The 56,269-nt window shown below is 58.9% G+C and carries 55 protein-coding genes and 1 pseudogene (1 of these 56 cut by a window edge); 40 read left to right on the top strand and 16 right to left on the bottom strand.

Annotated features, from left to right (window positions below; translation table 11 throughout):
* Positions 1–252: the end of a hypothetical protein gene (locus AC2LD7_RS16945; RefSeq protein WP_484598896.1), read on the top strand. 258 nt of this gene lie to the left of the window's left edge; 252 of the gene's 510 nt are visible here — the last part of the coding sequence; the start codon falls outside the window, past its left edge; it ends in the stop codon at positions 250–252.
* On the opposite strand, the pseudogene AC2LD7_RS16940 reads toward AC2LD7_RS16945, so the two are convergent.
* From AC2LD7_RS16940 to AC2LD7_RS16920, 5 genes and pseudogenes are all read right to left on the bottom strand, one after another.
* Positions 253–992, bottom strand: a pseudogene (locus AC2LD7_RS16940) (phage integrase); the annotation flags it as partial.
* Positions 993–1,381: 389 nt separating this feature from the next.
* Complete coding sequence (locus tag AC2LD7_RS16935) at positions 1,382–1,696, bottom strand: type II toxin-antitoxin system RelE family toxin (protein WP_484598895.1); 315 nt, start codon at positions 1,694–1,696, stop codon at positions 1,382–1,384.
* Entirely contained in the window at positions 1,662–1,934 is a 273-nt protein-coding gene (locus AC2LD7_RS16930; protein ID WP_484598894.1) for a type II toxin-antitoxin system Phd/YefM family antitoxin, read from the bottom strand. Before AC2LD7_RS16930 ends, AC2LD7_RS16935 begins: the two co-directional genes overlap by 35 nt.
* Before the next feature lie 462 nt (positions 1,935–2,396).
* Entirely contained in the window at positions 2,397–3,638 is a 1,242-nt protein-coding gene (locus AC2LD7_RS16925) for a polysaccharide pyruvyl transferase family protein (RefSeq protein ID WP_484598893.1), read from the bottom strand.
* Positions 3,635–4,867 carry a lipopolysaccharide biosynthesis protein gene (locus AC2LD7_RS16920; RefSeq protein WP_484598892.1) on the bottom strand — a complete coding sequence of 411 codons (1,233 nt, stop codon included), beginning with the start codon at positions 4,865–4,867 and terminating at the stop codon, positions 3,635–3,637. The genes AC2LD7_RS16925 and AC2LD7_RS16920 overlap by 4 nt, the downstream gene beginning before the upstream one ends.
* Before the next feature lie 426 nt (positions 4,868–5,293).
* Here AC2LD7_RS16920 and AC2LD7_RS16915 point away from each other — a divergent pair, with 426 nt between their 5' ends.
* The 5 genes from AC2LD7_RS16915 (at position 5,294) to AC2LD7_RS16895 (ending at position 9,532) form a co-directional block, all read left to right on the top strand.
* Entirely contained in the window at positions 5,294–6,169 is an 876-nt protein-coding gene (locus tag AC2LD7_RS16915) for a YihY/virulence factor BrkB family protein (protein ID WP_484598891.1), read from the top strand.
* 196 nt (positions 6,170–6,365) lie between these two features.
* Positions 6,366–7,481: an N-acetylglucosaminyl phosphatidylglycerol synthase gene (gene gpgS, locus AC2LD7_RS16910; RefSeq protein ID WP_484598890.1), complete on the top strand. Its 1,116-nt coding sequence runs from the start codon at positions 6,366–6,368 to the stop codon at positions 7,479–7,481.
* Positions 7,474–8,238, top strand: coding sequence for an N-acetylglucosaminyl phosphatidylglycerol deacetylase (gpgD, locus tag AC2LD7_RS16905; protein WP_484598889.1), 765 nt, complete (start codon positions 7,474–7,476; stop codon positions 8,236–8,238). The genes gpgS and gpgD overlap by 8 nt, the downstream gene beginning before the upstream one ends.
* The gene (gpgF, locus tag AC2LD7_RS16900) at positions 8,235–9,227 is read left to right on the top strand and encodes a glucosaminyl phosphatidylglycerol flippase (RefSeq protein WP_484598888.1); all 993 of its coding nucleotides are present in this window, start codon (positions 8,235–8,237) and stop codon (positions 9,225–9,227) included. Before gpgD ends, gpgF begins: the two co-directional genes overlap by 4 nt.
* A gap of 113 nt (positions 9,228–9,340) precedes the next feature.
* Entirely contained in the window at positions 9,341–9,532 is a 192-nt protein-coding gene (locus AC2LD7_RS16895; RefSeq protein ID WP_484598887.1) for a CsbD family protein, read from the top strand.
* Between the two features lie 54 nt (positions 9,533–9,586).
* On the opposite strand, the gene fdxA is transcribed toward AC2LD7_RS16895, so the two are convergent.
* Positions 9,587–9,910, bottom strand: a complete 324-nt coding sequence (gene fdxA / locus AC2LD7_RS16890) for a ferredoxin FdxA (RefSeq protein ID WP_484598886.1) — start codon at positions 9,908–9,910, stop codon at positions 9,587–9,589.
* 131 nt (positions 9,911–10,041) lie between these two features.
* Entirely contained in the window at positions 10,042–12,621 is a 2,580-nt protein-coding gene (gene mutS / locus AC2LD7_RS16885; RefSeq protein WP_484598885.1) for a DNA mismatch repair protein MutS, read from the bottom strand.
* Between the two features lie 562 nt (positions 12,622–13,183).
* Between mutS and AC2LD7_RS16880 the strand changes: the two genes are divergently transcribed.
* From AC2LD7_RS16880 to recX, 4 genes are all read left to right on the top strand, one after another.
* Positions 13,184–14,296: an acyltransferase family protein gene (locus AC2LD7_RS16880; RefSeq protein ID WP_484598884.1), complete on the top strand. Its 1,113-nt coding sequence runs from the start codon at positions 13,184–13,186 to the stop codon at positions 14,294–14,296.
* Between the two features lie 102 nt (positions 14,297–14,398).
* Entirely contained in the window at positions 14,399–14,896 is a 498-nt protein-coding gene (locus tag AC2LD7_RS16875) for a CinA family protein (protein ID WP_484598883.1), read from the top strand.
* An 84-nt stretch (positions 14,897–14,980) separates the two neighbouring features.
* Positions 14,981–16,024, top strand: a complete 1,044-nt coding sequence (gene recA, locus AC2LD7_RS16870; protein WP_484598882.1) for a recombinase RecA — start codon at positions 14,981–14,983, stop codon at positions 16,022–16,024.
* A gap of 5 nt (positions 16,025–16,029) precedes the next feature.
* Positions 16,030–16,494, top strand: a complete 465-nt coding sequence (gene recX / locus AC2LD7_RS16865; protein WP_484598881.1) for a recombination regulator RecX — start codon at positions 16,030–16,032, stop codon at positions 16,492–16,494.
* A gap of 65 nt (positions 16,495–16,559) precedes the next feature.
* Here recX and AC2LD7_RS16860 read toward each other — a convergent pair whose 3' ends face one another.
* A complete protein-coding gene (locus AC2LD7_RS16860; RefSeq protein WP_484598880.1) occupies positions 16,560–17,651 on the bottom strand; it encodes an LOG family protein in 1,092 nt (363 codons plus the stop codon).
* A gap of 417 nt (positions 17,652–18,068) precedes the next feature.
* Positions 18,069–18,461: a PA3611 family quorum-sensing-regulated virulence factor gene (locus AC2LD7_RS16855; protein ID WP_484598879.1), complete on the bottom strand. Its 393-nt coding sequence runs from the start codon at positions 18,459–18,461 to the stop codon at positions 18,069–18,071.
* Between the two features lie 122 nt (positions 18,462–18,583).
* Here AC2LD7_RS16855 and AC2LD7_RS16850 point away from each other — a divergent pair, with 122 nt between their 5' ends.
* Positions 18,584–19,300, top strand: coding sequence for a tRNA-uridine aminocarboxypropyltransferase (locus AC2LD7_RS16850; protein WP_484598878.1), 717 nt, complete (start codon positions 18,584–18,586; stop codon positions 19,298–19,300).
* A 15-nt stretch (positions 19,301–19,315) separates the two neighbouring features.
* Here the strand turns inward: AC2LD7_RS16850 and AC2LD7_RS16845 are convergent, their stop codons facing one another.
* Positions 19,316–20,239 (bottom strand): DMT family transporter, encoded by a 924-nt coding sequence (locus AC2LD7_RS16845; RefSeq protein ID WP_484598877.1) that lies wholly within the window; start codon positions 20,237–20,239, stop codon positions 19,316–19,318.
* Between the two features lie 237 nt (positions 20,240–20,476).
* On the opposite strand from AC2LD7_RS16845, the gene erdR reads away from it, so the two are divergent.
* On the top strand, positions 20,477–21,127 hold the full coding sequence (gene erdR / locus AC2LD7_RS16840; protein ID WP_484598876.1) for a response regulator transcription factor ErdR: 651 nt from the start codon (positions 20,477–20,479) through the stop codon (positions 21,125–21,127).
* 91 nt (positions 21,128–21,218) lie between these two features.
* Here the strand turns inward: erdR and AC2LD7_RS16835 are convergent, their stop codons facing one another.
* Positions 21,219–22,145, bottom strand: a complete 927-nt coding sequence (locus AC2LD7_RS16835; protein ID WP_484598875.1) for a LysR family transcriptional regulator — start codon at positions 22,143–22,145, stop codon at positions 21,219–21,221.
* 112 nt (positions 22,146–22,257) lie between these two features.
* On the opposite strand from AC2LD7_RS16835, the gene fpr reads away from it, so the two are divergent.
* The gene (gene fpr, locus AC2LD7_RS16830) at positions 22,258–23,034 is read left to right on the top strand and encodes a ferredoxin-NADP reductase (RefSeq protein WP_484598874.1); all 777 of its coding nucleotides are present in this window, start codon (positions 22,258–22,260) and stop codon (positions 23,032–23,034) included.
* Positions 23,035–23,091: 57 nt separating this feature from the next.
* On the opposite strand, the gene AC2LD7_RS16825 is transcribed toward fpr, so the two are convergent.
* Positions 23,092–23,577 (bottom strand): YchJ family protein, encoded by a 486-nt coding sequence (locus AC2LD7_RS16825; RefSeq protein ID WP_484598903.1) that lies wholly within the window; start codon positions 23,575–23,577, stop codon positions 23,092–23,094.
* Between the two features lie 7 nt (positions 23,578–23,584).
* Positions 23,585–24,106: a DUF6231 family protein gene (locus AC2LD7_RS16820; protein ID WP_484598873.1), complete on the bottom strand. Its 522-nt coding sequence runs from the start codon at positions 24,104–24,106 to the stop codon at positions 23,585–23,587.
* A gap of 148 nt (positions 24,107–24,254) precedes the next feature.
* Between AC2LD7_RS16820 and AC2LD7_RS16815 the strand changes: the two genes are divergently transcribed.
* A complete protein-coding gene (locus AC2LD7_RS16815) occupies positions 24,255–24,893 on the top strand; it encodes an OmpA family protein (RefSeq protein WP_484598872.1) in 639 nt (212 codons plus the stop codon).
* A gap of 91 nt (positions 24,894–24,984) precedes the next feature.
* Here the strand turns inward: AC2LD7_RS16815 and AC2LD7_RS16810 are convergent, their stop codons facing one another.
* Complete coding sequence (locus AC2LD7_RS16810) at positions 24,985–25,449, bottom strand: CopD family protein (protein ID WP_484598871.1); 465 nt, start codon at positions 25,447–25,449, stop codon at positions 24,985–24,987.
* 86 nt (positions 25,450–25,535) lie between these two features.
* On the opposite strand from AC2LD7_RS16810, the gene dinG reads away from it, so the two are divergent.
* The 11 genes from dinG (at position 25,536) to AC2LD7_RS16755 (ending at position 37,455) form a co-directional block, all read left to right on the top strand.
* Positions 25,536–27,680, top strand: a complete 2,145-nt coding sequence (dinG, locus tag AC2LD7_RS16805) for an ATP-dependent DNA helicase DinG (protein WP_484598870.1) — start codon at positions 25,536–25,538, stop codon at positions 27,678–27,680.
* A 149-nt stretch (positions 27,681–27,829) separates the two neighbouring features.
* Positions 27,830–28,978: a serine hydrolase domain-containing protein gene (locus AC2LD7_RS16800; RefSeq protein WP_484598869.1), complete on the top strand. Its 1,149-nt coding sequence runs from the start codon at positions 27,830–27,832 to the stop codon at positions 28,976–28,978.
* A gap of 136 nt (positions 28,979–29,114) precedes the next feature.
* The gene (locus AC2LD7_RS16795) at positions 29,115–29,744 is read left to right on the top strand and encodes an OmpA family protein (RefSeq protein ID WP_484598868.1); all 630 of its coding nucleotides are present in this window, start codon (positions 29,115–29,117) and stop codon (positions 29,742–29,744) included.
* 121 nt (positions 29,745–29,865) lie between these two features.
* Positions 29,866–30,513: a pyridoxamine 5'-phosphate oxidase gene (gene pdxH, locus AC2LD7_RS16790; protein WP_484598867.1), complete on the top strand. Its 648-nt coding sequence runs from the start codon at positions 29,866–29,868 to the stop codon at positions 30,511–30,513.
* Between the two features lie 451 nt (positions 30,514–30,964).
* Positions 30,965–31,426: an outer membrane lipoprotein gene (locus AC2LD7_RS16785; RefSeq protein WP_484598866.1), complete on the top strand. Its 462-nt coding sequence runs from the start codon at positions 30,965–30,967 to the stop codon at positions 31,424–31,426.
* 317 nt (positions 31,427–31,743) lie between these two features.
* Positions 31,744–34,536: a monovalent cation/H+ antiporter subunit A gene (locus AC2LD7_RS16780; protein WP_484598902.1), complete on the top strand. Its 2,793-nt coding sequence runs from the start codon at positions 31,744–31,746 to the stop codon at positions 34,534–34,536.
* Positions 34,536–34,865: a Na+/H+ antiporter subunit C gene (locus AC2LD7_RS16775; protein ID WP_484598865.1), complete on the top strand. Its 330-nt coding sequence runs from the start codon at positions 34,536–34,538 to the stop codon at positions 34,863–34,865. Before AC2LD7_RS16780 ends, AC2LD7_RS16775 begins: the two co-directional genes overlap by 1 nt.
* Positions 34,862–36,364 carry a monovalent cation/H+ antiporter subunit D gene (locus AC2LD7_RS16770; RefSeq protein ID WP_484598864.1) on the top strand — a complete coding sequence of 501 codons (1,503 nt, stop codon included), beginning with the start codon at positions 34,862–34,864 and terminating at the stop codon, positions 36,362–36,364. Before AC2LD7_RS16775 ends, AC2LD7_RS16770 begins: the two co-directional genes overlap by 4 nt.
* Complete coding sequence (locus AC2LD7_RS16765; RefSeq protein ID WP_484598863.1) at positions 36,361–36,861, top strand: Na+/H+ antiporter subunit E; 501 nt, start codon at positions 36,361–36,363, stop codon at positions 36,859–36,861. The genes AC2LD7_RS16770 and AC2LD7_RS16765 overlap by 4 nt, the downstream gene beginning before the upstream one ends.
* Positions 36,846–37,115: a K+/H+ antiporter subunit F gene (locus AC2LD7_RS16760; RefSeq protein ID WP_484598862.1), complete on the top strand. Its 270-nt coding sequence runs from the start codon at positions 36,846–36,848 to the stop codon at positions 37,113–37,115. The genes AC2LD7_RS16765 and AC2LD7_RS16760 overlap by 16 nt, the downstream gene beginning before the upstream one ends.
* A 10-nt stretch (positions 37,116–37,125) precedes the next feature.
* Positions 37,126–37,455: a Na+/H+ antiporter subunit G gene (locus tag AC2LD7_RS16755; protein WP_484598861.1), complete on the top strand. Its 330-nt coding sequence runs from the start codon at positions 37,126–37,128 to the stop codon at positions 37,453–37,455.
* A 57-nt stretch (positions 37,456–37,512) separates the two neighbouring features.
* Here AC2LD7_RS16755 and AC2LD7_RS16750 read toward each other — a convergent pair whose 3' ends face one another.
* On the bottom strand, positions 37,513–40,215 hold the full coding sequence (locus AC2LD7_RS16750; RefSeq protein WP_484598860.1) for a [protein-PII] uridylyltransferase: 2,703 nt from the start codon (positions 40,213–40,215) through the stop codon (positions 37,513–37,515).
* 38 nt (positions 40,216–40,253) lie between these two features.
* Complete coding sequence (map, locus tag AC2LD7_RS16745) at positions 40,254–41,036, bottom strand: type I methionyl aminopeptidase (RefSeq protein WP_484598859.1); 783 nt, start codon at positions 41,034–41,036, stop codon at positions 40,254–40,256.
* A 303-nt stretch (positions 41,037–41,339) separates the two neighbouring features.
* Between map and rpsB the strand changes: the two genes are divergently transcribed.
* The 15 genes from rpsB to rnhB all read left to right on the top strand — a co-directional run bounded on the left by rpsB (position 41,340) and on the right by rnhB (position 56,064).
* The gene (gene rpsB, locus AC2LD7_RS16740; RefSeq protein ID WP_484598858.1) at positions 41,340–42,080 is read left to right on the top strand and encodes a 30S ribosomal protein S2; all 741 of its coding nucleotides are present in this window, start codon (positions 41,340–41,342) and stop codon (positions 42,078–42,080) included.
* A gap of 127 nt (positions 42,081–42,207) precedes the next feature.
* A complete protein-coding gene (gene tsf / locus AC2LD7_RS16735) occupies positions 42,208–43,077 on the top strand; it encodes a translation elongation factor Ts (RefSeq protein ID WP_484598857.1) in 870 nt (289 codons plus the stop codon).
* A gap of 196 nt (positions 43,078–43,273) precedes the next feature.
* Positions 43,274–44,017, top strand: a complete 744-nt coding sequence (gene pyrH / locus AC2LD7_RS16730; protein ID WP_484598856.1) for a UMP kinase — start codon at positions 43,274–43,276, stop codon at positions 44,015–44,017.
* Entirely contained in the window at positions 44,014–44,571 is a 558-nt protein-coding gene (gene frr, locus AC2LD7_RS16725) for a ribosome recycling factor (protein WP_484598855.1), read from the top strand. The genes pyrH and frr overlap by 4 nt, the downstream gene beginning before the upstream one ends.
* 160 nt (positions 44,572–44,731) lie before the next feature.
* Positions 44,732–45,493, top strand: a complete 762-nt coding sequence (gene uppS / locus AC2LD7_RS16720) for a polyprenyl diphosphate synthase (RefSeq protein WP_484598854.1) — start codon at positions 44,732–44,734, stop codon at positions 45,491–45,493.
* Positions 45,487–46,299 carry a phosphatidate cytidylyltransferase gene (locus AC2LD7_RS16715; protein WP_484598853.1) on the top strand — a complete coding sequence of 271 codons (813 nt, stop codon included), beginning with the start codon at positions 45,487–45,489 and terminating at the stop codon, positions 46,297–46,299. Before uppS ends, AC2LD7_RS16715 begins: the two co-directional genes overlap by 7 nt.
* A complete protein-coding gene (gene ispC, locus AC2LD7_RS16710) occupies positions 46,299–47,489 on the top strand; it encodes a 1-deoxy-D-xylulose-5-phosphate reductoisomerase (protein WP_484598852.1) in 1,191 nt (396 codons plus the stop codon). Before AC2LD7_RS16715 ends, ispC begins: the two co-directional genes overlap by 1 nt.
* A gap of 98 nt (positions 47,490–47,587) precedes the next feature.
* Positions 47,588–48,940 (top strand): RIP metalloprotease RseP, encoded by a 1,353-nt coding sequence (rseP, locus tag AC2LD7_RS16705; protein ID WP_484598851.1) that lies wholly within the window; start codon positions 47,588–47,590, stop codon positions 48,938–48,940.
* Between the two features lie 69 nt (positions 48,941–49,009).
* Positions 49,010–51,373: an outer membrane protein assembly factor BamA gene (gene bamA / locus AC2LD7_RS16700; protein WP_484598850.1), complete on the top strand. Its 2,364-nt coding sequence runs from the start codon at positions 49,010–49,012 to the stop codon at positions 51,371–51,373.
* Positions 51,374–51,420: 47 nt separating this feature from the next.
* On the top strand, positions 51,421–51,924 hold the full coding sequence (locus tag AC2LD7_RS16695) for an OmpH/Skp family outer membrane protein (protein WP_484598849.1): 504 nt from the start codon (positions 51,421–51,423) through the stop codon (positions 51,922–51,924).
* On the top strand, positions 51,924–52,982 hold the full coding sequence (gene lpxD / locus AC2LD7_RS16690) for a UDP-3-O-(3-hydroxymyristoyl)glucosamine N-acyltransferase (RefSeq protein WP_484598848.1): 1,059 nt from the start codon (positions 51,924–51,926) through the stop codon (positions 52,980–52,982). Before AC2LD7_RS16695 ends, lpxD begins: the two co-directional genes overlap by 1 nt.
* 98 nt (positions 52,983–53,080) lie before the next feature.
* Positions 53,081–53,521 (top strand): 3-hydroxyacyl-ACP dehydratase FabZ, encoded by a 441-nt coding sequence (gene fabZ, locus AC2LD7_RS16685; protein WP_484598847.1) that lies wholly within the window; start codon positions 53,081–53,083, stop codon positions 53,519–53,521.
* Positions 53,518–54,288 (top strand): acyl-ACP--UDP-N-acetylglucosamine O-acyltransferase, encoded by a 771-nt coding sequence (gene lpxA, locus AC2LD7_RS16680; RefSeq protein WP_484598846.1) that lies wholly within the window; start codon positions 53,518–53,520, stop codon positions 54,286–54,288. The genes fabZ and lpxA overlap by 4 nt, the downstream gene beginning before the upstream one ends.
* Position 54,289: 1 nt before the next feature.
* Complete coding sequence (gene lpxB / locus AC2LD7_RS16675; protein WP_484598845.1) at positions 54,290–55,423, top strand: lipid-A-disaccharide synthase; 1,134 nt, start codon at positions 54,290–54,292, stop codon at positions 55,421–55,423.
* Positions 55,423–56,064 carry a ribonuclease HII gene (gene rnhB, locus AC2LD7_RS16670; protein WP_484598844.1) on the top strand — a complete coding sequence of 214 codons (642 nt, stop codon included), beginning with the start codon at positions 55,423–55,425 and terminating at the stop codon, positions 56,062–56,064. Before lpxB ends, rnhB begins: the two co-directional genes overlap by 1 nt.
* The last annotated feature ends 205 nt before the right edge of the window (positions 56,065–56,269 follow it).

The following is a 56,269-nucleotide window of genomic DNA, read 5'->3' as shown; positions in this document are numbered from 1 at the left end:
TTTATAGGGAACGGCTGCTCGATTCATGCGGCAGACTCAAACGGAACATCCCCAGTCAATGTGGCAGTTCTAAGCTCCCAGCCAGAATTGCTGACCTATCTCCTAGAGAAAGGCGCAGATCCCACAACGACGATCGTGAGCGCCAGACAATGGGCGAATGGCAAGAACAGTCTGGAGTTCGCTGAATTTATATTCCGCACGAAACCCAGCTCGTCACGGGCGGCCGTCGTCGACATTCTCAAGCGCTATTAATCAGCGGTTATCCAGTAGTAGCGCTAAGGGTGAATGACTAAGCACTGTCGCGAAGTGATCCGGCGCCAGATGTGAATAGCGCATCGTCATCTTGATATCGCCGTGGCCCAGGATTCGTTGCAGCGTGAGGATGTTGCCGCCCTGCATCATGTAGTGGCTGGCGAAGGTGTGCCGGAGGATGTGGGTGAGCTGGCCGGGGGTGTGCAGGCCGGTGCGTTCGTAGGCTTTACGGAACGCCGACCGGCAGGAGCTGAACAGTCGACCCGATCCAGGGTAGCCACGCTCGAGGATCAGCTTCACCAGATCATCAGGCACCGGAATCGAGCGGACGCGGCCATTCTTTGTCCGTGAAAACCGAACCTGCCCGTTGGCGAGCTGATTGCGGGTAATCGATTCGGCCTCATCCCAGCGGGCACCAGTAGCCAGACACAGCTTGGCGACAGGCAGGGTATGGCTGTTGGTCGAGCGGGCGCATTCGTTCAGCACCAGTGGCATTCGTCCAGGGTGAGAAAGGTCAGCTCGGTTTCGTCGATACGCAGTTGCCGCAAATTGGCGAGTGGGTTGGCTTCATGCCAGACGCCCAGGCGGATCATCTCGTTGAACACAGCTTTCAGATAACGGTGTTCATGGTTGACCGTAGCCGGGGTGCAGCTCTTGAGCCGTTCGGCCCGGTAGCGACTGAATTCCAGGGCGGTCAGCGATGATGCAATCGGGTTACCCAGGGCTTCGACAATTGCCAGTAGTTCGCCCGTAGCGTCGCTGAGCTGCTTGCTGGCTTTTTGCATTACGTCGTTGCGTAAGCCGCGATAAAGCGTGTTGCAAAATTACTTTGGTCTGGATGGGCTTGAATTATCTGCTCGACTGGCATTGGTGTAAGCCAGTCGCTGCAAGCCAGGGATCATTCTCGGTAAGTTTGTTTAGCCAGCTGTTGAGCTCTTTAGTTGGGTCCTTGGTAATAGTCTTCTTTTCAAGGATTACTGATCTTCCGCGTAAGAGATAATCTGGTCTAGAGTGCTGCGTGCCATCTTCTTTTTTAAAAATCCCGTCTAAATTGTCTGCATCTTCGGCGCCAATATTTGAGTGCATGATGAATCATGAAGTCTTTTTTCAAGGGCTTTCATAAAATCCCCTACATTCTTTTGGCTGCACTGCCATACACCTTGCTCCGTTCTCGCTTGCCTACAGCAATCACCGTAACAACTAAGCGACTGTCGATCACCTCATAGACCAGCCGGTAGCCGATAGAGCGGAGCTTGATCTTGTAGCAGTTGGGCATGTCCCGAAGCTTGTCGGCCTCGACTCGGGGATTCTCGAGGCGTTCTTTCAGCTTCTTGGCGAACTGCAGCTGGATGGTGTTGCCCAGCTTGCCCCATTCCTTGAGTGCCTGAGCATTGAACTCCAGGGCGTACTTAGTCGGCTCCGCCGGCTTGCGCGATGAGGTCATCGATATCTACTCGTACAGTAGGTTCACCAACGCGAGCGCGTACGATCTCAGCCAGCCGCAGATCGTCAATCAGCTCCAGCATCGCTTCGTAGCGTGCGGGTGGCACGGCATAGAACGCTGGCTCGTTTCGATTGAGGATCACGACCGTTTCGCCGCCACCTTCGCGAATGGTGCCCATTGGGTCCTTTTTTAGTTCTGTCACCGACGCCGCAACGTCAGCCAGTACCGTGTAAGTCATCGCCATATCCACCTGTTCTCTGCTATCCGCGATTCTAGGGTGCCTGAGCTCATATCTGTGGGCCGAACCGTCAAGCTTCGTTGAGCTAATGTGGGTTCTCTACTATGGGCCGAGCTGTCTTGATTAAGGTCTTCGTAAGGTCATTGTGCGAACGAGGTAAGCGAGCATAGCGTAGCACCCTGAAAAGCACTCTGTAAGATGTTTTTTGATGTGCTCTGCAATCCTGCAATGTGCCGCGATCAGGTGTCCCAAAAAAGGCAATAATCTACAGCAAGCGGGGGTGGGCGATGACGGGACGAGCTGGAGGCCCCGGTTTTACTGGCGTCCAGCTTCTGTGATGGCAGGTGCCGATCTTTCGTAATGCGAAGGTCGGGGGTTCGACTCCTCTTGCCGGCACCAATGAAATCAAGGCCTGCAGCGATGCGGGCCTTTTTCGCTGTTTTTCAAACTGATTTCTGAGAATCAGCTTGCAGCAAGGGCTTCTGACTTGGGTTGCCCATTTGCCTCTGCCTCGCCCCGAGCAGGTGCCTGCTCGTAAAGCTTGACCATATGATCGAGGTTGGCGCGCACGCGGCTTTTCATGGCCTCGACCACGGCCCGCAACTCGGCTCGCTGGGTGTCGCCGAAGGCATTGATCAAGTTTGAGCCGATCTGGCTGATCTGGGGCACTTCCGCAAAGCCACATGACTGCTTCGGTACCCAGGTTTCCAGGAAGCTCGACAGCTTGACAACGCGCTGTGGAAGAAGCGCGATCTGCGGAACGGCATAGGCCAGGGCGGTGATCGCGCCGTGCAGGCTGGTGCCGCAGTAGAGTTTACTGGTGGCGATGCAGCGGATGATGTCTTCGATATTGCCACTGTCGACGCGATAAGCTCGCTCGTCACCCAGCAGGCTGTGAAGCTTGTCGAGCGGCCCGTCGTCGGAATGGCCAGGGGCCTTACCGATGGTGAGCAGGGCAATTTTCAGCCCGGTGGTGACGTTGAGTTCTGTCAGCTGCTGAGCGATCGCCTCGATGCGCCGCTTGGCGTGGTGATCGGAGATATGGAAGACGATATGGCCGGGCTCGGCCGAGTCGACCTGCTGCGTAAACATATCGGAAATGAGGATGGCGCTGTCGGGCACCAGGTTGTGCTCGACACCTAGCTTGTCCAGTTCGGCCGAGGTTTCGCGGTCACGCACGGAAACATAGGTGCAGTCCTTGAGATTCCGTCTGATGGCTTGGTGAATCAACGGCTTCTTTCGGCTGATCTCATTACCGCCCACGCTGTTGTACATCACTTTGTAGCCGGGGAGGTCGCGCTCGCCCAAGACCAGCGGAATATCCGATGGAATCGAGGTGAACAGCCGGCTCAGGCGAATGAAAGCCTTGTGGCCGATAAGGTAGGGGCTGGCCTTGATCGGGTAGTAGATCGCCTGGGGCGCGAGGTAGCCGATGATGCTCTCCCATTGCGCGGTCAGGCATTCGCCGCCGGCGACGATGAGCATGGTTTTAGGCTGGTCGCGGGTGATTTCCAGCGCTTTCTTCAGGGGCATGGTCGGTAGCGCGCCATAGCTAGAAAGGTTGGATTTCTTGGTCGCTGCGACCAGGACGGAAAAGCGGCCGTCCGCTTCCAGATAACGTTTGAGGACGATTGCGAAGAGCAGGTCGCCATAGTTGTGCCGATCATAGGCTCCGTAAGCGATTACGTTTACCCGGTCAGTCATGGCGTCGGACTCCTTTCGATTTGTTTGAACTGGACGTAGAGCAGGGCGTTTTTCAGTGCCAGCGCCACGGCGGTGGCGAAACAGGCGCCATTGACGCCATAGCGCGGGATCAGAATGACGTTGAGCGCCACGTTGATCACGCAGGCGGCGATGTTGTTATGCAGGTAGCGGCGGTGGTTGCCGGTCATGGTCATGAAGATGCCAAGCGGCCCGGCGGCCAGCACGAAGAAATAGCCGGCAGCCAGGACCAGCAACGGATAGACGCCCTGGTCCCGATACTCCGCGCCGAACACAGCCAGGATGTATTCACGCAGCAGGCCTATGGCGAGCAGGATCAGCAGGGCCAGCGCAAGCATGAAGCGCGAGTACTTGCGCACGATGGCGAATGCCCCCGCACGGTCGTTCCGAGCCCAGCGTTTCGATATGTCGGGGGCGATGGTGCCGTTGATGATGAACAGCAAGGTCGTTGAAAGCGCGGCGATCTTGGCGGCGATGTAATAGATGCTGACCTCGCTGGCCGAGCGCAGTACGCCGAGCATCAGCGTGTCGGACAGCTCGATGATGCTGTTCATCACGGCGATGAGCATCAGCGGTGTGCACAGCGTGAGCATTTCCGTCCAGCTGAGCGCGCGCTTGGAATCGGAGGCGGGGAGACTGGAATGTGCACGCCATATCGAGCCGAGAATGGCCAAGCCGTAACTGATGGCAAAACAGACGGCTACGGTGGTCAGGTCATTGCCGGAAATGGCTATCAGCAGCAACGTCAGAGCTGGTTGAAACGCGGTCTGCCAGAACAGCCCCTCGCTGGTTCTGTGTTTGGCTTTCAACGTCTCGCTGGAAATGCTCAGCAAAGATAGGCCGAGTGCGGTGACCGCGAACAGAGCGGTGGCGTGAGCGAAATACGCCTGGGTGGTTTCAGAGAAGTAGACCACCGCTAGGCCGATCAGAAAGACCGGGATGTTCATCAGCGTGGCGAGACCCAGCGCGCGGTGAAAATAGCGGCGTTGCTGGCCATCGCTCAATGATGAGATGTTCTTCAGGCACGCGATGTCCAACCCAAGTCGTGCCACCAGCGATAGAAAGATACCCAAGGCGACGCAAAAAAATACCGTACCGGCGAGTTCGGGAACCAACAGGCGCGCCAGCAGAATGTTCAGGCCGAGCGTAGCCGCTGCGCCGCTGCCTTTGGTAAGGATCAGTCTGGCGTATTTGAAAAGATCTGTGGTCATTCGTGGCTGTGGGGCGTCCGTTGCATATCCCGATTTCATTCGATGCTCCTGCGACCGCGAAGAGCGGCGTAAGCCATATGTGGCATATCCGCGTGCCGGCTGCCGGGGCGAGCCGAGGTTTGGCGGCGATGCCTGCCGCTTCGGTCATGGCGTTGTGCGGTTGCGCCTACAGTCGAGTCAGCGATGGACCTTACTGGAGACTTCATCAAGAGCGTTGCAGCGGCTGAAAGTTCCTTGAGACCGCTGCCACAAGCGTCTTCGTGCTCCGTTCGGACAAATATCGCGTGTCGCTCCGCACGCCATGGATAGTGGTGTACGGATGTCTCGCTGTCCGTGCGACAGTCGGGACGACCACTGGCGAACTCCTGCAAATCCCAGTCGTCCCATTTTTGACGGCTTCGGTTTTTTCTATTTGGGGGAGGCGCAATGGCATTGCTGAATACGCGTGGCATTGGCAGTTTTGAACTGCTGAAACGCACCATCAAGGATTTCAGCAAGGACGACATGACCACCTATGCGTCGGCGTTGGCCTATCGAGCGATCTTTTCGCTGTTTCCCTTTCTGCTGTTTCTGATCGCCCTGCTGGGGATGCTGGATCTGCAGGAGTTTTTCACTTGGCTGCGTGAGCAGGTTTCATTGGTGTTGCCGCCGGATGCGCTCGATCTGGTAAACCCGGTAATCGATCAGATGCAGAACCAGAAAAGCGGCCTTTTGTCGTTCGGTATTCTGTTGGCGCTTTGGTCCGCATCGATCGGCATTCGCTCGCTGATGAATGCGATGAACAAGGCCTACGGTGTAGATGAGGGAAGGCCGACTTGGAAGTTGATGCTGCTCTCGGTGGTCTACACCGTTGGCCTGGCGCTGATACTGCTGGCTGCGGCGGCGCTGATGGTCATCGGCCCGCAGGTGATGGAATGGCTCGCCACTCAGGTGGGCCTGAAAGAGATCGTGGTCACGCTCTGGACTTGGCTGCGCTGGCCCGTGATCGTGATTCTGATGATGCTGGTGGTGGCCGTCCTCTACTACGTCACGCCGGACGTGGAGCAGGAGTTTCGCTTTATCACGCCCGGATCGGTGCTGTCGGTGATCGTCTGGATTGCCGCGTCGGTGGCTTTCGGCCTCTATGTGCAGAATTTTGGCAACTACGATGCCACCTACGGCAGCATCGGGGCGGTCATCGTCCTATTGCTCTATTTCTACATATCGGCGGCGGTGCTGCTGTTCGGCGCGGAAATGAATGCCGTCATCGAGCACGCCTCGGTTGATGGCAAAGACCGGGGCGATAAACGCGTCGAAGGATGAGGCTTTGGACGGGTTCGCTGTCGGATACGCCGAAGACACCAGCGAACAACCGTCTTGAGCGGAGGTCCATTGATTTCATTGCAGAATCTTTCAGGGAGTGGTCCGGCTTCGGCTCGGTGGGATCTGGCTGATTCGACCGTTGCTGGCGTCTGTCTCCGGAGGGTGCTGCATCGAGACCTCACGGAGACGCTCCATCTTGCATATCGCCGACATGACCATGTTCTACGCGCCCGCCAGCGGCGGCGTGCGTACCTATCTCGAGGCCAAACACCGCCGTCTGCAGCTGTATTCGGGGGTTCGCCACAGCATCCTGGTGCCGGGAGACAGCTACAGCCATAACGCCGGTATCTACCAAATACCGGCGCCCGCACTGCCTTTCGGTAAGGGTTACCGCTTCCCAGTGCGGCGCGCGCCCTGGCGCAATCAGCTGCGTGCCCTGCACCCCGACGTTATCGAAGTCGGCGATCCGTATATGACCGCCTGGGCCGCGCTGGATGCTGGGCGGCGTCTCGACGTTCCAGTAATCGGCTTTTATCACTCCGACCTGCCGTTGCTGGTGAGCAACCGCATCGGCGGCTGGCTGGGCACCAACATGAATGGCTACGTCTCGCGGCTGTACGGCAGTTTCGACCGCGTGCTGGCGCCCAGTCGGGTGATGGCCGAAAAGCTGCTGGAACTGGGGGTCAGCAACGTCTATGTACAACCTCTGGGCGTCGATCTGGAGGTTTTCCGTCCTGACCGGCGCGATCCGAAGATACGCCGCGAGCTGGGGTTGAGTGACGATACCCGGCTGATGATCTTTGCCGGCCGCGGTTCGAGAGAGAAGAATATCGACGTGCTGCTGGAAACCGCCCGATTGCTGGGCAAGTCGTATCACTTGCTGCTGGTGGGGTCGAGCATGCCTCACCGCGTCCCGGACAACGTTTCGGTGATCGATCGCTTCTGCCCCGCGCCCGATGTGGCGCGCTATATGGCCAGCAGTGACGTTCTGTTGCACGCCGGTAATCAGGAAACCTTCGGCCTGGTCGCGCTGGAGGCCATGGCCAGCGGCATTCCGGTGGTTGCCACGCGAGCCGGCGCGCTGCCTGAATTGGTGCCGTTCCATACCGGTCGCCTGTGTCGCCCATTGGATGCCCGGGCGATGGCTCAAACCGTGCGCGAACTGTTCGAAGACGATTCCCGGCTGCTTGGCGCCCAGGCGCGTCAGCATGTCGAGGCGCACCACGCCTGGGATGCTGTGGTTGCGGGGTTGCTCGCGCATTATCACGCCGTGCTGGGCACAGCCGATCTGCCGGTCGCCGTGCATGGCTGAGCGCAGCCTGATACTGGTGCTGCATGATGTGACACCGGAAACTTGGCCGGACTATCGGCGCTTCGTCGAAGCGGTCGACGCGCTTGGCCATGTGCCGATTTGCTGGTTAGTGGTGCCGGATTTTCACCGGCGCAATCGGCTCGAGGATCATCCCGGGTTCTGCCGCCTGCTCGATAGTCGGCTGGCGCGCGGCGACGAACTGGTATTGCACGGTTGCAATCATGCTGACGAGGCGCCAGCGCCGCGCTCACCACGGGACTGGTTCATGCGTCGTGTGTTCACCCACGAAGGCGAGTTCTATCCGCTGGACCAGGCTGAGTCCGCTCGGCGTTTGCAGCAGGGCATCGTACTGTTCGCACGACAGCAATGGCCGCTGCACGGGTTCGTGGCGCCGGCCTGGCTGCTGGGGCCCGGTGCGCGGCGTGCACTGGCGACGACCGGACTGATCTACACCAGCGACCCTGGGCACCTATTCCTGCTTCCCAATTACACCGCCATAGACGCACCGGGGCTGGTCTGGAGCGCACGTAGTGCCTGGCGCCGTGGTATGTCGCGGCTGGTCACCGAACAGCTGCTCAATCGCCATCGGCAGGCACCAGTGCTGCGCCTGGGCCTGCACCCTGTCGATATGCGTCACGAGTTTTCGCGCCGCTACTGGCTAAATCTGCTGATCCGGCTGCTCGAAGAAGGCCGGCAGCCGATGACCAAAATCGACTGGCTGAATCGCTATGTACTGGCTTCGAGTGCGGTGGCATGAGTCGACGCTGGTGGCTGCTGCTCGGCGCGTTGTTGGCGGCCGCCCTGATCCCACTTTTATTGGGCGGCAGCGGACTGTTCGAGCGGCTGGTGCGCTTCCCGTCGTGGTTGCTGCTGACCATGCTCGGCATGATCATGCTTGGGTGGTATCTCAACGCGTTGCGCCTGCGCTTGCTGATCGGCAGACGGCGCTTGGGACAGCGCCGTGCGCTGGGCATCGTCGTTGCTACCGAGTTCGCCATTTGTGCCACGCCAGGCGGCGCCGGCGGGCCGTTGACGATGATGGCGTTGCTGTTGCGTCAAGGTGTGGCGCCCGCCAAGGGCACTGCGACCTTTGCCGTCGAACAGCTGACCGATCTGCTGTTTTTCGCCTGTGCGCTGGTCGGCGTACTGATCTACGCGATAACGCACTCGCTCAACACCTATATCGCCAGTCTGCTGGGTTTCAGTGCGGCGCTGCTGATCGGTGTGATGATCGTGCTGGCGCTGCTCGGACGTTTCCACCGGCAGGTATTTTTGCTCAACGGCTGGCTGATTGGCCGGCTGGGAATGAAGGCGCCTCGCAAGCGTTTTTGGGCGCGCAAGGTCCTGAGCTTCCGCAATGCGCTGCTGGAGTGCTTCCGGCTGCCGCGGACCATATTGCTTGGCGTATTCGTCCTGACCACACTGCATTGGCTGCTGCGTTACAGCGTGCTCTATCTCACCCTGCAGGGGTTGGGCAGCCCACTCGCCTGGGCCTGGACCTTTATTGTTCAGTTGCTGGCGCTGACGGCGGGACAGCTGAGCCTATTGCCGGGTGGCGCCGGCAGCGCCGAATTGGCATCGGCCGCCTTGCTTACGCCGCTGGTGGGCACGTCGACCGCGGCAGCCGCGATTCTGATCTGGCGCTTCGTGACGTACTACTTTTACCTGATCGCCGGCGCGCCGTTGTTTCTGCATCTGGCCGGGCGCCCGCTATTCAATCGTCTGGTAAGAGCACGAAACGGCTGAGCTGGCGGAGCTTCTGGATAAGGCCGTGAGCTACCGTTCCTCGGAAAAGCGAAACTATCCACCGATTCGCTCTGTCCACCGAAGGTACCCAACGAAGACAGAGAGGAATAGCCATGAGCAGTACTGGAGACAAGATGAAGGGCAACCTCAATGAAGCCGCCGGCAAGGCCAAACAGGGGCTTGGCGAGGCTACTGACAATGAACGTATGAAGAACGAAGGCCAGCGTCAGGAGGTAAAGGGCGACGCGCAGCAGTTGAAAGGCGAAGCCAAGGATACCCTGAAGAAAGGCGTCGACCGCGCCTGATCCAGGCCTCAAACAAAAATGCCCGCACGATGCGGGCATTTTTGTTAGGGCGGATTAGCGCTCCAGATACTGCAGTTTGTCCTTCACGCCATCCCATTCTTCGGCGTCGGGCAGCGAGTCCTTTTTCTCGGTGATGTTCGGCCAGACTTCCGCGAGATCGGCGTTCAGCGCGATGTATTCCTGTTGCTCATCCGGTACTTCGTCTTCAGAGAAGATTGCCTGGGCCGGGCATTCCGGCTCGCAGAGTGCACAGTCGATGCACTCGTCCGGATGAATGACCAGAAAGTTCGGGCCTTCGTAGAAGCAGTCCACCGGACAGACTTCCACACAATCGGTGTATTTGCACTTGATGCAGTTGTCGGTGACGACGAAGGTCATTTCTAGCTATCTCCTCAGGCGTGTCAGGTAGCGTTGCATGACGCTCCCGTTCGGCAGGGCTATAGCGGCACCAGGCGAATGCCGCGTATATCCAAAAAATGCGCGCGATTCTATCAGCTTTTTTGTAACCGTCAGACTCGTGTTTTCAAGTTGTATAGCAGGTCCAGCGCCTGACGCGGAGTCATGTCATCGGGATTTATTCTTCCCAATTCATCAATCACTGGGTGCGGCAGGCTGGCGAACAGATCGTTCTGCAAAGGTGGTGCAGGCTGGCCAGCGGATATCTTCGGCGTTTCGTGAGGCAAGCTGGTCGTTTCCAGTCGCGACAGATGGTCGCGCGCACGCTGGATCACATTGGCCGGTACGCCTGCCAGCTGCGCCACTGCCAGGCCGTAACTCTGGCTGGCTGGGCCCGGCAACACGTGGTGGAGGAAGACGATGCGCTCGTTGTGCTCGGTGGCGGACAGGTGCACGTTGGCCACTACCGCTTCGCTTTCAGGCAGCACCGTCAGCTCGAAGTAATGGGTGGCGAACAGCGTGAAGGCGCGCAGCCCGGCCAGATGTTCGGCAGCGGCCCAGGCCAGCGACAGACCATCGAAAGTGCTCGTGCCGCGACCGACTTCGTCCATCAGCACCAGGCTGCGGTCACTGGCGTTGTGCAAGATGTTAGCGGTTTCGCTCATCTCCACCATAAAGGTCGAACGGCCGCCGGCTAGGTCGTCGGAAGAGCCGATGCGGGTAAAGATGCGATCTACCAGCGATAGCTCGCAGGCTTTTGCCGGCACGAAACTCCCAATCTGCGCGAGGAGCACGATCAGAGCAGTCTGGCGCATATAGGTGGACTTACCGCCCATGTTCGGCCCGGTGATCACCAGCATGCGCGTGTCGTCGTCCAGGCTCAGGTCATTGGCGACGAAGGGCGCCTGCAGCACTTGCTCGACCACTGGATGGCGACCCTGCTCGATTTGCATGCAGGGATGATCGACAAAGCGTGGGCGATTGAGATCGAGGGTCAGCGCGCGTTCGGCCAGATTGCTCAGGACGTCCAGTTCGGCCAGCGCCGCGGCGCTTTCCTGCAACGGGGCGAGATGGTCAATCAGCATTTCCAGTAGTTGCTCGTAGAGTTGTTTCTCGCGCGCCAGGGCGCGGCTCTTAGCCGACAGGGCTTTGTCTTCGAACTCCTTCAGTTCCGGCGTGATAAAGCGCTCGGCGCCCTTGAGCGTCTGTCGGCGAATGTAATCGGCCGGTGCCGATTCGGCCTGCTTGCTCGGCAGTTCGATGAAATAGCCGTGCACGCGGTTGTAGCCGACCTTGAGGTTGGCCAGGCCGGTTCGGGCTTTTTCGCGGGCTTCCAGGTCCATCAGGTACTGGCCGGCATTTTCGGAAAGCGATTGCAACTCGTCCAGCTCGGCGTCGTATCCGGTTTTCAGCACACCGCCGTCGCGAATCACCGCTGGCGGGTTGTCGATGATTGCCTTGGCCAGCAACTCGGCAAGCTCGGGATAGGTGCGGATGTTGTTAGCCAGACTGGCAAGGTGCGGCGCCACTAATTCCTGCATGCCGTCCTGCAGTTGCGGCAGGGCGGCAAGTGCATCACGCAGGCGCGCCAGATCGCGCGGGCGAGCGTTGCGTAACCCGATCCGCGCGAGGATACGTTCGAGGTCTCCGATGTCCTTGAGCTGCGGTTGGATCTGTTCGAAGCGGTAATGCTCGAGCAAACAGGTAATCGAATCCTGGCGCGCTTCGAGAATGCCGCGGTCGCGCAGTGGACGGTTCAGCCAGCGACTGAGCAAGCGGCTGCCCATGGCGGTCTGGCAACGGTCTACCACCGATTGCAGGGTGTTATCGCGGCCACCGCCGAGGTTGATGTCCAACTCCAGGTTGCGCCGGGTCGCGCCATCGAGGATCACCGTGTCGTCCAGGCGCTCATGGCGCAGGCTGCGCAGGTGATGCAGGGCGGTACGTTGGGTTTCCTTTGCGTAGGTCAGCAAGCAGCCGGCGGCGCCGATCGCCAGCGTCAGTTTCTCGCAGCCGAAACCTTTCAGATCCTGAGTGCCGAACTGCTGGCAGAGGCCCTTGAGCCCGCTGTCGCGGTCGAAATCCCAGGGCGCACGGCGGCGTACGCCGCGGCGTTTCTCGACCGGCAGGCCGACGGGCCAGTCGTCCGGAATCATCAGCTCGGCCGGGCTCAGGCGTTCCACCTCGGCTAGCAGGGTTTCCCATCCGCTGAATTCCTGGACACTGAAGCGCCCGCTGGTGATGTCCAGCACTGACAGCCCGAACAGCTTTTCATCACCCAGCACGGCAGCGAGCAGATTGTCGCGGTGCTCGTCGAGCAGCGCCTCATCGCTCACCGTGCCGGGGGTGATGATGCGCACCACCTGGCGCTCCACCGGCCCCTTGCTGGTTGCCGGGTCGCCAATCTGTTCGCAGATCACCACAGACTCGCCGAGCTTCACCAGCCTACCGAGATAACCCTCGGCAGAATGGAAGGGAATCCCGGCCATGGGAATCGCCTTGCCACCCGATTGGCCGCGCGCGGTTAGGGTGATGTCCAGCAGCTTGGCCGCCTTCTTGGCGTCGTCGTAGAACAGCTCGTAGAAGTCGCCCATGCGGTAGAACATCAGCTGATCCGGATGCTCGCGCTTGAGCCGCCAGTACTGTTGCATCATCGGAGTGTGTGCGGAGAGATCGGAGTTGGGCTTGGTCATCGGCTTGCGGTGCGGTTCGTGGTGAGGCGGAAGAACCGGGGCATTGTCATCATCTGCCGGTGCGGCTCGGTGGAGCAGAGCTGCAGGACGAGGTACGGTTCCCCCGCTGAAAGCCGACAAGGTTAACACGGGCCTGCCATACTCAGCAGGCATGGCGTTTGGCAGGTGGGGCCGGCTTCCCTCGGACTCCAATGCTTTCCAGGGTTGGTCAGGGGACGTGATGTCAGCGGCCGGCAAGCGAGGCGAGCGCGTTGACAAACGATCCGGTGCCGCCGATCCTTCGGTCAATGGAAAGAGCCTGCGCTGAGCGACTCGGCCTCTTTTCGGTTTTTTACCGCCTCGCAGTTGCGCAGACGCCCTTGGGCAGCTGCCGCGGTAGCGTGCCTGGTCTTCGCTGTCGCCTCACCCAATCGACCCGCTCTCGGCTCCCGAATATGACACTTGCCGGTCAGAATTGCGGGTTTCCGATCCATCGCCACCGTGGCGAACGCCTGCGTTTCATCCTCTCGCGCCAGTAGCTCTGGCGACTCTTACATCTCCCAGTTCAAAGTGAGCAGCAGACATGCCCCGACTACTCGGACTCGATGCCCTGCGTGGTGCGGCGGCGTTGTGCGTCGCCTATTCCCATCTAATCGCTAAAATGAAACGCGACGGCTCTTTCGACGAGCTGACCGGCTACCTGTTCCTCACTACCAAGACGGTGTTGGATGTCGGCAAGATCAGCGTTCTGGTGCTGTTCGCCCTGAGCGGCTATTTCGTCGTTGCCGGTCTGTACAAGAACCGCGGTAGCTACGAGCGACCGATCGCCGCGTTCGTCTATCAGCGCTTCTTCCGGCTTTTCCCTTTGTACTGGTTTTCGTTGTTTCTTGGCGTAATTTTTCCGTGGGACGACCCGGCGCGACTGTTCACTCCGCTGGTTATCGCCCTCAATGCCACGATGTTGCAGGGCTTCTTCCTGGTCGAGAACGTGATCGGGCTGTACTGGACGCTGCAAATCGAGATCACCTTTTATGCGCTCTGCGTGGTGATGTTCGCCTTCAGGCTGGGCCGCTCGCCGCGGATGGATCTGCTTTTACTGGTCCTTCAGTACTGCTTCACGCTGTTGCTCGCCTACCTGCGCTACAGTCTGGAGGCCAAGCTGCCAGTGGCGCTGCCGCTGATGGTGAGTGTGTGCTTCCTCGGCGCGCTGTGGAAAAGCACCGACAACGGACGCGCAGCCGACACTGGAGGCTACGCCTGGGCTGCGGTTGCGTTGTTCTATATCTTCCTTCTTCCGGTCTGCCTGCTCGCCTATTCCCGCGACACCGGGCTGGATGAAACCTGGTACCGCTACTTCGTGAGCTACAGCGTGGGTATAGCGATATTTCTGATTGCGACGCGAATGAATGGGCAAGGGCTGCGGTGGTTGGCTCCCATCGGAGGCGTGGGCTACATCATTTTTTTGACCCACCCTTCGATTTTCGCTATCGCCGAGCGTCTGCAATTCCATCCCGCGACGCTGAATATTCCCGGTCCGCTGTATATCGGCATCATGCTGGCGATCGTCACGCTGTTTGCCTTCTTCGTCAAAAGAACCCTTTCCGATCCAATCCAGGCCTATGGCGATAAGGTCGTCAGCCGGCTGGGAAGACGCCGTGACAGTAAGCTTGCCGGACCCGCACAGCCAGAGGCGTGATGGAAGGCACGTGCCTTTTGATCGACTGCGAGTGTGGCGGACTGAAGTGTGTGGTCAGTTGGTGTAGGGTATCAGCCAGCTTTTTTACCTACCGGAGCTTTAATGAATCTCACCGATCTCGCCATGCGGCTGGGCGATGTTCTGCAGCGAGAGGGTGCACAGGTCAGCACCGCGGAATCCTGTACCGGTGGCGGTATCGCCGAAGTCATCACTCGAATCGCAGGTAGCTCAGCCTGGTTCGAAGCGGGCTTCGTCACCTATTCGAACGTGCAGAAAACCCGCCAACTCGGTGTGCCGGAGTCGTTGTTCATCCAAGTTGGTGCCGTGAGCAGGGAAGTCGTCGAAGCCATGGCGCGCGGAGCGCAACAGAACAGTGGCGCGCGCTTCTCTGTGGCGGTCAGCGGTGTTGCCGGGCCGGGAGGTGGTTCGCCGGAAAAGCCGGTTGGCACCGTGTGGTTGGCATGGGCCGCTGACGAGCGAGTTGTCGCCCGACGTTTTCAATTTCTTGGCGACCGGCAGGCGGTGCGCGAGCAGAGCGTGGAGGCCGCGCTCATCGGATTGATCCGACTCGCGGCTGGAGAAAATCCGCTTCAGGGCTAGGCGCTTCATTTTGCCTATGCTCTAATACTGTCTACTTATACAGTTGTTGCGGCCTCTGGCCCTCTTGATCAAGTGAGGATTGTAATGGACGAGAACAAGAAGCGCGCCTTGGCTGCTGCCTTGGGCCAGATCGAAAAGCAGTTCGGTAAAGGCGCAGTCATGCGCATGGGCGATCACGATCGCCAGGCGATTCCTTCCATTTCTACCGGCTCGCTGGGCCTGGATATTGCGTTGGGCATTGGTGGTCTGCCAAAGGGCCGGATCGTTGAAATCTACGGTCCGGAATCTTCAGGCAAGACCACATTGACCCTGTCGGTGATCGCCGAGGCCCAGAAGATGGGTGCTACTTGCGCCTTCGTCGATGCCGAACACGCGCTCGATCCCGACTACGCCGGCAAGCTCGGCGTCAACGTCGATGACCTGTTGGTTTCGCAGCCGGACACCGGGGAGCAAGCACTGGAAATCACAGACATGCTGGTGCGTTCCAATGCGGTGGACGTGATCATCGTCGACTCCGTGGCCGCCCTGGTGCCTAAGGCGGAAATTGAAGGCGAGATGGGCGATACCCATGTCGGTTTGCAGGCCCGCCTGATGTCCCAGGCGTTGCGCAAGATCACCGGTAATATCAAGAACGCCAACTGCCTGGTCATCTTCATCAACCAGATCCGTATGAAGATCGGCGTGATGTTCGGTAGTCCTGAAACCACCACGGGTGGTAACGCCTTGAAATTCTACGCTTCGGTGCGTCTCGACATCCGTCGTACCGGCGCGGTGAAGGAAGGCGACGAAGTAGTCGGCAGTGAAACCCGTGTCAAAGTCGTCAAGAACAAGGTGGCGCCGCCGTTCCGTCAGGCCGAATTCCAGATTCTTTATGGCAAAGGCATCTACCGCAATGGCGAGGTCATCGACCTAGGTGTGCAGCAGGGGCTGGTTGAGAAATCGGGTGCCTGGTACGCCTACAAGGGCAGCAAGATCGGTCAGGGCAAGGCCAACGCTGCCAAGTACCTCGAAGAAAACCCGGAAATCGGCCGCGAGATCGAGCAGCAGATCCGTGACAAGCTGTTGGTGGTTTCGCCGAACACCAAAGCCAATCCGGCGGCTGTAGACCTGGTCGAAGCCGATATCTGATCCATATGCCAGTCATGCTCGACAACCCCGCTGCGGTGCGGCGGGCTGCAATGGATCTTCTGGCCCGTCGTGAGCATGGACGCATCGAATTGAGCCGCAAATTGCGCTTACGTGGTGCGCCGGCCGATCTCATCGAACCGGCACTGGACCGTCTTGCCGACGAAGGCCTGCTCAGCGAAACCCGCTATCTGGAAAGTTTCGTTCGTATGCGTGCGAATGCGGGTTACGGCCCCTTGCGCATACGTGAAGAACTGACTCAGCGTGGCCTCGCCCGAGAGGATATCGAGCAGGCGCTGCGCGACAGCGGCTTCGATTGGGGTGAACAGTTGCGTGCGGTCTGGCTACGCAAATTTTCCGGAGAGGTGCCGAGCGACCAGCGGGAGCGGGCCAGGCAGGGTCGATTTCTCAGCTATCGTGGTTATCCGCTGGATATGATTGGGCGTCTCCTGCGGGGCGGTTCGCCCGATTAGCCTAGGCGCAGCAGTGTTTCCGTTCTCTTGCGCATGATCATCGCGGGAGCATGAACTCACCTTCCTTAGTCTTCGGCTCCCAGCGGCTCAGCCCAGTTCTCTTTCGCATTGATGAAATCGGTCAGTTCGCGCAGCCGACCATGGTCGCGGCCGTTGAACACGAAGCTCAGCCGCGGTAGCCGCTGCAGTTCCGGCTCATCCAGTTCCATCTCGCAGCATGCCTGCTGCTCGAAGCGGCCTTTCAGACATAGATCGGCGAATTCGTCGTTCATGAAGCGCAGTGCAGCATCGGTCAACACATGGTTCATGCGCATAACGAATAGGGTCTTCAGCCATCGGCTCGAATGAAAGTTGCTATAGAAATTATCGATCTCTGCGGCAGCGTCTTCAGCGTTATCGACCAAGCGCATCAGACGCATGTCGGTTGGCAAAATGTAGCGATTGCCTTCTAACTGATGACGCATGAAGCTCAGCGCGTCCTTCCAGAACGAACCGCCTGGCTCGTCCAACAGCACGATCGGCACCAGTGGACTCTTGCCGGTCTGTACCAAGGTCAGGACCTCCAGTGTTTCGTCCAGCGTGCCGAAACCGCCCGGGCAAAGCACCAGCGCATCGGCCTCCTTGATGAAGAACAGCTTACGCACGAAGAAGAAGTGGAACGACAGTAGGTGGTCGGTGCCGTCTACCGTCGGGTTGGCGTGCTGCTCGAAAGGTAGGGTGATGTTCAGCCCGAGGCTGTTGCCCGTACCGGCGCCCTCATGCGCGGCGGCCATGATCCCACCCCCGGCTCCGGTAATGACCATCAGGTCATAGCGCGCCAGCGTTTCTCCAAGCTCGCGCGCCAGTGCATACAGAGGGTGCTCGATAGGTGTGCGGGCCGAGCCGAAAACGGTGACCTTGCGCCGCCGTTTGAATTGGTCGAGCCGGCTGAAGGCGTGTTCCATTTCGCGCATGGTCTGCAGCAAAATCTTGGCATCCCAGCGGTTTCGATCCGCTTGTGCCATGCGCATGACGGTTACCAGCATTTCCCGGTAGAGCGGCAGGTTCTGGCTGGTTGGTGGAACGACCTGCGCGAGCAGCTCATCTATTTTTTTCAACAGGTCCGCGCCGCTGGTCTTGAAGTGCCTCGATAGGTAATCGTCCGGTTCGAAAGGCATACAACGTCTCCCATGTATTGGAGCCGGCGGCGCTTACGGCGCCGCCCTACGCAGGTTTTTGCTTCTTGCGCGGTGTATTGCGGCTGGTGCTCATACTCCAATGAATGTGACGAATCGGAGAGGTTCCGGCAGTGCTAGCGCGGGCCGGTTGCTCCTGGTCTTGGTTTAACAGTAGCCCATCGCGTCGGTGTGATACATGACGCTGCGCTGGAATGGACCAAGCCAGGAACGGCACGGTGATCGGTGGGCACCGTAACGCTGCCGTATTGGTGGCGCCCTGCGAGCGGTCTCGACGTACGGTAAGCAGCCGCCCGGATCAAGCGGCACCTACAGTTGCCGGCCAGAAACAATCCAAGGGTGCTGCTGAGAAGGAGCCGAAAAGAACCTTACGTAAACGTTCTTTGCTTGCCAAAGACCTCAGCAATCGCTGGCGCGGTAGCGTTCAGTGGTAATAGGCTTCTTGCTTTGGTATTCGCTGAATTCGAAGCGTAATACCGCCCCCTCATTCATCAAATGGCGCAGGCCATCGTTGTTGCAGACGCTCGCAGCCAGTTGCGTGCGGACCTGCTTCGGATTGTCGCGCATCTGCGCGGCATGGCGGGGCTGGACGCTCAGGTGATTGACCAGTTCATTCCCATCGACGCTATAGCCTTCGTCGAGAAGATCGGAGTTGATAGCGCGTGGCGTGCCGACACTGCTTTCGCTGGCAACTTTCTCGAGTAGCTGGGTGAGCGCATGATCCTGCGCGGAAGCGGTATGGGCGAAGGGCAGGGCGAGGCAGAGCGCGATTAGGGTGGTCAAACGGTGCATGGGTGATCTCCTGATGACTGCCCGTCGTTCGACCGATAGCTGCCAGCGCGGTTCATTGGCGCCTGCCATCGGCGCCGGTCGGCCTGCTAAACTACCGGCCCGCCAGATGAATCCCAGTTCCCATGCCACATGCCGTAGCCCGTTTGCGCGAAACGCGCCTGGCCCGTAGCGCCAAGCCCTTTATCGCGAGGGGGTCGCGTACGCCTCGTTGCGTCCGATGCCGCGTCGCCAGCAGTCATTGCCTGTGCAACTGGCTGCCGCAGGCGGAGGCGAGTAGCGGGATGTGCCTGATCATGCATGACATAGAGCCGCTGAAGCCGAGCAACACCGGCTGGTTGATCGCTGATATCGTCGCTGACACCTACGCCTTCACCTGGCAGCGGACCGGAGTCGATCCCGCGCTGCTGGCGCTGCTGGCCGATCCTCAGTATCAGCCGTTCGTGGTGTTTCCCGGCGAGTATGCTGAACCCGAACGCGTGGTCACCGATGTCGAAGTGTTCGCGTGCAAGCGCCCGCTGTTCATCCTGCTCGATGCAACCTGGACCGAGGCGCGCAAGATGTTCCGCAAGAGTCCGTATCTGAATCGTCTGCCGGTGTTGAGCCTGCAGGCTGATGTGCTTTCACGCTATCGGCTGCGACGCTCAACTCGTAGCGAGCATCTGTGCACTGCGGAAGTCGCGGCGTTGTGTCTGGCGCTGGCAGGTGATGGCCGGGCATCTGCGGCGCTGGATGCCTGGCTCGATGGATTCACGGACCATTATCTCGGGGCCAAGCACCACCGCGAACCCGATCCAAATGACGCTATCCATCGAGCGCTGGCGGCGCTCGGCCAACGCTGATTGGTTCAAGCGCGGTCAGTGCCTTGCCGTTTGCGGAATCTCGCTGCCGACTATCGGTGGCAGTGCTTTGCGCGGCCAGAGCTGCGCCGCAAGCATGCCGATGAACATCAGCGCACAACCGAAGTAGCCGCGAAGACTGAGGCTTTCATCGAGAAACAGCGCGCCAGCGATCGCCGCGAACACCGCTTCGAGTGAGAGGATGATGGCCGCATGCGAAGCGATCGCATGCTTCTGCGCGACGACTTGCAAGGTGTAACCCACGCCTACCGCGAACATGCCGCCATATATCAGCGCCGGCGCCGCGAGCCAGATGCTGTTCAGACTGGCATCTTCGAACAGCGCTGCAAGCGCAAGGCTGACAACCGCGCAGGTGGCGAATTGCAGAAAGGCCAAGCGGATAGCGTCGTGGCGGCTGACGAAAAAGCTCACCAGCAATACATGAATGCCCCATACGAAGGCGCCTGCCAACTGTATCCAGTCGCCGGACGCGACTTGAAAGTTCTCGCCAATGCTGAGAAAAGCCATGCCAGCCACTGCCAGAACCGCACCCAGCCAGGTCCCCATTCCGGTTCGCTGGCCGATGATCAAACCCAGCAGCGGCACGACGATAACGTACAGGCCGGTGATGAAGCCTGAATTGGTCACGCTGGTGAAGAGCAGACCGACCTGTTGCAGGTTGATGCCCAAAGTGAGCGCAAGTCCCATGCAAAAGCCTCCCAACAGCAGGCCCCGCTGAAAGAAAGGTTCGTGTCGAGCAGCGCCGCGGCCCTGATGCAGCAGCAGGGGCAACAGTACGATCGCGCCCAAAGCGAAGCGCAGACCGGTGAACAGGAACGGGCCGATGTTATCCATACCGATCCGCTGAGCGACGAAAGCGGTCCCCCAGATCATTGCGGTAATGAGCATTAGAAAATCGGCACGAAGGGCTTGGTTACGCATGTTTGGGCTCGGCTGGGAAAGTCGGAAACTTTGCATCAAACCGATGTGCTTGACCACATATTCATCGGCAGGCACGTTTGCGTCGCCTGATTAAATACGGGCCGGTGATCGAATTTCGAGTGGTGGCGCGATATCATCACCTCGTTCGTTCCCGAGCTATATTTCGGGTAATTGCCGACATGATGTCAGCATCCGGCTCAGGCCGATGAAGGCGCTAATAAAAACTATAGGTCTGCCATGGCTGCTTACGAAATCCTTATCGCCGATGATCACCCGCTGTTTCGCAGTGCGCTTCAGCAAGCGTTGACGCTGGGTCTGGGAGATGGCGTGCGACTGTCTGAAGCAGCCAGCATCGCCGAGTTGGAAACCCTGCTGACCCGAGCCTCGGATTGGGATCTGGTGCTGCTGGATTTGAATATGCCGGGCGCCTACGGGTTTTCCGGGCTGGTTCTACTGAGGGGGCAATATCCCCAACTGCCGGTGGTGATGATTTCCGCTCAGGAAGACGCTGCGGTTGTTGCGCGCGCTCGCGAGTTCGGTGCCAGCGGCTTCATTCCCAAATCCAGCTCGTTGGAAACCATCCAAGAGGCCGTACGGGTCGTGCTCGACGGCGACGTCTGGTGGCCCAGCAACATTCAGGACGTGGCCCACGTCAGCCCCGAAGCCAAGGCGGCCAGCGAAGGTCTCGCCAGCCTCACACCCCAACAGTTTCGGGTATTGACCATGGTCTGCGACGGCTTGCTGAACAAGCAGATCGCCTACGAGCTCAGCGTCTCCGAGGCAACCATCAAGGCTCACGTCACGGCGATTTTCCGTAAGCTGGGCGTCCGTACTCGGACCCAGGCAGCGCTGCTGTTGCAGCAGATGGCTTCGATTCCGAGCGGGTGAATCAGCCTTTCACCTCGGGTGAACAAGCTATGCGGCTGGTCCGCACCGCTGCGCAGTGCACGCTTTCAAGCGCTGAGTACTTCTATCGCTTTCACGCAATAGTTGGCAGCACGATCTCGTCACTACGCCGGATCCCGGCCGTAAGCGCCCGGCACTGCTCGATGAACTCACGCATCGCCGCGGTCTGGTATTTCAGCGAATGCCAGATGAAATAGAACTGCCGAGTCAAGTCCAGCTCTGGCGTCGCCACCGCAACCAGGCTGCCACGGCGAAATGCGTCACGCAGCGCCAGCCTCGAAATACAGCCAATCCCCAGCCCTGACTCGACGGCCCGCTTGATCGCTTCGGTATGTTCCAGTTCGAGCCGAATGTTCAGTTTCGCCGGATGATGACGCATGGCGTGGTCGAAGGTCAGGCGAGTGCCCGAGCCTTGTTCACGGAGAATCCAGGCTTCACGCGATAATTCGTCCAGACTCACGTCCGTGCGCCCGGCCAGGGGATGCTGCGGTGCGCAGAACACCACCAGTTCGTCCTCAACCCACGGAAGCACCTCGATGTCCGGGTGTTGGCAATCGCCTTCAATCAAACCTAGATCGAGTTCATGTTGCGCAACCTGAAGGACGATATGCGCCGTGTTCTGGACATGCAGCTTCACCCGACATTCAGGATGATGTTGCATGAAGCTGCCAATCAGCAGGGTAGCGAGGTAGTTGCCGATCGTCAGCGTTGCGCCGACGTTGAGTGAGCCGAAGCCTGATTTGCCAGCCAGCAGATCCTCAATGGCCTTGGCTTGATCGAGCAGACTCACCGCTTGCGGCAACAGTTGGCGGCCCAGTGCATTCAGCCACAAGCGTTTGCCGGCACGGTCGAAGAGCTGGCAATCGGACTGGCGCTCCAGTTCAGCCAGCGAAGTGCTCGTTGCCGATTGCGACAGGGCAAGACTTTCCGCGGCACGGGAAACGCTTTCCTGGCGAGCAACGGAGACAAATACCTGAAGCTGGCGCAACGTAAAATGCATATCTATATAACCGATAAGATATATCGTTAATATTCAATTAACGGATATTAGCGGTGCCGGTAGACTGCTGCAAATATTGAAGCGTCTACCGCGCGCTAAGGGGAATCCGTACATGAGCAACTTGAACGTTGAGCGAGTCCTCAGTGTGCATCACTGGAACGACACGTTGTTCAGTTTCAAAACCACCCGTAACCCAGGGCTGCGCTTTGAGAACGGCCAGTTCGTGATGATTGGCCTGGAGGTCGAAGGGCGGCCCCTGATGCGTGCCTACAGCATCGCCAGCCCTAACTATGAAGAGCATCTGGAATTCTTCAGCATCAAGGTCTCGGACGGCCCGCTGACGTCGCGGCTGCAGCATCTCAAGGAAGGTGATTCGCTGATGATCAGCCGCAAGCCGACCGGCACCCTCGTGCTCGATGACTTGCTGCCGGCCAAGCACCTCTATCTATTGAGTACCGGTACCGGCCTGGCGCCCTTCATGAGCGTGATCCAGGATCCGGAAACCTACGAGCGTTTCGAAAAGGTCATTCTGGTTCATGGTGTGCGCTACGTGAACGAAGTCGCTTATCGCGAATTCATCACCGAGCATCTGCCGCAGAACGAATTCTTCGGCGAAGCCTTGAAGGAGAAGCTGATCTACTACCCGACCGTGACTCGCGAGCCTTTCGATAATCAGGGACGGCTGACCGACCTGATGCGCAGCGGCAAGCTGTTCAGGGACATCGGTCTGCCAGCGATCAACCCCGAGGACGACCGCGCAATGATCTGCGGTAGCCCGAGCATGCTGGCCGAAACCAGCGAGGTGCTGGACAGCTTCGGTCTCAAAGCATCGCCGCGGATGGGCGATCCAGGGCATTACTTGATCGAAAGAGCGTTCGTCGAAAAATAATCGCACCGGTAGACACGAACGAGAGGCCGGCTGGCGCGATGCGCTCTCCGGCCTTTGTCATATATAGGCAGCACAGCACTTTTTGTATTTCTGGCCGCTGCCGCACGGGCAGGGATCGTTACGGCTGGCCTTTAGCGGGATGGTCGGGTCGATGAAGTACCATTGGCCGTCGTGCTGCACGAAGGCCGAGCGCTCGTGCTGGGCGTGCTCTCCCGACAAGTCATGCCAGCGAGCGGTGAAGCTCACCAGCGCATGCTCCGGCTGCCCCCCGATCAGCTGGCTCTCCTCGACTTCGAGTCCCAACCAGGTGCTGGCTGCGCTCCAATCGTTCATTGATTGAAGATCCAACGAGTCTTGTTGGGCGGGCAGTGTGGTGGCCCTCAGGTAATTGATTAGCCCCAATACATAGGCACTGTAGCGCGATCGCATGAGCTGTTCCGCGCTCGGTGCCGGTAGTCCGCCGTGATAACGCCCGCAGCACTCGTCGAGCGCGTCGCCGCTGCCGCAAGGGCAGTTCGCGCCATGTAGTGGGTCATTGGTCATCATCGGATCACCACCAGTATTTGCCAAACATCTGCGGATTTGCCCAGAACTTCGCGTTCAGCCAGTCCGGAACCTGCTTGTAATCCAGCAGGTCGTAGGTGAAGAGGGTCAAGGTCTGTTCGTCACGTTCGAAGCGCGCGCTGACCTGCAGGGCGAGGGCAAAGAAATCCGTGGCCTGCCAGTCGCAGGCATTCAAATCAACCAGAACCGCAATGCGGCTGGCATTGAGGTTTCGGATACCGCCGAGCAACTGGAGGCCGTCTCGCTTCGGTAGGTGTTCCAGGCAGTCGGCAACGAGTGCCAGATCATACCGGCGGCTGGCCAGCTCTTCGGACAATGGAGGGGTTGGTGCTCGGTCGATCTGGCTGGCTTGGTGGCTGCGGCTGAACGCCTCGATTGCGGGAAGATCGCTAAGGCCTACATGTAACAGGCGCGCTGGGGCGTATTGCTCAAGGAGTGCGGCCAGTGCCTGTTGTGGACTTTGTAATGAGCTGGTTGCGATCAAACCGGGATCCTCAGAGTCAGGCATCGAAATTTGCGGAGATGTAGTTCGTACCGTCTGGCAAAGCGTAAAGACTAGCGCGGCAGCGCATGCCGGCCTAGTCTCGTTACAACTGGAGTCGCTTATGCCCGTCCGCATGGCGCTCTGGCCGATCCCATATTAGGAGATTTTACCGATGAGTAGCTTACGGACAGCAGTACCCGTGATTGTGATGACCACCTTTCTGGCCGGCTGTGCAGGGGTGCAGAAGCAGGATTGGCCCAGCTGTGCGGCTGTCGGCGGTGTCACCGGTGCCGCGCTGGGTGCGATAGAGAGCAGCACCTACACAGGTTACGGCGCATTGATCGGGGGCGGTATAGCGGCTGCTTATTGCTGGGCTAACGGTACCGAGCAGGAAACGGTCGCCATGGTCGAAACTGTAGAGCCGATGCCGGTTGCCGAGCCTGAGCCTGAGCCGATGGCTGAGCCCGTTCGTGTCGAGCTCGACGTCAAGTTCGACTTTGACCGTGCGCAGGTCAAGCAGGACAGCATGGACGATATTCGAGATCTGGCTGACTTCATGAAGCAGTATGGCCAGACCTCGACTGTTGTCGAAGGGCATACCGACTCGGTTGGCACTGACGCCTACAACCAGCGTTTGTCCGAACGCCGTGCCAACGCTGTGCGTGACGTGCTGGTCAATCAGCATGGCCTGGAAGGTAGCCGAGTGGACGCGGTTGGCTATGGCGAGTCCCGTCCGGTTGCCGACAACTCGACGGACGAGGGCCGTGCGATCAACCGTCGCGTAGAAGCCGAGGTTGAAGCGCGTCCTTGATGCGATGCTGATCTGATGAAGCCGGGCACCTCGCCCGGCTTTTTCTATCTATGCCGCGACCTATGCCGCGACCGGTTTCATTTCGCTCAGGTCAGAGCAAAGGGCGCGCACTGGCCAATGCCACCACCAGCAATCCCAGCAACAGATTGATACCCACCAACTTGCGGATTCGTCCCAGCGCCGCGCCGCCTTCCGACCAATTCTGCACGGCGATCGCCCGCTTGAGCTCCGGCAGCTGCAACAGCTGGATGCGCAGGAATAACGCCAGCATCACCAGAAACAGCCCTGCCATGATGTGTACATAGCGAGGCGCTGCGTCCAGACCATCGAAGCGCATATGCCACATGCCGATACCGCTGATCGGCAATACCGCTATCGTGACCCAGACCCATTTGAAGAAACGGCGAAATACATCGGCCCAGAGCTTCAGCCGCTCGGGCGCCTGTAGCTCCGAGACGGCGGCGGGGCGCAGCACCATCCAAGCGAAGAACATGCCGCCCACCCAAATCACGGCGGCCAAAACGTGTAGCGAATAGAGCAGGGCGAAAGGGGTCATGACAAATCTCCGGTGGCGGTTGGGGAAACGCGCGCTATCATAGCCACCCGTTCAAAATACTGAAAATATATACAGCTTCCGCGCCCATGCTCAGCACCGAACTCAAGACCCAGATCCAGGGCGCTTATTCCCGCTTTCTCGAGGCCAAAGGCCACAAGTCTCGCTATGGTCAACGCCTGATGATTGCCGAAGTGGCGAAAGTGCTGGGAGCGATCAAGGCAGACGACGAGGGCCGTCGGGACGGCGAGCCGGCAATCGTTGCGGTGGAAGCCGGAACGGGTACCGGCAAGACGGTGGCCTATAGCCTGGCCGCCATTCCGACCGCGAAGGCTGCGGGGAAACGCTTGGTGATCGCTACGGCGACCGTCGCGTTGCAAGAGCAGATCGTGCACAAGGATCTGCCGGACCTGATGCGCAACAGCGGGCTGAACTTCTCCTTTGCCTTGGCTAAGGGCCGCGGCCGCTACCTATGCCTGTCCAAGCTCGATGTGCTGCTGCAGGAAGGCCAGGCACAAAGCGCCACCGCACAGCTTTTTGAAGGAGATGGCTTTCGCATAGACGTGGACGAGCGCAGCCAGAAACTCTTCGGCAGCATGATCGAAAAGCTTGCCGGCAACCGCTGGGATGGTGATCGCGACAGCTGGTCGGAAGAGCTTGCCGATCCCGATTGGGCGCGCCTGACCACCGATCACAGTCAATGCACCGGTCGACACTGCCCCAACTTCCAGCAGTGCGCTTTCTACAAGGCGCGAGAAGGGATGACAAAGGTAGATGTCATCGTTACAAACCATGACATGGTGCTCGCCGATCTGGCGCTCGGTGGCGGTGCGGTATTGCCGGATCCGCGAGACACGCTCTATGTCTTCGATGAAGGCCATCACCTGCCAGACAAAGCCATCGGCCATTTCGCACACTTCACTCGTTTGCGCTCGACTGCCGACTGGCTTGCCCAGATCGAAAAGAATCTCACCAAGCTTTTGGCCCAGCATCCGTTGCCGGGTGATCTTGGCCGTCTGATCGAGGCGGTTCCGGAGATCGCCCGTGACCTGCGCAGTCAGCAACAATTTATGTTCAGTGCGTGCGAGCAGCTGGCCGACTTCAAGGCCGGTGAAGACATGGAAGGCCGCGAGCGGCCGCGACATCGATTCGTCGGTGGGGTAGTGCCCGAGCATTTGATCGAACTAGGCGTCGAGCTGAAAAAGGGCTTCGCCAAACTCAACGATCTGTTCACCCGGCTTACCGAGCTGCTCAAAGAAGCGATGGACGGCGAGACCGGCGTCGGCATCGCCAGCCATCAGGCCGAAGAGTGGTATCCGCTGTTCGGAAGCCTGCTCACTCGCGCCCAGGGCAACTGGGAGCTGTGGACCGCCTTCACCGTCGATGATCCGGAGGATAGCCCTCCAATGGCACGCTGGCTGACCCTGGCAGAAGGTGGCGCGCTTTTCGATATCGAGGTCAATGCCAGCCCAATCCTCGCTGCCGAGACATTGCGACGCAATCTATGGAATGTGTGTTATGGCGCGCTGGTGACCTCCGCAACCCTCACCGCCTTGAACAGCTTCGATCGGTATCGCATGCGTGCGGGATTGCCGCGTTGCGCAGTGACGGCTGTGGTGCCAAGTCCGTTCCATCACGCAGACGCAGGTGTGTTACGGGTGCCCAATCTCAATGCCGACCCGCGTGATGCGTCCGCACATACGGCAGCGATCGTGCGCGATTTGCCGCAGCTGGTGGAGGGCTCGCGTGGCACGCTGGTGCTGTTTTCATCGCGCAAGCAGATGCAGGATGTTTTCGATGGCCTGGAACGTGACTGGCGTCGACGGGTGCTGATCCAGGGCAATCTGTCGAAGCAGGAAACGCTCAACAAGCACAAGGCGCGCGTGGACGATGGCGAGGAAAGCGTGCTGTTCGGCCTCGCCAGCTTCGCCGAAGGTGTCGATCTGCCGGGAGCCTATTGCGAGCACGTCGTGATCGCGAAAATACCCTTTGCAGTACCCGATGATCCGGTCGAGGCGGCGTTGGCGGAGTGGATCGAGGCGCGAGGAGGCAATCCCTTCATGGAGATTGCGGTGCCGGATGCGTCACTGCGTCTGGTGCAGGCGTGCGGGCGGCTACTGCGTACCGAAGAGGATCGCGGCACCATCACATTGCTCGACCGCCGGGTCGTAACCCAGCGCTATGGCAAGGCCATTCTCAATGCGTTGCCGCCATTCCGGCGAGAGATCGGCTAGTTTGTCGGGTCGGCCGTCCCGCCGACCTGCTGGCGGCATGTATCGTTATTCAAACTGCTGATTATCCTGTAATCAATGCCGAGGCGGTTCCGCTGATCCAGCGCGGCTGAAACAATGCATCGGTCACATATCTGATAAGGGGCGCAAGCGTGCAGATCCAAGGATATTTCGATCTTCGTTTCGAGGCGGTCAGAGACACGTTCAGTGATCTTTTCGAGCAGACTCAACAGCGCGGCGCGGCGGTGTGTGTGAAGGTCGGCGGTGAAACCGTAGTCGACCTCTGGGCAGGCGTGGCAGACAACGCTGGTGAGCAAGCCTGGCAAACCGATACCTTGGTCAATCTGTTTTCCTGCACCAAGACCTTCACCGCCGTAGCTGCGCTGCAGCTAGTAGACGAAGGCAAGCTGCAGCTGGACGAACCGGTGGCGCGGCTCTGGCCGGAATTTGCCGTCAACGGCAAGCAAGGCATCACGCTACGGCAACTGCTCAGCCATCAGGCCGGATTGCCCGCTGTCAGAAAGCCACTTCCCGCCGAGGCGTTGTACGACTGGAATGTGATGACGGCTGCCCTGGCAGCGGAGAGTCCTTGGTGGACACCGGGCGACGGACATGGGTATGCCGCGATTACCTACGGCTGGCTGCTCGGCGAGCTGATTCGCCGCGCCGATGGCCGCGAGCCGGGCGAAGCGATCACTGCGCGTACCGCCCGCCCGCTGGGGCTGGATTTCCATATCGGTCTGGCCGATTCAGAATTCGATCGTGTCGGTTACCTGACCCGACAAAAGAATAATTTCGGCGATGCGGCTGCGCAGCGTCTGTTCAAGGCGATGACAGGCGATCCGCAATCACTCAGCGCTCGTGCATTCACCAACCCGCCGTCGATCATGAACAGTGGCAACAAGCCCGAGTGGCGCAGAATGGTGCAACCCGCCGCCAATGGGCACGGCAATGCACGCGCGCTGGCCGGCTTCTACGATGGGCTGCTGCGCGGTGATCTGCTCAATCCGGCGCTGCTGACCGAAATGACCCGCGAGCATTGTATTGGCGAAGATCGTACTTTGCTGACCCGCACCCGTTTCGCCTTGGGCTGCTGGCTCGATCAGCCGGATGTTGAAAATGCGACGTTTGGCATGGGCCCCGGCACCTTCGGCCATCCTGGAGCCGGTGGCTGCATTGGCTTTGCTGATCCGCAACGGGATCTCGCGTTCGGTTATGTCACGAACACGCTTGGCCCCTATGTTCTGATGGATCCTCGTGCTCAGGCTCTGGCGCGTGCAGTAAAAGCCTGTTTGGGCTGAACCGCTCGTCTGTTTGCCATGGGGAGACTTTTCATAACAATGACCTGCGTCCACAATTTGAGGCAAATCCTTGCTTAAGCTGCCGGCTGATCACGCGCGGCTTGTCTTCGCAAACTCATCTTCACGGAACTTGCTCATGAACCTGCTGAAAAGCGCCTCTCTGATTCTCTGCATGGTCATTTCCGGCTGCAGCTCCAACGGCGAAAAGCCTGCCGAAGTGGCTGCTGCGCCGGAGCCGGTGATCGATTATGCCTGGCTGGACGACTACGAGCCCCGGCTCAAAGACGCTTTGAAGGACAGTCGTTTCGAGGTCGAGCGCCGCGAGGGTGTCCTGGTGGTCACTGCGCCGGTCGATGCATCGTTTAACCCTGATCGTCCGGGCATGCTGCTCCCTGTCACGCTTGGGCCTATCAGTCGCGTGGCGAAACTGGTGGAAGGTGACGCGAAAACCGCCGTGGTCGTGCTTGGTCACGCCGATAGCACCGGATCGGTAGAAATCAACCGCGACATCAGTCGCAAGCGTGCTGGTGCCGTTGCTGCGATCTTCCGTCTCAGTGGCTTGAAACACGATCGGCTGCGCATTCGCGGGCTGGGTTCCGACATGCCTCGCGCGTCCAACGAACATGAAGAAGGCCGTGCCCTAAATCGTCGTGTCGAAATGGTCCTCACTCCGCAACCCACATTGCTGGCATTGATCGCGCTGTACAGCGAGGCACCTGCCAAATCGACTCAGGTGGCAGCTGCAGAAGTAACCAAAACCAAATAGCGCTCGCCGCACCTGTCGTCGGTGCGGCACCTTCGTTTGGAGTTGTTTTGCCTCGGATCAAGCGGGGCTCGGGGCTAAACCGGCTAAGCTGTGGCTTTGACTGTTTTCAGGAACTCCTGCGATGAACCAGACCTTGGCCGATATGCGCCGCGACTACACCCGTGAAGGGCTCAGTGAGGCGAATGCGCCGGACGAACCGTTCGGCCTGTTTCGTCAATGGTTCGACGACGCCGTGCAGACCGAGCAGCTCCCGGTCGAGCCGAATGCCATGACTCTCGCCACGGTTGATGCCGACGGTCGTCCGCATTGTCGCGTGCTGTTGCTCAAGGCGCTCGACGACCGCGGCTTTACCTTCTTCAGTAACTACGAAAGTGCCAAGGCGGAACAACTGGAAGCGCACCCATTCGCCGCGGTGACCTTCTTCTGGCCGAGCCTGGAACGCCAGGTGCGGATAGAGGGGCGGGTCGAGAAGGTCAGCGCTGCCGAGTCGGATGCGTATTACCAGGTGCGACCGCTGGGCAGTCGTCTCGGCGCATGGGCTTCGCCGCAAAGCAGAGTGATCGGCGATCGCGCCGAACTCGAACGACTGCTCGCCGAAGCCGAACAGCGCTTTGTCGATCAGCCGCCTCATTGTCCGCCCCACTGGGGCGGCTACCGGCTACTGCCGGAGCGGATGGAGTTCTGGCAAGGACGCCCGAGCCGATTACATGACCGGCTCAATTATCGACGAATCGCCAATAGCTGGCAGCGCGAGCGCCTAGCGCCCTGATTCGCCAGACGGTTATCGTCTGATCAGTCCAAAACACAGCGGTAGGCCGGTTTTACCGTCTTCGTTGAAGCATCTTGTTCCGCTTCGTTCTGTGGCTATCGCCTCTTCAGCTCTAGATGCTTGCTGTTCCAGCCGCAGGACCGCTCATGTTTGCCCGGATCTCATCCCGCGAATAACGGCAGGTCTCGGCTGGCCGATGTCTGAAGCGAACCAGCGGTCGGGCGTCAACGCGGGCACGCCCCGCATTGAACGACGATGATGAAGTAGCCCTTGGTTCGTCTCGTGAAACAGCTTGAGCGTGCTTCCTGCATGCGGGGCGGGATAGCCTCGGGTAAAGTGGGGTCCTAACCACATGAATGCCGAGTCAGGTCGAGGCAGTTACCGGGCGCCTTTTCGCCGCAGCGCCTGCTCAATGCGGTCGGGATGAACACCCGTTTCCCAGGAGATTACTATGCGCAACTCCATCTTCGTCGCTTCGTTTACCGCTATGGCGTTGGCTGTAGGCGGCTGTACATCAAACCTCACCGGAGATTCCTACTCCCGGGACGAGGCGCGAACGGTCCAGACGGTCCGTTACGGAACCATTGAATCCCTGCGTCCGGTCAAGCTCGAAGGTACCAAAACGCCGATCGGCGGCGGTGCTGGCGCGGTAGTTGGCGGTATCGCTGGCAGCGGCGTCGGTGGTGGCCGTGGTAGTGCTGTTGCAGCGGTGATCGGCGCGGTGGCGGGTGGTTTGCTCGGCGCAGCGGCCGAAGAAGGCATCACGCGTGCGCAGGGTGTTGAGATCACCGTTCGAGAGGACGACGGCAACATGCGCGCCTATGTGCAGGAAGTAGAGCCTAATCAGGTCTTCCGCGTCGGGCAACGCGTACGGATCATGACCGTCAACGGCACCAGTCGCATAGCGCCTTGATAGTGAGTGGTCCGATAGTGGCCAGGGCGGGCTCGTGCGGTTTTCTGCCGCTGCGTCGCGATCGTTGCCGCCCTCTTGATCGTTGCGACTAGATGTTCGGATGCTGCATAGCGCGCCTTGCGTAATCTATTAGGCGCAGCCTGACTGCCGGCCGGCAGTCAGGCTGCGCCTTTTGTTTTTAGAAATACATGAACTCATGACGTTGCTGCGGTCGGTGTGGATAATCGGCGCACACCGCCATGCCTCTTTGGGCTGAGATCTGGTCTACCAAGGGATATAACTGCCGTGCGCTTGCGCGGCTCAAGGGGTTTTTGCTCATGGCGCTTGCGCTGATAATCGCTCTGCCATTTCTGGGGATCGGTCTACCGCTACTGCTCGAACGTTTTGGACGATCCGCCTGTGCATTCGGTGCGGGGCTAGCTCCGTTGCTAGCGCTATTACTGCTGATGTCCAAGCGCGCCGCCGTATTTGGCGGAGAAACGGAAGTGCTGATGCTGCCCTGGTTGCCAGAGCTGGGCTTGAACCTGAGCCTGAGGCTCGACGGTCTGGGTTTTCTATTTGCTCTGCTGATTCTTGGCATCGGTCTGCTGGTCATCCTCTACGCGCGCTATTACCTGTCGAAGAGTGAGCCGATGGGTCGCTTCTTCGGTTTTTTCCTGTTGTTCATGGGCGCAATGCTCGGCGTCGTGCTGGCAGAAAACCTTTTATTGATGCTGATGTTCTGGGAGTTGACCAGTCTCTCCTCGTTTTTGCTGATCGGCTTCTGGAGCCATCGCTCCGATGCCCGTCAGGGCGCCCGGATGGCCCTCGCGGTGACAGGCGGGGGTGGGCTTGCGTTGTTGGCCGGCATCCTGTTGATCGGACATATCGTCGGCAGCTACGAGTTGAGCGCCGTGCTTGCATCCGGCGATCTGATACGAACGCATGCGTTATATCCGCTTACGCTTATTCTGGTCCTGCTCGGCGTATTCACCAAGTCTGCGCAGTTCCCGTTCCACTTCTGGTTGCCGCAAGCAATGGCGGCACCCACCCCGGTATCGGCCTTTTTGCATTCGGCAACTATGGTCAAAGCCGGGGTTTTTCTCCTGGCTCGCCTGTATCCGGCGCTTTCAGATTCTGAATGGTGGTTCTATCTGGTCAGTCTGACCGGCCTCGCAACCTTGCTGCTTGGTGCCGTGATGGCACTGTTTCAACACGATCTGAAAGGTTTGCTGGCCTATTCGACCATCAGCCACCTTGGGCTGATTACGCTGCTGTTCGGCCTCGATTCGCAAATGGGCGCCGTGGCAGCAATCTTTCACATCATCAACCATGCGACGTTCAAAGCGTCATTGTTCATGGCTGCTGGCATCATCGACCACGAGACCGGGACGCGCGATATGCGGCGCATCAACGGTATGTTGAAGTACATGCCGCACACCGCGGCGCTGGCGATGGTCGCGTCGCTGGCGATGGCTGGAGTGCCGCTGCTCAATGGCTTCCTGAGTAAGGAGATGTTCTTCGCCGAGACCCTTGAGCAGCACCTGCTCGGGAGCTTTTACTGGACAATCCCGGCGCTCGCGACCTTGGCGAGCGCCTTTTCGGTAGCGTATTCGCTGCGTTTCGTGCACGACGTGTTCTTCAATGGCGAGCCGATCGACCTGCCGAAATATCCACCGCATGAGCCAACACGCTATATGAAGATCCCGGTGGAAATTCTGGTGTTGCTCTGCTTGCTGGTCGGCATGTTGCCTGCCTACACGGTAGCGCCCCTGTTGGCGGCAGCGGTTGCCGGCAGCCTCAACGGAGACGTTCCCGAGTACAGCCTGGCGATATGGCACGGTTTCAATCTGCCGCTAGCCATGAGTTTCGTCGCCCTGGGCGGTGGGCTGCTCATCTACTCGATGCGCAAGTGGGCGTTTCGCTGGTACGAAGGGCTGCCGCGGGTCGATTCCCTGCAGGTATTTGCACGATTGGTCAGTGAAATCGCTAGAACGGCACGCTGGGTGACTGAACGCATGGAAAGCGGTTCGCTGCAACGCTATCTCGCGCTCATGCTGCTCAGCTCTCTGCTGCTGGTGGTATATGCGCTTACGCCTCTGCAGTCGTTGCATGGTCCGCTGTCGTTCACGCCGTTGGATAGCATTACCGTGTTCGGGTTGCTGATTCTCTGCCTCACGTCGGTGTTGACGGTGATCTTTCACCGCAGACGTCTAACGGCGCTGATCGTGCTGAGCGTGGTGGGGCTGATGGTTGCGCTGACATTTGCGCGTTATTCGGCACCTGACTTGGCGCTGACCCAGCTTTCGGTCGAGGTGGTGACCATCATCCTGCTGATCCTGGCGTTGTTTTTCATGCCGGATCGAACACCGGCTGAGTCGAGCAGCCTGCGCAGCTTCCGCGACCTCATTCTCGCCGGGAGCTTCGGCACCATGATCGCCTTGCTCGCCTATGCGGTACTGACGCGTCCCTATGACAGCATCGCTTCGTTCTTCCTCGAAAACAGCGTGTCCGGCGGCGGCGGGACCAACGTGGTCAACGTGATTCTGGTGGATTTCCGCGGTTTCGATACGCTCGGCGAGATTGCTGTGCTGGCCATCGCCGCAGTCGGCATCTATGGCTTGCTGCATGGGCTGCGCCTGCCGCATCCGATTCGCGACTATGGTGGCCGGCTATGGTCGACCGACAGTCATCCGATGGTTCTGGATACGCTGTCACGTGCGCTGCTGCCGATGGCGCTGCTGGTGTCGGTGTTCATCTTCCTGCGTGGGCACAACCTGCCGGGCGGTGGTTTCATTGCTGGTCTGATCACTGCGGTCGCGCTGATCTTGCAATACATCTCGCATGGCGTTACCTGGGCGCAGCAGCGCCAGCCGTTCAGCTATCACGGTGTGGCGGGGCTTGGCGTATTGCTTGCTGGACTGACTGGTCTGGGCAGCTGGTTGTTCGGCCGACCATTCCTGACGTCGGCCTTCGGCCATTTCCATCTCCCGCTGATTGGTGAATTCGAACTGGCAACCGCGATGATTTTCGATCTTGGCGTGTACCTGACGGTGGTGGGGGCGACCCTGCTGATCCTTTCCAACATCGCTCACGTCAGCCAAGACGAATCGTGCAAGGAGGTGCTTTGATGGAGGCTGTGTTCGCGATGACGCTTGGAGTCATGATGACCAGCGGTGTTTATCTGCTGCTTCGTGCTCGCATATTCCCGGTGGTGATGGGGCTGACGCTGATTTCCTACGCGGTGAACCTGTTCATTTTCGCCATGGGTCGCCTCGCTACTGGCGTGCCGGCGGTTATCGGGCAGAGCGCCGAATACGGTGATCCCTTGCCGCAGGCACTGGTGTTGACCGCCATCGTAATCGGCTTCGCAATGACCGCGTTCGTCGTAGTACTGGCGCTTCGCGGTCTCGGCGAGTTGCGCACCGACCACGTAGACGGCCGGGAGCCGCGCGAATGAATCACGCCTTGATCCTCCCGATCCTGCTGCCGCTGTTTGCCGGCTGTGCATTGCTACTGGTTCATCGACAGGGGATGCCATTCAAGCGTTCGCTGTCGCTGATCGCGACCTGGTTGCTGGTTCCGCTGGCCATATTGCTATTGCTGCAGGCGAATACCGGTGTCTTGTCCGTGTATCGCCTCGGCGACTGGCCGCCGCCGTTCGGCATCATGCTGCTGCTCGATCGGCTGAGTGCACTGATGCTGTTGGTGACTGCAGTGCTTGCCGGTTTCTCGGTGCTCTACGCCTCCCGTGGCGACGATGAGCGCGGGCCTAATTTTCATGCGTTGTTCCAGTTTCAGCTGGCGGGCATCAACGGCGCATTCCTTACCGGCGATCTGTTCAATCTGTTCGTATTCTTCGAGGTCCTGTTGATTTCGTCCTATGCCTTGTTGCTGCACGGCCATGGAGCGAAACGAGTACAGGCCGGCATCCACTACGTCGTGCTGAATCTGCTGGGATCGTCGCTGTTCCTGATCGGCGTGAGCATGCTTTACGGTCTCACCGGGACGCTGAATATGGCCGATCTGGCGGTTCGGGTCAGTGCCGCCGATCCGGCTGATGCTCCGCTGCTGGCTGCTGCAGGTTATCTGTTGCTGGTGGTGTTCGCCTTGAAGGGGGCGATCCTGCCGCTGTACTTCTGGCTGCCTCGAGCCTATGCCTCGGCGACTGCGCCGGTTGCCGCGCTATTCGCGATCATGACCAAGCTCGGTCTCTACGCCATCGTGCGGGTGTTCACGCTGATTTTCGGCAGCGAAGCGGGCGTGCTGAGCAACATGGTGCTCGATTGGTTGTGGCCGCTGTCGATGCTCACCCTTGCCGGTGGCGTCCTGGGCGCGCTGGCCGCTCGTAACTTGCAGGTCCTGCTTTCTTATCTGGTAGTGGTATCGGTGGGCACATTGCTGGCTGGCATCGCGCTGGGGACGGAGCAGGGGCTAAGCGCGGCGCTTTATTATCTGATCCACAGCACTCTGATATCCGGCGGCTTGTTCCTGCTGGCGGACGTCATTGCTCGACAACGCGGCGATACGGCATCCGAGCTGATCTCGGCGCCGGCATTGAAACAGCCGTTGATGTTGGGCACGCTGTTCTTTGCCGGAGCGATTTCCGTCGCCGGGCTGCCTCCGTTTTCCGGTTTCCTCGGCAAGGTGATGCTTTTACGGGCGGTACCGCCGGGTATTGGCGCTTCGATACTCTGGCCGGTGGTACTGGTTGGGGGGCTGGGCATGCTGATCGCGCTGAGCCGCGCCGGAAGCATGGTGTTCTGGCGTTCGAGTGAGGCGGCTACCGTGGGAAGGCCGGCGGATCCGATGCGTGTAGCAGCAACCGTCGGTTTATTGCTCGGTAGCCTGGTTCTGGTGGTAGCAGCACAGCCGATCCAGGCATACGTTCAGGCAGCAGCTGCACAGCTGTTCGACCTCGGCCCTTATCTACAGATCATTCAGGGAGGTGCCGCATGAAATTCCGCGTGCTGCCCAACCCTGCGCTGACGCTACTGCTGGCCATGCTTTGGCTGCTGCTCAACAACACTCTGAGCTTGGGCCATTTGCTCCTCGGGCTATTTCTCGGCTGGGTGATTCCGCTGCTGGTGAGCGGATTCTTGATCGAGGTGCCGGCGGTTCGTCGGCCGCTGAAGCTCTGCCTGTTCATGCTCAAGGTGTTCTATGACATCGCAGTCGCCAACATTCACGTGGCGAAGCTGGTACTTGGCCCCCGCGGCCATCTACAACCTGCCTTCGTCGAAGTGCCGATGGCGATCGAGCATCCGTTCGTCCTCGCAGTGCTGACCAGCATCATCTCGCTTACGCCGGGCACTGTATCGGCCTCGTTGCGACCCGATCACAAGGTTCTGCTGATCCACGCGCTGGACGCGCCCGATATCGAGGCGCTGGTCGACGAGGTGAAAAACCGTTACGAAACGCCCTTGCTGGAGATATTCGAATGCTCTCGTATGTGATTCCGCTGTGTATGGCAGTCATCGGGCTCGCTGCGATTCTGAATGTGGTGCGCCTGATTCAGGGGCCGGACATGCCCGACCGGGTGCTGGCGCTCGACACGCTTTATATAAACGCGTTGGCGCTGATCGTCCTGTTCGGCATCTGGCTGGCTTCCGATCTGTTCTTCGAAGCTGCATTGCTGATCGCAGTGATGGGCTTCGTCAGTACCGTCGCAGTGGGGAAACATCTGCTGCACGGCGACATCATCGATTGAGGAGTCACCTATGCCATTCTGGATCGAACTGCTGGTGAGTACCTTTCTGATACTTGGCAGCGCCTTCGCGCTGATCGGGGCGATTGGTTTATATCGTCTGCCGGATTTCTTCACTCGGCTGCACGGGCCGACCAAGGCCACCACGCTGGGAGTGGGCGGCATCGTCGTCGCATCGATGATCTTCTTCAGCAATCAGGGCGATGGTCTTAGCGCGCACGAAGTGCTGATTACCCTGTTCCTGTTTCTGACTGCGCCGGTTAGTGCTCACGTCCTGGCCAAGGCCGCGATGCAGCAGAAGCTGCCATACACGGCTAAGACACGCGGCAAGCCCTGGGATTGAATGTCGGCCGGCCTGGCGACTGGCTCTGGTGGGCATTGGCGCAAGCCGGGCTTGTTCTCAGATGACGATGCTGCTCGGTGAGGGTTGCCGCTCGTTCTCCTGCGAAAGCTGCTTGATCATTGCCTGCTGCAGCTTGATGCACAGCTGGGGATCCGACAGCGGCTGATTGTCCGCATTGGTCACGAAAAACACGTCCTCGACGCGCTCGCCGAGCGTGGCGATTTTAGCGTTCTGCAGCGATAGATCGAAGTCCAGGAACAGCTGGCCGATGCGTGCCAACAGCCCGGGGCGGTCAGGTGCGATAACTTCGATGATCGTGTGTGGGCGTTGCATATCGTTGTGGATGGTGACCTGCGGCGGAAACGCGAAGTGCTTGAGCTGGCGGGGCACGCGTTTCTGGATGATCGTCAGGTAGTCCTCCGGGTTACGTAGCGCATCGATCAAGCCCTGACGAATTTCCTCGGTGCGCTCGGGATCGTTGCCGATAGGACTTCCATCGGCATCCAGCACAATGTAGGTGTCCAGCGTGAACTGGCTGCTCGAGGTAATGATGCGGGCGTCGTGAATGTTCAGGTTCAGCTGATCCATTGCCGCCACGGTCACGGCGAAGAAGTCGTGCTGGTCCGGTGCATAGATGAAAATCTGCGTGCCGCCTTCGAATTCTCGCTGGGTGGTTTCTTTGATCAGAACCAGCGGGCCGCCGTCGCTCGGATGCTCGATGATGGCTTCGGTGTGCCAGGCCACGTCGGTGGAGCTGTGACGCATGAAGTAGTCGTCACCCAGTTGCGACCACAGCTGCTCGGCGTCGTCCGGATCAGTACCGTTGCGTACCAGATTGTCGAGCGCGGCACGCTGGGTCTGGCGAATCTGTTCCTCGCGACCTAGCGGATTTTCCAGGCCGCGCTTGAGGGCTCGTTTGGTTTCTGTGTACAGCTGGCGTAGCAGGCTGGCTCGCCAGGAATTCCACAGCGTCGGGTTAGTGGCGTTGATGTCCGCCACCGTAAGTACGTACAGGTAGTCGAGGTGGGTCTCGTCGCCGACCAGCTGGGCGAAATCATTGATCACCTGCGGGTCGGATAGATCCTTGCGCTGCGCTGTTGTGGACATCACCAGGTGACTCTCCACCAGCCAGACCACTAGCCGCGTATCCCACGCCGGAAGCTTGTGGCGCACGCAGAAGGCCTGGGCATCCACAGCGCCGAGCTCCGAATGATCTCCGCCACGACCTTTGGCGATGTCGTGATAAAGCCCTGCGATATAAATGAGTTCCGGCTTGGGCAAGCGTTCGACCAGCTTGCTGGCCAATGGATACTTTTCCGCGACGCCGGGCTTGCTGAGTTTGCGTAAGTATTTGATGACGTTGAGCGTATGGGCATCAACGGTATAGATGTGGAAAAGGTCGTGCTGCATCTGGCCGACGATATGGCCGAACTCCGGCAGATAGCGTCCGAGAATGCCGTAACGGTTCATTCGGCGCAGGTTACGGTGGATGCCTTCCTTGCACTTGAACAGCTCGACAAACAGGCTGGTGTTGCGGATATCGCTGCGGAAATCATCATCGATGAGATGGCGGTGGTCGCGCAGCAGGCGGATGGTTTCGGCCCGCACCCCTTGGATTTCTGGATGTTGCGCCAGCAGTACGAAGACTTCCAGAATCGCGAAGGGTCTGCGTTTGAAAACCGAATCATTAGCCACTTCGAGATAGCCGTCGCGTAAGACGAAGCGGCTATTGAGCGGCACGGCATCGCCGCTGTCGCCCTCCCACAGAATCACTTCCGCGAAATGTTGCCCTACCAGATCGCTGAGCTCGGAAATGCTCATGACCACGCGGTAGTACTTTTGCATGAAGCGCTCGATGGCCAGCTTGGCATCGCTGTCTTCATAGCCGAGGAGGGCGGCGAGGCTTCGTTGGTGGTCGAAGAGCAGGCGGTCTTCGGCGCGTCCTGCCAGCATGTGCAGCCCATAACGGACGCGCCAGATGAACTCCTGGCTGGACACCAGCAACGCATATTCGCCTTCGGTAAGAAAACCCTGATCGACGATTGCGCTCAGATTCAGGCTGCCGAACTGGCGACGAGCGATCCACAGAATCGTTTGGATGTCGCGTAGCCCGCCGGGCGAGCCTTTCACGTTGGGCTCAAGGTTGTACTCGGTGTTGTTGTACTTGGAGTGACGCGCCGCTTGCTCGTTGCGTTTGGCAAGGAAGAATTCCTTGCTCGGCCACATTTCCGATGGTCTGGTGACGCTCAGCATGTTTTGTCGCAGGCGCTCGGGCCCGGCGATGGTGCGGCTCTCCATAAGATTGGTGATCACCGTCAGGTCCGCACGGGCCTCTTCGGCGCATTCGGCCACTGAGCGTACGCTCTGGCCGACCTCCAGGCCGATATCCCAAAGCAGGGTCAGAAAGCCTTCAATGGAGTCTCGAAATTTTTCCTGATCGCTGTCATCGAGCAGGATCAGCAGATCGATGTCGGAGTACGGGTGCAGTTCGCCACGACCATAGCCTCCCACCGCGACCAGCGCGATCTCGGCATCGCTGTTCCAGTCGAAGCGCTGCCAAGCTGTGCGCAGGATCTGATCAACGAACCAGGCGCGGTCTTCGATCAGGCGACGGATATCGCGGCCTGCTAAAAACCGTGCATCGAGCACTTCACGGGATTTGCGAATGACTTTTTTGAAGGCAGCGATGGGGCTGGCTTTGAGCGCCAGCTCTGCCTGAAACTGGCTGCGGTCGAATAGTTCGGGATCAACCTGAGGCATGCCAGCACTCTCCATCAAGGCAACATATCGATAACTGATCAGGACGACGTGCGAGCGATGGTGTCATCGCTGCGCAGCGTGAAGATTTCATAACCATCGGTAGTCACCACGATGGTGTGTTCCCACTGTGCTGACAGCTTGCGATCCTTGGTGATGGCTGTCCAGCCGTCACCGAGCAGCCGGGTTTCCGAGCGACCCTGGTTGATCATCGGCTCGATGGTGAAGGTCATGCCTTCCTTCAGCTCCAGGCCAGTCCCGGCACGCCCATAGTGAAGCACCTGCGGTTCCTCGTGGAAGACCTTGCCGATGCCGTGGCCACAATATTCACGGACCACTGAAAAGCCGTTTTTTTCGGCATGCTTCTGGATCACTTCACCGATATCGCCAAGACGGACACCGGGGCGGACGATCTCGATACCTTTATAAAGGCATTCCTGGGTTACCTTACACAGGCGCTCGGCCCATTCCGGGGCTTTGCCGACAATGAACATCTTGCTCGTATCGCCGTGGTAGCCATCTTTAATGACGGTAATGTCGATATTCAGAATGTCACCATCTTTTAGCGGCTTCTCGTTAGGGATGCCGTGGCAGACGACGTGGTTGATAGACGTACAGATCGACTTCGGGTAGCCCTTGTAATTGAGCGGGGCGGGTATGGCCTGCTGCACGTTGACGATGTGGTCATGGCAGAGACGGTCCAGCTCCTCGGTAGTGATACCCGGCTTGACGTATTCGCCGATCATCTCCAGCACCTCGGCGGCGAGCCGCCCAGCAATGCGCATTTTCTCGATATCTTCGGGCGTCTTGATGGAAACGGTCATGCAACCCTCTTGGCGCCAAGAGGCGCAGGCGGAAAAATTGAAGAGGCAAATGATAAACCAAATAGGCGAAGAGCCGATAAAGCGCTGGAGGCTGTAAGGCTGAACGAGAAGCAGGGCGTGCGGGAATTGCGTTCTGTCCAGCCTCTAGCCTCTCGCCTGCCTTTATGCTATAAAACGCGCCGCTCTGCGGGAGTACCTGCCGAGCCTGACCCCACACACGTGTCGACACGGTATCCTGGGTGCTCGCAAGAGTTGGATATCGGGACGCGTGGAGGCCTAACCCGACTTATCTGAGGAAGTCCCATGTCTCAAGTCACCATGCGCGATATGCTGAAGGCCGGTGTGCACTTCGGCCACCAGACCCGTTACTGGAACCCGAAAATGAATAAATACATTTTCGGTGCGCGCAACAAGATTCATATCATCAACCTTGAGCAAACCCTGCCGATGTTCAACGACGCTCTGCGTTTCGTTGAAAAACTGGCTGCTGGCAAGAACAAGATTCTGTTCGTCGGTACCAAGCGTTCCGCAGGCAAGATCGTTCGCGAAGAAGCCGCTCGCTGTGGCTCTCCCTATGTCGATCACCGCTGGTTGGGCGGTATGCTGACCAACTACAAGACCATCCGCGCTTCGATCAAGCGTCTGCGTGATCTTGAAGTTCAGTCTCAGGACGGCACCTTCGAGAAGTTGACCAAGAAAGAAGCCCTGATGCGTACCCGCGATCTCGAGAAGCTCGATCGCAGTTTGGGTGGTATCAAGGATATGGGCGGCCTGCCTGACGCCATGTTCGTCGTCGATGTCGATCACGAGCGCATTGCCATCTCAGAAGCCAACAAGCTGGGCATCCCGGTCATCGGTATCGTCGATACCAACAGCAGCCCGGAAGGTGTGGACTACATTATCCCTGGTAATGATGATGCCATCCGTGCCGTGCAACTCTATCTGGGTTCGATGGCCGATGCAGTACTGCGTGGCCGCCAGAATGGTGCCGGCGGTGCTGACCAGTTCGTCGAAGAAGCTGCCCCTGAGGCCGCTCAAGGCTGAGCGCGGTTGCCGCATAGCTGATAGCCGTTGAACAAAAAGGGGGCTATGCCCCCTTTTTGTCACTTCCGAATTGATCGCCTGATTAGTGAGGCGATGATCGAAAATCGAATCGAGAGGATTTGCGAACATGGCAGAGATCACTGCAGCCCTGGTTAAAGAACTGCGCGAGCGCACTGGCCAAGGCATGATGGATTGCAAAAAAGCACTCACCGCTGCTGGCGGTGACATCGAGAAAGCCATTGACGACATGCGTGCTGCTGGCGCCATCAAGGCAGCCAAGAAGGCGGGCAACATCGCTGCTGAAGGCTCCATCGCGGTCAAGGTTGCCGAAGACAACAAGCGCGCCGTGATTATCGAAGTCAACTCGCAGACCGATTTCCTGGCACTGCAGGACGACTTCAAGAATTTCGTCAGCAACAGCGTTGAAAAAGCCTTCGCCGAAAAGATGACTGACGCCGCTCCGCTGATTGCCGCTCAGGAAAGCGATCGCGAAGCGCTGGTAGCCAAGGTTGGCGAGAACGTTAATATCCGTCGCCTGACCGCCGTTGAGGCTGATCTTGTGGGCTCTTATCTGCACGGTCATCGCATCGGTGTTCTGGTTGCGCTGAAAGGCGGTACCGTCGAGCTGGCGAAGGAAATCGCCATGCACGTCGCGGCCAGCAACCCGCAGTTCCTCGATCCGTCCCAGGTTTCTGAAGACGCTGTGGCCAAGGAGAAGGAAATCTTCCTGGCGCTGAACGAAGACAAGATCAAGGGCAAGCCGGCGGAGATCGTCGAGAAGATGGTTGCTGGGCGCATCAGCAAGTTCCTTGCTGAAGCCAGCCTGGTCGAGCAGGCGTTCGTCAAGGATCCTGACGTCAAGGTTGGCGCTCTGGCCAAGAAGGCTGGGGCTGAGATCGTTTCCTTCGTGCGTTACGAAGTAGGCGAAGGCATCGAGCGCGCCGAGGTTGACTTCGCCGCCGAAGTGGCCGCTCAGGTCGCTGCAATCAAGCAATAAGCCGTTCCTGCTGTCCTCGAAGAGGCTGCCCGCTCACGCGCGCGGCCTCTTTGTCGAACTGGAGGGCGGAATTGTTCCTTTCGTCACGTTATAGTCATTAGCTTGGCACCAAGCCGCAGCTTCGCTGTCATAGCGCAGATATTTTCTGGCTGTACAGCATGTCAGTCATATAAATGCCGCAGGAGACACAACGCCAATGGCTCAGCAGATGAGTGCACGCAATCCTCGCTATAAACGCATTCTGCTCAAATTAAGCGGCGAAGCCTTAATGGGCTCGGAAGACTTTGGCATCGATCCCAAGGTGCTAGATCGCATGGCCTTGGAAGTCGGTCAGCTGGTTGGAATAGGCGTAGAAGTTGGCCTGGTCATCGGTGGCGGTAACCTGTTCCGTGGTGCAGCGCTGTCCGCCGCTGGTATGGATCGTGTCACCGGGGACCACATGGGTATGCTGGCCACTGTGATGAACTCCCTGGCGATGCGCGATGCACTGGAGCGTTCCAACATCCCCGCGCTGGTGATGTCATCTATCTCCATGGTTGGCGTCACCGATCATTACGACCGCCGCAAGGCGATGCGTCATCTCAAAAGTGGTGAGGTCGTGATCTTTTCGGCGGGCACCGGCAACCCGTTCTTCACTACCGATTCGGCTGCATGTCTGCGTGCCATCGAAATCCATGCTGACGTCGTGCTCAAGGCCACAAAGGTCGACGGCGTCTACACCGCGGATCCTTTCAAGGACCCGAACGCTGAGAAATTCGAGCAGCTGACCTATGATGACGTGCTCGACCGCAAGCTCGGCGTAATGGATCTGACGGCCATTTGCCTGTGCCGCGATCACAACATGCCGCTGCGGGTGTTCAACATGAACAAGCCCGGCGCCCTGCTCAATATCGTGCTTGGCGGCGCTGAAGGAACCCTGATCGAGGAATCGAATCAATGATCAATGAGATCAAGCAAGACGCACAGGAACGCATGAAGAAAACCCTGGAATCCTTGGGCCATGCGTTTGCGAAGATCCGTACCGGTCGTGCCCATCCGAGCATTCTTGATAGCGTAATGGTGTCCTACTATGGCAGCGATACTCCGCTGCGCCAGATCGCCAACGTTATCGCCGAAGACTCTCGCACCCTGGCGCTGACGGTCTTCGACCGCGGCATGATCCAGGCGGTCGAAAAGGCCATCATGACCTCCGATCTTGGCCTTAACCCGGCCACTGCCGGCACTACCATCCGTGTGCCGATGCCGGCTCTGACCGAAGAGACGCGCAAGGGTTATACCAAGCAGGCGCGCGCAGAGGCCGAAAATGCCCGTGTCGCTGTGCGCAATATCCGTCGCGATGCGCTCGCGCAGCTCAAGGATCTGGTGAAGGAAAAGGAAATCAGTGAAGACGAGGAGCGCCGTGCTCAGGATGACGTTCAAAAGCTGACCGACAAGCACGTCGCGGAAATCGACAAGGCGCTGGAAAACAAAGAAAACGACCTGATGGCCGTTTGACGTTGTTATGCCGGACTTCGTCCGTATCGCTCATGTCGGAGCGTGCCGGCTTCGTTAGGATCGGCATGCGAGGGGCTATTCAGTCGTATCCCCGGAAATGGCCATCGGCAATTTCTCCTATTGTTCGCAGCGCGTGATTGAGCGCAGGTAGAGTCGTTTCATGGAAAAGGTCAGGCAGATTGCCGGGCGGAATGTACCCCGCCATGTTGCAATCATCATGGATGGCAACAATCGCTGGGCAAAGAGGCGCCTGTTGCCGGGCGTGGCCGGACACAAGGCGGGCGTCGATGCGGTCCGGGCTGTCATCGAGGTCTGTGCCGAAGCGGGTGTCGAGGTGTTGACACTGTTTGCGTTCTCCAGCGAGAACTGGCAACGGCCAGCCGATGAAGTCAGCGCTTTGATGGAGCTGTTTCTCACCGCTTTGCGCCGGGAAGCGCGCAGGCTCAACGACAACGGCATCAGCTTGCGTGTCATCGGTGATCGCTCGCGCTTCCATCCCGAACTCCAGGCCGCCATGCTGGAAGCCGAACAGATGACGGCGGGAAGTAGTCGCTTCGTGCTTCAGGTGGCAGCCAACTATGGTGGTCAGTGGGATGTCCTTCAAGCCGCACAGCGAATGGCCCGTGAAGCGCAGATCGGTCGTCTTAATCCGGACGAGATCACCCCGGCGCTTTTTCAAAGCTACCTGGCGACGGGTGATATGCCTGCGCCGGATCTGTGCATTCGCACCGGAGGTGAGCGGCGCATCAGCAACTTTCTGTTGTGGCAGCTGGCCTACGCCGAGCTGTATTTTTCCGACCTGTTCTGGCCGGATTTCAAGCATGACGCAATGCGCACCGCGCTGGCCGATTTCGCCAAGCGGCAACGGCGTTTTGGCAAGACCGGTGATCAGGTCGAGACAGAGGTCCGTGCAGAATGTTGAAACAACGCATCATCACCGCCGCCATTCTCCTGCCGATTGCGCTGATCGGCTTCTTTCTCCTTGAAGGTCTCGCATTCGCCTTGTTCATTGGCGTGGTAGTGATCCTGGGGGGGTGGGAATGGGCGCGTTTGGCCGGCTGTGCCGGTCAGGCCGTGCGGGTCGGTTATGCAGTGATCGTTGCTCTGCTGTTGGCTGTGCTATACCGGTTCCCGGCGCTCGCGCCTTGGCTGCTCTCGATCAGCGTGGTTTGGTGGTTGGTTGCGACGTCGCTGGTACTCAGTTATCCAGCTAGCCAGCGCCATTGGGGAGGGCGCATCGGTAGTTTAATGATCGGTTTGCTGATTTTGCTTCCGGCTTGGCAGGCGTTGGTGCTGCTCAAGCAGTGGCCGCAAGGCAACTGGTTGATCGTGGCGGTAATGGTGTTGGTCTGGGCTGCCGATATCGGCGCCTATTTTTCCGGAAAGACCTTTGGTCGGCGAAAGCTCGCGCCGCAGGTCAGTCCGGGCAAGAGCTGGGAGGGGTTGATCGGTGGGCTGATAACCAGTCTGCTTATTACCCTTGGCGTCGGGCTTTATCAGGGCTGGTCGACTCGGGAACTGGTGTTGGCACTGCTGGGTGCGGCTCTGGTAGTGGTGATCTCCGTCGTTGGTGACCTGACCGAAAGCATGTTTAAACGCAGTTCTGGAATCAAAGACAGCAGCCAATTGCTGCCTGGCCATGGTGGTGTGATGGACCGCATCGACAGCCTGACCGCCGCGGTGCCGATATTCACCGTTCTGTTGTGGCTGGCCGGGTGGGGTGCCTAGTGAGCAGACCCTTGCAAGTAACGGTGCTTGGCGCGACCGGTTCGATCGGCTTGAGCACGCTGGACGTTATCGCTCGTCATCCCGAGCGCTATCAGGTCTTCGCATTGACAGCATTTAGCCGTATTGCCGAATTACGTGAGCTCTGCCGCTTGCATCGTCCTCGTTACGCCGTGGTGGCCGATAGCGGTCAGGCTCGCGACCTGCAAGGCCAGCTCAGTGACGATGGTATGCGCACTCGCGTACTGGTGGGTGAGGGTGGCTTGAGCGAAGTAGCGGCGCATCCCGAAACCGACGTGGTAATGGCGGCGATCGTCGGCGCTGCGGGCTTGCGTCCAACGCTTTCGGCGGTGCAGGCAAACAAGCGCGTGCTGCTGGCGAACAAGGAAGCGCTGGTCATGTCCGGCGGGTTGTTCATGCAGGCGTTGCGCGACAGTACGGCCGTGCTGCTGCCCATCGATAGTGAGCACAACGCGATATTTCAATGCCTGCCAGGCGACTATTCCGCCGGGCTTGCCAATGTGGGTGTCAGGCGAATCCTGCTCACTGCCTCTGGTGGACCATTCCGTGAGCTACCACTCGAGCAGCTTGCGACTGTCACGACCGAACAGGCATGCGCGCACCCGAACTGGACCATGGGGCGCAAGATTTCGGTGGATTCGGCCAGCATGATGAACAAGGGGCTCGAACTCATCGAGGCGTGTTGGCTGTTCGATGCGCGCCCAGATCAGGTCGAGGTGGTCATTCACCCGCAAAGCGTCATCCATTCTATGGTCGACTATGTCGATGGCTCGGTTCTGGCTCAGTTGGGTAATCCCGACATGCGCACGCCGATTGCTCACGCACTGGCCTGGCCGGAGCGAATCGATTCCGGCGTATCAGTGCTGGATCTGCTGCAGATAGGCCGTCTGGATTTCCACGCGCCCGATCAGCAGCGGTTTCCCTGTCTTCGCATCGCCCGGCAGGCTGCACAGGAGGGCGGAACGGCGCCTGCGATGCTCAATGCGGCGAACGAAGTGGCAGTGGAGGCGTTCCTCAATGGCCGCATTCGCTTCACCGAAATCGCGAGTATCATCGAAGACGTTCTCGATCTCGAGGCTTCGGTCCCTGCTCGCTGTCTGGCAGATGTGCTTGCTGCCGATGCGCAGGCTCGCGTGCTTGCTTCGCGCTGGTTGCATAGTCGCGATCGATAGCGGCCGAGGACGTCCAACCAGCCGTGGGGACGTCCGTATAGGCTTTGAGTTCGCTAGAGCTGGTGGTTTCTAAACGGTCTTTCAAGGCAGAGGGAGTTATGGGCGCGCTGTACATGATCATCGGCACCCTCGTTGCGTTGGGTGTGCTGGTAACGTTCCACGAATACGGTCATTTCTGGGTCGCACGCCGCTGTGGCGTCAAGGTGCTGCGTTTCTCCGTGGGCTTCGGTCATCCCCTGTTGCGTTGGCATGATCGGCAGGGCACCGAGTTCGTGATTGCAGCGATTCCGCTCGGCGGCTACGTGAAGATGCTTGACGAACGTGAGGGTGACGTTCCGCCGGCGCTTCTGGATCAAGCCTTCAACCGCAAAACGGTCAAGCAACGCTTCGCTATCGTATCGGCCGGGCCATTAGCTAACTTCCTTCTAGCCCTGGTGTTCTTCTGGGCGCTGGCGATGCTCGGCAGTGAGCAGGTACGGCCAGTGGTCGGTGCCGTCGAGGTTGGCAGCCTCGCCGAACGCGGCGGTCTGGCAGCAGGGCAGGAAATCGTCGAGGTCAACGGCAAACCCACCGCTGGTTGGGCAGAGGTCAATTTGCAATTGATCAGGCGGCTTGGCGAAAGCGGCTCACTGGAAATGTTGGTGCGTGAGGCTGACGACAGTCAGACACAGCGAGTGCGGCTGGAGCTGAATGAATGGCTCAAAGGCGTCGAGGGGCCGGATCCGATCAGGTCGTTGGGCATCAGACCTTGGCGCCCGGAAATCGCGCCCGTAGTGGCTCAGCTTGATCCCGAAGGGCCTGCGCAGGCTGCTGGCGTACGCCTCGGTGATCGATTGGTCAGCCTCGATGGCGAGCCACTGAATGTCTGGCAGGAAGTCGTCGACCGAGTCAGGCCCCTGGCGGGAAAGCCGGTGCGGTTGGAAGTCGAGCGTGATGGCAGTTTGCTCGAACTTCCTCTGACTTTGGCCGAGCGCGGCGAGGGGGATAACCGTCGCGGCTACCTTGGGGCAGGCGTTGCGGCCGGCGAATGGCCAGCCGGAATGCTTCGGAACGTTAGCTATGGGCCACTCGAAGCGGTCGGTGAAGGGCTCCGCAGGACCTGGACGATGAGCGTTCTAACGCTCGATTCGTTGAAGAAAATGCTCTTCGGCGAGCTCTCGGTAAAAAACTTGAGCGGCCCGATAACCATTGCTAAAGTGGCGGGCGCTTCTGCACAGTCCGGCGTGGGTGATTTTCTCAACTTCCTCGCCTATCTGAGTATTAGTCTTGGAGTACTTAATTTATTGCCTATCCCCGTCCTGGATGGAGGGCATCTGCTCTTCTATCTGGTCGAGTGGGTCCGTGGACGTCCCTTGTCGGACAGGGTTCAGGGCTGGGGAGTACAGATCGGTATCAGCCTGGTTGTTGGGGTGATGCTGCTTGCGTTGGTCAACGACCTTGGCCGCCTTTAACCGCCATATACCTTGATGTCGCCGCGCCCTGCGCAGGTTCAATTATCAGGTTTGAAAAGAAAGGACTTCATGAAACGTCTGCTGCTACCTGCGGTAATTTCCGCACTGATGATTGCCGAAGTTCACGCCGAGTCCTTCACCATCTCCGATATACGCGTCAATGGTCTGCAGCGAGTTTCCGCCGGCAGTGTCTTTGGTGCTTTGCCGTTGAACGTCGGGCAGGCTACTGATGATAGTCGTCTGGTAGAGGCTACCCGTGCATTGTTCCGCACCGGTTTCTTCGAGGATATCCGGCTTGGCCGCGAAGGTGACGTGTTGGTAATCAACGTCGTGGAGCGGCCGTCGATTTCCGGTATTGAAATCGATGGCAACAAGGCGATCAAGACTGAAGACCTGCTTTCCGGTTTGCAGCAATCGGGGCTCGCCGAAGGCGAAATTTTCCAGCAGGCCACGCTTGAGGGTGTGCGCAACGAACTGCAGCGCCAATATGTTGCCCAGGGGCGTTATTCGGCCACCATCGAAACCGAGGTCGTGCCGCAGCCACGTAATCGCGTCGCGTTGAAGATCAATATCAACGAAGGCTCGGTCGCTTCGATCAAGCACATCAACGTAGTCGGCAATACGGTTTTTCCTGACGAGGATTTGACCGATCTGTTCGAGCTGAAGACCACTAACTGGCTGTCGTTTTTCCGTAATGACGATAAGTACGCTCGCGAAAAGCTGTCTGGTGACCTCGAGCGCCTGCGTTCCTATTATCTGGATCGCGGCTACATCAACATGGATATCACCTCAACCCAAGTATCCATTACGCCAGACAAAAAAGACGTATACGTCACCGTTAATATTGCCGAAGGTGATCGCTATACAGTCAGCGATGTAAAGCTGAGCGGTGACCTGAAGGTACCGCAAGAAGAGCTGCAATCACTATTACTGGCGAAGGAAGGTCAGGTGTTCTCACGCAAGGTGATGACCACGACCTCCGAACTGATCACGCGGCGATTGGGCAATGAGGGTTACACCTTCGCCAACGTAAACGGCGTGCCGGAAACCAACGACGAAGACAACACCGTCTCGATCACCTTTGTAGTCGACCCGGGCAAGCGGGCCTATGTCAATCGCATCAATTTCCGCGGTAACACCAAGACCGAAGATGAAGTGCTGCGTCGTGAGATGCGCCAGATGGAGGGCGGCTGGGCGTCCACCTATTTGATCGATCAGTCCAAGACCCGTCTCGAGCGCCTGGGCTTCTTCAAGGAAGTGAACGTCGAAACCCCGCAGGTGCCCGGCACGGATGACCAGATCGACGTTAATTACAGTGTCGAAGAGCAGCCATCCGGCTCGATCATGGCAAGTATCGGCTTCGCCCAGAACGCCGGTCTGATTCTTGGTGGCTCGATCAGCCAGAACAACTTCCTGGGTACCGGTAACCGCGTCAGCGTGGGTCTGACTCGTAGCGAATACCAGACGCGCTATAACTTTGGGTTCGTCGATCCCTATTGGACCGAAGACGGCGTCAGCCTCGGCTACAATGCCTTCTACCGAACCACAGATTACGATGAGCTGGACTACGACGTCTCCAGCTACTCCGTCGATAGTCTGGGTGGTGGTATCAACATCGGTTATCCGATCAGCGAGACTTCACGCTTGTCGTTCGGCCTGTCCGCTCAGCAGGACACGATCGACAGCGGCCGTTACACGGTCGATGAAATTTTCGACTTCATGGAAGAAGAGGGCGACAGCTATCTCAACTTCAAGGCGTCGGTGGGTTGGTCCGAATCGACCCTAAATCGTGGGGTTCTGGCGACCCGTGGTCATTCGCAGAGCCTTGCGCTGGAAACCACTATTCCTGGTAGCGACCTGTCGTTCTACAAGCTCGACTACAACGCGCAGCTGTTCGTCCCGGTAACCAAGACCTACACCATGCGCCTTCATACTCAGCTGGGCTATGGCGATGCCTACGGTTCGACCTCGCGTCTACCTTTCTATGAGCATTACTATGCCGGCGGTTTCAATTCGGTGCGCGGCTTCAAAGACAGCAGCCTCGGTCCGCGCAGTACACCGAGCCGCGGCGAAACCGTGACGGGGAATGAGGGCACCATCGCCGACCCGGATCAGGATGCGTTGCCCTATGGTGGTAACGTATTGATCCAGGGCGGAATGGAATTGCTTTTCCCGATGCCTTTCGTCAAGGATCAACGCTCGCTGCGCACATCGGTGTTCTGGGATGTTGGTAATGTTTACGACACCAATTGCCCAGCTGAGTCTACGAAGTGCAGCGATATCGACTTTGGCGATGTGGCCAGTTCGATCGGCGTAGGTTTGACTTGGATCACCGCCATGGGCCCTTTGAGTTTCAGCTTGGCAATGCCTGTGGTGAAGCCGGACGAGGCAGATACCCAAGTCTTCCAGTTCTCGCTGGGCCAAACCTTTTAATCACCTGGAGCGATGCTCCAACGCATTCTTGAAGAGTGGTATATACCGTGCGTAAGTTGACCCAATTGCTTGTTGTTGCCGCTGCTCTAGTGGCGACCCCCGCTTTCGCCGAAATGAAGATTGCGGTGATGAACTACCAGATGGCGTTGCTCGAATCGGACGCTGCCAAGCGTTATTCTGTCGATGCGGAGAAGAAGTTCGGTCCGCAGCTGGAGAAGCTCAAAGGGCTAGAAAGCGATGCCAAGCGCATCCAGGACCGTCTGGGGAAGGACGGCGACAAGATGCAACAGGCCGAGCGTGAACGTCTCGAGCTGGAGTTCAAGCAGAAGGCCCGCGACTTCCAGTTCCTCTCCAAGGAGCTCAACGAGTCCAAGGCCTCAGCTGACCGTGACATGCTCAAGCAGCTCAAGCCGAAGCTCGACAAGGCTGTCGAAGAAGTCATCAAGAAGGGTGATTACGACCTGGTACTCGAGCGTGGCGCCGTGGTTGATGTCAAGCCGCAGTACGACATCACTCGCCAGGTCATCGAGCGCATGAATCAGCTGCGCTGATGAGCCAGGTTGTCTATACGCTCGGTGAACTTGCCGAGCAGCTGGGAGCCACGTTGCGCGGCGATGCTGCGCAAGCGGTTTCAAGTCTGGCTACGCTGCAGGAGGCTGGTCCTGATCAGCTGAGTTTCCTGGCCAACGCCCAGTACCGCAAGTTTCTCGCCAGTACCCGTGCAGGCGCTGTATTGCTTACGTCCGAGGATGCCGAGGGCTACGCTGGTGCCGCGCTGATTGTCGCCAATCCCTACCTTGCCTATGCGCGTATCTCACATGTGTTCGAGACGCGGCCGCATTCCCCCTGCGGTATTCATCCAAGTGCCATAGTCGCGCCCAGCGCCCACGTCGATCCGTCCGCAAGCGTCGGTGCTCAGGTTGTGATCGAGGCGCACGCGTGGATCGGGCCAGATGTGGTGATTGGCGCTCAGTCCTTTGTCGGTGCGCGTAGCCGTATTGGCGCTGGGGGGCGCCTGGCTCCGCGAGTTACGCTCTGCCACGACGTTTGCATCGGCGAGCGGGTAGTGATCCAGCCCGGCGCGGTGATCGGTGGCGAAGGTTTCGGTTTTGCCAATCAGCGGGGTAGCTGGGAAAAAATTGCCCAGCTTGGCGGCGTTCGCATCGGCGATGATGTCGAGATTGGCGCCAACACGACCATCGACCGCGGGGCGCTATCGGACACTGTGATTGGCAATGGTGTGAAGCTGGACAATCAAATAATGATCGCCCACAACGTCCAGATCGGCGACAACACTGCCATGGCGGGTTGCTCGGGCATTTCCGGCAGCACAAAAGTTGGTCGCAACTGCATGATTGCGGGTGGTGCCGGGCTCGTTGGTCATATCGAGGTTTGTGACAATGTCTTCATTACAGGCATGACCATGGTTACTCGGTCGATTACCGAGCCAGGAAGCTATTCTTCGGGCACGGCCATGCAGCCAGCCGGCGAATGGCGCAAAAGCGCCGCCCGAATTCGCCATCTCGACGATATGGCGCGTCGTCTGCAACTTGTGGAAAAACGCCTGGCTGCCGTGACCCCGAATGGGGATTCGTCTTCAGATGCCTGACCTTATCGTCTGATTGCCTGCTAGCGGCTGTTCGCCAGCGGGCTGCACGGCTGCAATGGCGTGCCAGCTCCTCTAATCATTACAGGCTTTTTCCTCACATGATGGATATCAACGAGATTCGCGAATACCTTCCCCACCGTTACCCGTTCCTGCTGGTCGACCGGGTAGTGGAACTGGACACGGAAGCCAAGCGAGTTCGCGCGTACAAGAACGTCACCATCAACGAACCGTTCTTCAACGGTCATTTCCCGCAGCACCCGATCATGCCGGGCGTGCTGATTATCGAAGCGATGGCGCAGGCGGCCGGGTTGCTCGGTTTCAAAATGATGGGCGTCAAGCCGGCCGATGGCACGCTTTATTATTTCGTCGGCTCGGACAAGCTGCGCTTCCGTCAGCCGGTAGTGCCGGGTGATCAGTTGATCCTCGAGGCATCTTTCATCAGCGCCAAGCGCGGGATTTGGAAGTTCGACTGCCGGGCCAGCGTCGAAGGCAAGCCCGTATGCTCAGCCGAGATCATTTGTGCGGAACAGAAGATATGATCGACCCTCGCGCCATCGTCGATCCTGCGGCCCGACTGGCTAATGACGTTCAGGTCGGACCATGGTCGATCATCGGCCCGGATGTCGAGATAGGCGAGGGGACGGTGATCGCGTCTCATGTGATCATCAAGGGGCCGACTCGTATCGGTCGCCACAATCACATCTACCAGTTTTCCTCAGTAGGTGAGGACACGCCTGACCTGAAGTACAAGGGCGAGCCGACGCGGCTGGTGATCGGCGATCACAACGTGATCCGTGAAGGCGTGACCATTCACCGTGGCACCGTGCAGGATCGCAGCGAAACCACTATCGGTGATCACAACCTGATCATGGCCTATGCGCATATCGGTCATGACAGCGTCATCGCCAACCACTGCATCCTGGTCAACAACACTGCGCTGGCGGGCCATGTGCATGTGGGCGATTGGGCAATCCTGTCGGGATATACCCTGGTGCATCAGTATTGTCATATTGGCGCGTACAGCTTTTCCGGAATGGGTACTGCCATCGGCAAGGACGTTCCGGCGTTTGTCACGGTCTTTGGCAGTCCGGCCCAGGCGCGCAGCATGAACTTCGAAGGCATGCGCCGTCGTGGTTTCACTGCAGAAGCCATTCTGGCCCTGCGCAACGCCTACAAGATCGTCTACCGCAAAGGGTTGACGGTAGACGCCGCGCTCGCCGAGCTTGCGGCGGATGCGCTGACTTTTCCTGAGGTTGCATTGTTCCGTGACTCGGTGCAGGCATCAAATCGCGGCATCACGCGCTGATATGTCCAGACCGTTGACAGTTGCACTCGTGGCCGGTGAAGCATCTGGCGACATTCTCGGTGCAGGCTTGATGCAGGCCCTCAGGGCTCAGTGCCCCGATGTCGAATTTATCGGTATTGGCGGGTCGCGGATGGAGGCGCTGGGACTCAAATCCTATTTTCCGCTGGAGCGTCTCGCCGTGATGGGGCTGGTGGAAGTGCTCGGTCGGCTGCCTGAGCTGCTGATGCGCCGTAAGCGCTTGCTGCAGACGCTGCTTGACGTGCGGCCCGACGTATTCATCGGGATCGACGCGCCGGATTTCAATTTGGACCTTGCGCTCAAACTACGGCAGGCCGGCATCAAGACTGTGCATTACGTCAGCCCTTCGGTCTGGGCCTGGCGGCAGAAGCGGGTACTGAAGATTCGCGATGCCTGCGACCTGATGCTCACTCTATTTCCGTTCGAAGCGAAATTCTACGACGCTCATCAGGTCGCGGTGCGTTTCGTTGGGCATCCATTGGCCGATACGATCCCGCTGGAGGCCGATCGCGCCGCCGCACGTGCTGCGCTGGATCTACCGCAGCAGGGGCTTGTAGTCGCTCTGATGCCAGGCAGTCGAGGTGGCGAAGTGGGTCGCCTTGGCGAACTCTTCCTCAGCGCCGCGGACCGGCTTCGGTCGATGCGCCCAGGCATCCATTTCGTGGTTCCCTGTGCCAGCCCCGAGCGCCGTGCGCAGTTGGAGCAAATGCTGGTTGGTCGGGACCTGCCGTTGAGGCTGCTCGACGGTCGCTCTCATGAGGCGCTTGCCGCCTGCAATGCAGTGCTGATTGCTTCTGGTACCGCGACGCTGGAAGCCTTGCTTTACAAGCGTCCGATGGTGGTGGCTTATAGCGTCGCGCCGCTGACCTTTCGTATCCTCAAGCGCATGGTGAAAAGTCCCTACGTTGCCCTGCCTAATCTGCTCGCCCAGCGCTTGCTGGTGCCAGAGCTGTTGCAGGACGCGGCGACTCCAGAAGCGATGGCGCAGCTACTGTCACCCTTGTTGGATAATGGCGATGTACAAACCGAGGGGTTCGATGCCATCCATCGAACCCTGCGCTGCGATGCGTCGAGTCAGGCCGCCAATGCGGTACTCGAACTGGTCGAGGCGAACTGATGCAGATGGGTCTGGATTTCAATCTGGTCGAAGAATTGGTCGCCGGGGTCGACGAGGTTGGCCGTGGGCCACTTTGCGGGCCTGTCGTGACTGCTGCTGTGATTCTCGATCCGAGGCGTCCAATCGAGGGGCTTAACGACTCGAAGAAGCTCACCGAGGCGCGGCGTGAGATGCTGTTCGACGAAATCTGCGAGAAAGCGCTGGCCTGGTGTGTGGCACGAGCCGAAGTGCATGAGATCGACCAACTGAACATTCTGCACGCCACCATGCTGGCGATGCAGCGTGCCGTCGAGGGCCTGAGCGTGACGCCTCGGCTGGCACTGATCGACGGTAATCGCTGCCCACAGCTCGCCGTACCCAGCGCTTCGGTGATCCAGGGCGACGGCCAGGTCCCGGCCATTGCCGCCGCCTCGATTCTTGCCAAGGTCAGCCGCGATCGCGAGATGTGCGCGTTAGATCTGTGTTATCCCGGCTACGGTCTGTCGGCGCATAAGGGTTATCCAACTCCCCATCATCTGGATGCGCTGCAGCGACTCGGCCCGTCAATCATTCACCGCCGATCCTTTGCACCGGTACGTCTGTTGTTGGAGCAAGCTGCGCTGATCGATGCCAGAGCCATCGACGCCGCGCTGCTCGTCTGATTTCTACTGACCCGCTCAGTCTGAGCCTTTCGCCATCTGGATGTTAAGCGATAGACGGTAGGCAAGTTGGCGCAGCGGCGTCTCTTATCTAATGCTGTCTAATCGCGGTCCGTGGGCTTGCGTATCGGCTGGAGGCTGCTGATGCTGTTGAGCCTCCAGCCTCCAGCCTCCAGCCTCCAGCCTCCAGCCTCCAGCCTCCAGCCTC

The organism is Stutzerimonas sp., from assembly GCF_982611455.1.
This window is presented reverse-complemented; position numbering and strand designations above follow the sequence as displayed.

Coding starts and splice junctions, on each gene's coding strand:
- AC2LD7_RS16935 (WP_484598895.1), bottom strand. CDS start 1,696: ATGACCTCATCGCGCAAGCCGGCGGAGCCGACTAAGTACGCCCTGGAG.
- AC2LD7_RS16930 (WP_484598894.1), bottom strand. CDS start 1,934: ATGACTTACACGGTACTGGCTGACGTTGCGGCGTCGGTGACAGAACTA.
- AC2LD7_RS16925 (WP_484598893.1), bottom strand. CDS start 3,638: ATGACTGACCGGGTAAACGTAATCGCTTACGGAGCCTATGATCGGCAC.
- AC2LD7_RS16920 (WP_484598892.1), bottom strand. CDS start 4,867: ATGACCACAGATCTTTTCAAATACGCCAGACTGATCCTTACCAAAGGC.
- AC2LD7_RS16915 (WP_484598891.1), top strand. CDS start 5,294: ATGGCATTGCTGAATACGCGTGGCATTGGCAGTTTTGAACTGCTGAAA.
- gpgD (WP_484598889.1), top strand. CDS start 7,474: ATGGCTGAGCGCAGCCTGATACTGGTGCTGCATGATGTGACACCGGAA.
- gpgF (WP_484598888.1), top strand. CDS start 8,235: ATGAGTCGACGCTGGTGGCTGCTGCTCGGCGCGTTGTTGGCGGCCGCC.
- AC2LD7_RS16895 (WP_484598887.1), top strand. CDS start 9,341: ATGAGCAGTACTGGAGACAAGATGAAGGGCAACCTCAATGAAGCCGCC.
- fdxA (WP_484598886.1), bottom strand. CDS start 9,910: ATGACCTTCGTCGTCACCGACAACTGCATCAAGTGCAAATACACCGAT.
- mutS (WP_484598885.1), bottom strand. CDS start 12,621: ATGACCAAGCCCAACTCCGATCTCTCCGCACACACTCCGATGATGCAA.
- AC2LD7_RS16880 (WP_484598884.1), top strand. CDS start 13,184: ATGCCCCGACTACTCGGACTCGATGCCCTGCGTGGTGCGGCGGCGTTG.
- AC2LD7_RS16875 (WP_484598883.1), top strand. CDS start 14,399: ATGAATCTCACCGATCTCGCCATGCGGCTGGGCGATGTTCTGCAGCGA.
- recA (WP_484598882.1), top strand. CDS start 14,981: ATGGACGAGAACAAGAAGCGCGCCTTGGCTGCTGCCTTGGGCCAGATC.
- recX (WP_484598881.1), top strand. CDS start 16,030: ATGCCAGTCATGCTCGACAACCCCGCTGCGGTGCGGCGGGCTGCAATG.
- AC2LD7_RS16860 (WP_484598880.1), bottom strand. CDS start 17,651: ATGCCTTTCGAACCGGACGATTACCTATCGAGGCACTTCAAGACCAGC.
- AC2LD7_RS16855 (WP_484598879.1), bottom strand. CDS start 18,461: ATGCACCGTTTGACCACCCTAATCGCGCTCTGCCTCGCCCTGCCCTTC.
- AC2LD7_RS16850 (WP_484598878.1), top strand. CDS start 18,584: ATGCCACATGCCGTAGCCCGTTTGCGCGAAACGCGCCTGGCCCGTAGC.
- AC2LD7_RS16845 (WP_484598877.1), bottom strand. CDS start 20,239: ATGCGTAACCAAGCCCTTCGTGCCGATTTTCTAATGCTCATTACCGCA.
- erdR (WP_484598876.1), top strand. CDS start 20,477: ATGGCTGCTTACGAAATCCTTATCGCCGATGATCACCCGCTGTTTCGC.
- AC2LD7_RS16835 (WP_484598875.1), bottom strand. CDS start 22,145: ATGCATTTTACGTTGCGCCAGCTTCAGGTATTTGTCTCCGTTGCTCGC.
- fpr (WP_484598874.1), top strand. CDS start 22,258: ATGAGCAACTTGAACGTTGAGCGAGTCCTCAGTGTGCATCACTGGAAC.
- AC2LD7_RS16825 (WP_484598903.1), bottom strand. CDS start 23,577: ATGACCAATGACCCACTACATGGCGCGAACTGCCCTTGCGGCAGCGGC.
- AC2LD7_RS16820 (WP_484598873.1), bottom strand. CDS start 24,106: ATGCCTGACTCTGAGGATCCCGGTTTGATCGCAACCAGCTCATTACAA.
- AC2LD7_RS16815 (WP_484598872.1), top strand. CDS start 24,255: ATGAGTAGCTTACGGACAGCAGTACCCGTGATTGTGATGACCACCTTT.
- AC2LD7_RS16810 (WP_484598871.1), bottom strand. CDS start 25,449: ATGACCCCTTTCGCCCTGCTCTATTCGCTACACGTTTTGGCCGCCGTG.
- dinG (WP_484598870.1), top strand. CDS start 25,536: ATGCTCAGCACCGAACTCAAGACCCAGATCCAGGGCGCTTATTCCCGC.
- AC2LD7_RS16795 (WP_484598868.1), top strand. CDS start 29,115: ATGAACCTGCTGAAAAGCGCCTCTCTGATTCTCTGCATGGTCATTTCC.
- pdxH (WP_484598867.1), top strand. CDS start 29,866: ATGAACCAGACCTTGGCCGATATGCGCCGCGACTACACCCGTGAAGGG.
- AC2LD7_RS16785 (WP_484598866.1), top strand. CDS start 30,965: ATGCGCAACTCCATCTTCGTCGCTTCGTTTACCGCTATGGCGTTGGCT.
- AC2LD7_RS16780 (WP_484598902.1), top strand. CDS start 31,744: ATGGCGCTTGCGCTGATAATCGCTCTGCCATTTCTGGGGATCGGTCTA.
- AC2LD7_RS16775 (WP_484598865.1), top strand. CDS start 34,536: ATGGAGGCTGTGTTCGCGATGACGCTTGGAGTCATGATGACCAGCGGT.
- AC2LD7_RS16770 (WP_484598864.1), top strand. CDS start 34,862: ATGAATCACGCCTTGATCCTCCCGATCCTGCTGCCGCTGTTTGCCGGC.
- AC2LD7_RS16765 (WP_484598863.1), top strand. CDS start 36,361: ATGAAATTCCGCGTGCTGCCCAACCCTGCGCTGACGCTACTGCTGGCC.
- AC2LD7_RS16760 (WP_484598862.1), top strand. CDS start 36,846: ATGCTCTCGTATGTGATTCCGCTGTGTATGGCAGTCATCGGGCTCGCT.
- AC2LD7_RS16755 (WP_484598861.1), top strand. CDS start 37,126: ATGCCATTCTGGATCGAACTGCTGGTGAGTACCTTTCTGATACTTGGC.
- AC2LD7_RS16750 (WP_484598860.1), bottom strand. CDS start 40,215: ATGCCTCAGGTTGATCCCGAACTATTCGACCGCAGCCAGTTTCAGGCA.
- map (WP_484598859.1), bottom strand. CDS start 41,036: ATGACCGTTTCCATCAAGACGCCCGAAGATATCGAGAAAATGCGCATT.
- rpsB (WP_484598858.1), top strand. CDS start 41,340: ATGTCTCAAGTCACCATGCGCGATATGCTGAAGGCCGGTGTGCACTTC.
- tsf (WP_484598857.1), top strand. CDS start 42,208: ATGGCAGAGATCACTGCAGCCCTGGTTAAAGAACTGCGCGAGCGCACT.
- pyrH (WP_484598856.1), top strand. CDS start 43,274: ATGGCTCAGCAGATGAGTGCACGCAATCCTCGCTATAAACGCATTCTG.
- frr (WP_484598855.1), top strand. CDS start 44,014: ATGATCAATGAGATCAAGCAAGACGCACAGGAACGCATGAAGAAAACC.
- uppS (WP_484598854.1), top strand. CDS start 44,732: ATGGAAAAGGTCAGGCAGATTGCCGGGCGGAATGTACCCCGCCATGTT.
- AC2LD7_RS16715 (WP_484598853.1), top strand. CDS start 45,487: ATGTTGAAACAACGCATCATCACCGCCGCCATTCTCCTGCCGATTGCG.
- rseP (WP_484598851.1), top strand. CDS start 47,588: ATGGGCGCGCTGTACATGATCATCGGCACCCTCGTTGCGTTGGGTGTG.
- bamA (WP_484598850.1), top strand. CDS start 49,010: ATGAAACGTCTGCTGCTACCTGCGGTAATTTCCGCACTGATGATTGCC.
- lpxD (WP_484598848.1), top strand. CDS start 51,924: ATGAGCCAGGTTGTCTATACGCTCGGTGAACTTGCCGAGCAGCTGGGA.
- fabZ (WP_484598847.1), top strand. CDS start 53,081: ATGATGGATATCAACGAGATTCGCGAATACCTTCCCCACCGTTACCCG.
- lpxA (WP_484598846.1), top strand. CDS start 53,518: ATGATCGACCCTCGCGCCATCGTCGATCCTGCGGCCCGACTGGCTAAT.
- lpxB (WP_484598845.1), top strand. CDS start 54,290: ATGTCCAGACCGTTGACAGTTGCACTCGTGGCCGGTGAAGCATCTGGC.
- rnhB (WP_484598844.1), top strand. CDS start 55,423: ATGCAGATGGGTCTGGATTTCAATCTGGTCGAAGAATTGGTCGCCGGG.